Origin of the sequence: Rhizobium sp. NZLR1 (genome assembly GCF_017357385.1) — a bacterium.
Classification (GTDB): Bacteria; Pseudomonadota; Alphaproteobacteria; order Rhizobiales; family Rhizobiaceae; genus Rhizobium.
The window spans coordinates 855,011-910,518 of sequence record NZ_CP071632.1 but is presented as its reverse complement, the minus strand read 5'-3'; the positions used below and the strand labels follow the sequence as shown (position 1 = coordinate 910,518).

The 55,508-nt window shown below is 60.5% G+C and carries 53 protein-coding genes, 1 tRNA gene and 1 pseudogene (2 of these 55 running past the window's edge); 27 read left to right on the top strand and 28 right to left on the bottom strand.

Annotated elements, in window-relative coordinates; all coding sequences use genetic code 11:
* Nucleotides 1-302: the 3' portion of a DUF305 domain-containing protein gene (locus tag J3O30_RS04545; protein ID WP_207583087.1), read on the top strand. It extends 58 nt beyond the left edge of the window; only the last 302 of its 360 coding nucleotides appear in the window; its start codon lies beyond the left edge, outside the window; its stop codon occupies nt 300-302.
* Nucleotides 303-374: 72 nt separating this feature from the next.
* Here J3O30_RS04545 and J3O30_RS04540 read toward each other — a convergent pair whose 3' ends face one another.
* Complete coding sequence (locus J3O30_RS04540) at nt 375-1,424, bottom strand: aldo/keto reductase (RefSeq protein WP_207583086.1); 1,050 nt, start codon at nt 1,422-1,424, stop codon at nt 375-377.
* Nucleotides 1,425-1,805: 381 nt separating this feature from the next.
* Here J3O30_RS04540 and J3O30_RS04535 point away from each other — a divergent pair, with 381 nt between their 5' ends.
* The gene (locus J3O30_RS04535; RefSeq protein WP_207583085.1) at nt 1,806-2,510 is read left to right on the top strand and encodes an HAD family hydrolase; all 705 of its coding nucleotides are present in this window, start codon (nt 1,806-1,808) and stop codon (nt 2,508-2,510) included.
* 23 nt (nt 2,511-2,533) lie between these two features.
* On the opposite strand, the gene J3O30_RS04530 is transcribed toward J3O30_RS04535, so the two are convergent.
* Together J3O30_RS04530 and J3O30_RS04525 are read right to left on the bottom strand one after the other, a co-directional pair.
* Nucleotides 2,534-3,040, bottom strand: a complete 507-nt coding sequence (locus J3O30_RS04530; protein WP_207583084.1) for a hypothetical protein — start codon at nt 3,038-3,040, stop codon at nt 2,534-2,536.
* Nucleotides 3,037-3,666 carry a DNA-3-methyladenine glycosylase I gene (locus J3O30_RS04525; RefSeq protein ID WP_207583083.1) on the bottom strand — a complete coding sequence of 210 codons (630 nt, stop codon included), beginning with the start codon at nt 3,664-3,666 and terminating at the stop codon, nt 3,037-3,039. The genes J3O30_RS04530 and J3O30_RS04525 overlap by 4 nt, the downstream gene beginning before the upstream one ends.
* Before the next feature lie 241 nt (nt 3,667-3,907).
* Between J3O30_RS04525 and J3O30_RS04520 the strand changes: the two genes are divergently transcribed.
* The 3 genes from J3O30_RS04520 to J3O30_RS04510 all read left to right on the top strand — a co-directional run bounded on the left by J3O30_RS04520 (nt 3,908) and on the right by J3O30_RS04510 (nt 6,501).
* Complete coding sequence (locus J3O30_RS04520) at nt 3,908-4,657, top strand: L,D-transpeptidase (RefSeq protein WP_207583082.1); 750 nt, start codon at nt 3,908-3,910, stop codon at nt 4,655-4,657.
* Between the two features lie 351 nt (nt 4,658-5,008).
* Entirely contained in the window at nt 5,009-5,701 is a 693-nt protein-coding gene (locus tag J3O30_RS04515; protein ID WP_207583081.1) for a L,D-transpeptidase, read from the top strand.
* Nucleotides 5,702-5,826: 125 nt separating this feature from the next.
* On the top strand, nt 5,827-6,501 hold the full coding sequence (locus tag J3O30_RS04510; RefSeq protein WP_207583080.1) for an outer membrane beta-barrel protein: 675 nt from the start codon (nt 5,827-5,829) through the stop codon (nt 6,499-6,501).
* A gap of 27 nt (nt 6,502-6,528) precedes the next feature.
* Here J3O30_RS04510 and J3O30_RS04505 read toward each other — a convergent pair whose 3' ends face one another.
* The 4 genes from J3O30_RS04505 to J3O30_RS04490 form a co-directional block, all read right to left on the bottom strand.
* Complete coding sequence (locus tag J3O30_RS04505) at nt 6,529-6,969, bottom strand: hypothetical protein (protein WP_207583079.1); 441 nt, start codon at nt 6,967-6,969, stop codon at nt 6,529-6,531.
* Between the two features lie 39 nt (nt 6,970-7,008).
* On the bottom strand, nt 7,009-8,319 hold the full coding sequence (gene glcF / locus J3O30_RS04500; protein ID WP_207583078.1) for a glycolate oxidase subunit GlcF: 1,311 nt from the start codon (nt 8,317-8,319) through the stop codon (nt 7,009-7,011).
* Nucleotides 8,320-8,581: 262 nt separating this feature from the next.
* Nucleotides 8,582-9,781 carry a glycolate oxidase subunit GlcE gene (glcE, locus tag J3O30_RS04495; protein ID WP_207583077.1) on the bottom strand — a complete coding sequence of 400 codons (1,200 nt, stop codon included), beginning with the start codon at nt 9,779-9,781 and terminating at the stop codon, nt 8,582-8,584.
* On the bottom strand, nt 9,778-11,217 hold the full coding sequence (locus J3O30_RS04490; protein WP_207583076.1) for an FAD-linked oxidase C-terminal domain-containing protein: 1,440 nt from the start codon (nt 11,215-11,217) through the stop codon (nt 9,778-9,780). The genes glcE and J3O30_RS04490 overlap by 4 nt, the downstream gene beginning before the upstream one ends.
* A 164-nt stretch (nt 11,218-11,381) precedes the next feature.
* Between J3O30_RS04490 and J3O30_RS04485 the strand changes: the two genes are divergently transcribed.
* Nucleotides 11,382-12,278 (top strand): LysR family transcriptional regulator, encoded by an 897-nt coding sequence (locus tag J3O30_RS04485; protein WP_207583075.1) that lies wholly within the window; start codon nt 11,382-11,384, stop codon nt 12,276-12,278.
* A gap of 80 nt (nt 12,279-12,358) precedes the next feature.
* On the opposite strand, the gene J3O30_RS04480 is transcribed toward J3O30_RS04485, so the two are convergent.
* Nucleotides 12,359-13,210 (bottom strand): LysR family transcriptional regulator, encoded by an 852-nt coding sequence (locus J3O30_RS04480; protein WP_207583074.1) that lies wholly within the window; start codon nt 13,208-13,210, stop codon nt 12,359-12,361.
* Nucleotides 13,211-13,346: 136 nt separating this feature from the next.
* Here J3O30_RS04480 and J3O30_RS04475 point away from each other — a divergent pair, with 136 nt between their 5' ends.
* On the top strand, nt 13,347-14,342 hold the full coding sequence (locus J3O30_RS04475; protein WP_207583073.1) for a zinc-dependent alcohol dehydrogenase family protein: 996 nt from the start codon (nt 13,347-13,349) through the stop codon (nt 14,340-14,342).
* Nucleotides 14,343-14,364: 22 nt separating this feature from the next.
* Here the strand turns inward: J3O30_RS04475 and J3O30_RS04470 are convergent, their stop codons facing one another.
* Together J3O30_RS04470 and J3O30_RS04465 are read right to left on the bottom strand one after the other, a co-directional pair.
* Complete coding sequence (locus tag J3O30_RS04470; protein ID WP_207583072.1) at nt 14,365-15,522, bottom strand: adenosylhomocysteinase; 1,158 nt, start codon at nt 15,520-15,522, stop codon at nt 14,365-14,367.
* Between the two features lie 99 nt (nt 15,523-15,621).
* Complete coding sequence (locus J3O30_RS04465; protein ID WP_207583071.1) at nt 15,622-16,500, bottom strand: LysR substrate-binding domain-containing protein; 879 nt, start codon at nt 16,498-16,500, stop codon at nt 15,622-15,624.
* Nucleotides 16,501-16,762: 262 nt separating this feature from the next.
* Between J3O30_RS04465 and J3O30_RS04460 the strand changes: the two genes are divergently transcribed.
* The 5 genes from J3O30_RS04460 (at nt 16,763) to J3O30_RS04440 (ending at nt 22,358) form a co-directional block, all read left to right on the top strand.
* Nucleotides 16,763-17,329 (top strand): NUDIX hydrolase, encoded by a 567-nt coding sequence (locus tag J3O30_RS04460; RefSeq protein WP_207583070.1) that lies wholly within the window; start codon nt 16,763-16,765, stop codon nt 17,327-17,329.
* Nucleotides 17,330-17,392: 63 nt separating this feature from the next.
* Nucleotides 17,393-18,892: an inorganic phosphate transporter gene (locus J3O30_RS04455; RefSeq protein ID WP_207583069.1), complete on the top strand. Its 1,500-nt coding sequence runs from the start codon at nt 17,393-17,395 to the stop codon at nt 18,890-18,892.
* Between the two features lie 130 nt (nt 18,893-19,022).
* Entirely contained in the window at nt 19,023-19,760 is a 738-nt protein-coding gene (locus J3O30_RS04450; RefSeq protein WP_207583068.1) for a 16S rRNA (uracil(1498)-N(3))-methyltransferase, read from the top strand.
* Between the two features lie 147 nt (nt 19,761-19,907).
* Nucleotides 19,908-21,281, top strand: coding sequence for a glutamate--cysteine ligase (locus J3O30_RS04445; RefSeq protein WP_207584257.1), 1,374 nt, complete (start codon nt 19,908-19,910; stop codon nt 21,279-21,281).
* 213 nt (nt 21,282-21,494) lie between these two features.
* Entirely contained in the window at nt 21,495-22,358 is an 864-nt protein-coding gene (locus tag J3O30_RS04440) for a DUF937 domain-containing protein (protein WP_207583067.1), read from the top strand.
* 87 nt (nt 22,359-22,445) lie between these two features.
* Here the strand turns inward: J3O30_RS04440 and J3O30_RS04435 are convergent, their stop codons facing one another.
* Nucleotides 22,446-22,745 (bottom strand): DUF1127 domain-containing protein, encoded by a 300-nt coding sequence (locus J3O30_RS04435; RefSeq protein WP_207583066.1) that lies wholly within the window; start codon nt 22,743-22,745, stop codon nt 22,446-22,448.
* A 203-nt stretch (nt 22,746-22,948) separates the two neighbouring features.
* Here J3O30_RS04435 and J3O30_RS04430 point away from each other — a divergent pair, with 203 nt between their 5' ends.
* A complete protein-coding gene (locus J3O30_RS04430; protein WP_164010060.1) occupies nt 22,949-23,905 on the top strand; it encodes a LysR substrate-binding domain-containing protein in 957 nt (318 codons plus the stop codon).
* A gap of 4 nt (nt 23,906-23,909) precedes the next feature.
* On the opposite strand, the gene J3O30_RS04425 is transcribed toward J3O30_RS04430, so the two are convergent.
* The 5 genes from J3O30_RS04425 to J3O30_RS04405 all read right to left on the bottom strand — a co-directional run bounded on the left by J3O30_RS04425 (nt 23,910) and on the right by J3O30_RS04405 (nt 28,679).
* A complete protein-coding gene (locus J3O30_RS04425) occupies nt 23,910-24,551 on the bottom strand; it encodes a TetR family transcriptional regulator (protein ID WP_207583065.1) in 642 nt (213 codons plus the stop codon).
* Between the two features lie 289 nt (nt 24,552-24,840).
* Nucleotides 24,841-25,257 (bottom strand): MAPEG family protein, encoded by a 417-nt coding sequence (locus J3O30_RS04420; RefSeq protein WP_207583064.1) that lies wholly within the window; start codon nt 25,255-25,257, stop codon nt 24,841-24,843.
* A gap of 84 nt (nt 25,258-25,341) precedes the next feature.
* Nucleotides 25,342-25,896: a hypothetical protein gene (locus J3O30_RS04415; RefSeq protein WP_207583063.1), complete on the bottom strand. Its 555-nt coding sequence runs from the start codon at nt 25,894-25,896 to the stop codon at nt 25,342-25,344.
* A gap of 2 nt (nt 25,897-25,898) precedes the next feature.
* A complete protein-coding gene (gene guaB, locus J3O30_RS04410) occupies nt 25,899-27,383 on the bottom strand; it encodes an IMP dehydrogenase (RefSeq protein ID WP_207583062.1) in 1,485 nt (494 codons plus the stop codon).
* Nucleotides 27,384-27,686: 303 nt separating this feature from the next.
* Nucleotides 27,687-28,679 (bottom strand): MBL fold metallo-hydrolase, encoded by a 993-nt coding sequence (locus tag J3O30_RS04405; protein ID WP_207583061.1) that lies wholly within the window; start codon nt 28,677-28,679, stop codon nt 27,687-27,689.
* Between the two features lie 251 nt (nt 28,680-28,930).
* Between J3O30_RS04405 and J3O30_RS04400 the strand changes: the two genes are divergently transcribed.
* Complete coding sequence (locus tag J3O30_RS04400) at nt 28,931-30,355, top strand: DHA2 family efflux MFS transporter permease subunit (protein WP_207583060.1); 1,425 nt, start codon at nt 28,931-28,933, stop codon at nt 30,353-30,355.
* Nucleotides 30,356-30,410: 55 nt separating this feature from the next.
* Here the strand turns inward: J3O30_RS04400 and J3O30_RS04395 are convergent, their stop codons facing one another.
* From J3O30_RS04395 to J3O30_RS04385, 3 genes are all read right to left on the bottom strand, one after another.
* Complete coding sequence (locus J3O30_RS04395) at nt 30,411-30,794, bottom strand: VOC family protein (RefSeq protein WP_207583059.1); 384 nt, start codon at nt 30,792-30,794, stop codon at nt 30,411-30,413.
* A 55-nt stretch (nt 30,795-30,849) separates the two neighbouring features.
* The gene (locus tag J3O30_RS04390) at nt 30,850-31,569 is read right to left on the bottom strand and encodes an RlmE family RNA methyltransferase (protein ID WP_207583058.1); all 720 of its coding nucleotides are present in this window, start codon (nt 31,567-31,569) and stop codon (nt 30,850-30,852) included.
* Between the two features lie 111 nt (nt 31,570-31,680).
* Nucleotides 31,681-33,252: a Ppx/GppA phosphatase family protein gene (locus J3O30_RS04385; RefSeq protein WP_207583057.1), complete on the bottom strand. Its 1,572-nt coding sequence runs from the start codon at nt 33,250-33,252 to the stop codon at nt 31,681-31,683.
* 241 nt (nt 33,253-33,493) lie between these two features.
* Between J3O30_RS04385 and J3O30_RS04380 the strand changes: the two genes are divergently transcribed.
* A tRNA-Gln gene (locus tag J3O30_RS04380) sits at nt 33,494-33,567 on the top strand.
* A gap of 300 nt (nt 33,568-33,867) precedes the next feature.
* Here J3O30_RS04380 and J3O30_RS04375 read toward each other — a convergent pair.
* Nucleotides 33,868-34,308, bottom strand: coding sequence for a hypothetical protein (locus J3O30_RS04375; RefSeq protein WP_207583056.1), 441 nt, complete (start codon nt 34,306-34,308; stop codon nt 33,868-33,870).
* Nucleotides 34,309-34,829: 521 nt separating this feature from the next.
* On the opposite strand from J3O30_RS04375, the gene J3O30_RS04370 reads away from it, so the two are divergent.
* On the top strand, nt 34,830-35,240 hold the full coding sequence (locus J3O30_RS04370) for an ester cyclase (protein ID WP_207583055.1): 411 nt from the start codon (nt 34,830-34,832) through the stop codon (nt 35,238-35,240).
* A 9-nt stretch (nt 35,241-35,249) separates the two neighbouring features.
* Here the strand turns inward: J3O30_RS04370 and J3O30_RS04365 are convergent, their stop codons facing one another.
* Nucleotides 35,250-35,693 (bottom strand): MarR family transcriptional regulator, encoded by a 444-nt coding sequence (locus J3O30_RS04365; RefSeq protein ID WP_207583054.1) that lies wholly within the window; start codon nt 35,691-35,693, stop codon nt 35,250-35,252.
* A gap of 692 nt (nt 35,694-36,385) precedes the next feature.
* Between J3O30_RS04365 and J3O30_RS04360 the strand changes: the two genes are divergently transcribed.
* A complete protein-coding gene (locus J3O30_RS04360; RefSeq protein WP_207583053.1) occupies nt 36,386-37,087 on the top strand; it encodes a DUF1223 domain-containing protein in 702 nt (233 codons plus the stop codon).
* A 253-nt stretch (nt 37,088-37,340) separates the two neighbouring features.
* The gene (locus J3O30_RS04355) at nt 37,341-37,601 is read left to right on the top strand and encodes a hypothetical protein (protein WP_207583052.1); all 261 of its coding nucleotides are present in this window, start codon (nt 37,341-37,343) and stop codon (nt 37,599-37,601) included.
* 489 nt (nt 37,602-38,090) lie between these two features.
* Here the strand turns inward: J3O30_RS04355 and J3O30_RS04350 are convergent, their stop codons facing one another.
* Nucleotides 38,091-40,052, bottom strand: coding sequence for an elongation factor G (locus J3O30_RS04350; RefSeq protein ID WP_207583051.1), 1,962 nt, complete (start codon nt 40,050-40,052; stop codon nt 38,091-38,093).
* A gap of 529 nt (nt 40,053-40,581) precedes the next feature.
* Here J3O30_RS04350 and J3O30_RS04345 point away from each other — a divergent pair.
* From J3O30_RS04345 to J3O30_RS04315, 7 genes are all read left to right on the top strand, one after another.
* Nucleotides 40,582-41,787 carry an MFS transporter gene (locus J3O30_RS04345; protein WP_207583050.1) on the top strand — a complete coding sequence of 402 codons (1,206 nt, stop codon included), beginning with the start codon at nt 40,582-40,584 and terminating at the stop codon, nt 41,785-41,787.
* Nucleotides 41,788-42,486: 699 nt separating this feature from the next.
* Complete coding sequence (locus J3O30_RS04340) at nt 42,487-43,455, top strand: AraC family transcriptional regulator (RefSeq protein WP_207583049.1); 969 nt, start codon at nt 42,487-42,489, stop codon at nt 43,453-43,455.
* A 115-nt stretch (nt 43,456-43,570) separates the two neighbouring features.
* Nucleotides 43,571-44,224, top strand: coding sequence for a nitroreductase family protein (locus J3O30_RS04335; protein ID WP_207583048.1), 654 nt, complete (start codon nt 43,571-43,573; stop codon nt 44,222-44,224).
* 24 nt (nt 44,225-44,248) lie between these two features.
* Nucleotides 44,249-44,794 (top strand): peroxidase-related enzyme, encoded by a 546-nt coding sequence (locus J3O30_RS04330; RefSeq protein WP_207583047.1) that lies wholly within the window; start codon nt 44,249-44,251, stop codon nt 44,792-44,794.
* A 44-nt stretch (nt 44,795-44,838) separates the two neighbouring features.
* A complete protein-coding gene (locus tag J3O30_RS04325; RefSeq protein WP_207583046.1) occupies nt 44,839-45,501 on the top strand; it encodes an NAD(P)H-dependent oxidoreductase in 663 nt (220 codons plus the stop codon).
* Nucleotides 45,502-45,585: 84 nt separating this feature from the next.
* Nucleotides 45,586-46,053 carry a DUF3788 domain-containing protein gene (locus J3O30_RS04320; RefSeq protein WP_207583045.1) on the top strand — a complete coding sequence of 156 codons (468 nt, stop codon included), beginning with the start codon at nt 45,586-45,588 and terminating at the stop codon, nt 46,051-46,053.
* A 146-nt stretch (nt 46,054-46,199) separates the two neighbouring features.
* Nucleotides 46,200-47,117, top strand: coding sequence for an NADP-dependent oxidoreductase (locus J3O30_RS04315; protein WP_207583044.1), 918 nt, complete (start codon nt 46,200-46,202; stop codon nt 47,115-47,117).
* A gap of 408 nt (nt 47,118-47,525) precedes the next feature.
* On the opposite strand, the gene J3O30_RS04310 is transcribed toward J3O30_RS04315, so the two are convergent.
* Nucleotides 47,526-48,218 carry a glutathione S-transferase family protein gene (locus J3O30_RS04310; RefSeq protein ID WP_207583043.1) on the bottom strand — a complete coding sequence of 231 codons (693 nt, stop codon included), beginning with the start codon at nt 48,216-48,218 and terminating at the stop codon, nt 47,526-47,528.
* 606 nt (nt 48,219-48,824) lie between these two features.
* Between J3O30_RS04310 and J3O30_RS04305 the strand changes: the two genes are divergently transcribed.
* Together J3O30_RS04305 and J3O30_RS04300 are read left to right on the top strand one after the other, a co-directional pair.
* Complete coding sequence (locus tag J3O30_RS04305; protein ID WP_311043785.1) at nt 48,825-49,643, top strand: helix-turn-helix domain-containing protein; 819 nt, start codon at nt 48,825-48,827, stop codon at nt 49,641-49,643.
* Between the two features lie 157 nt (nt 49,644-49,800).
* Nucleotides 49,801-50,297 (top strand): annotated as a pseudogene (locus tag J3O30_RS04300) (nucleoside kinase).
* A gap of 232 nt (nt 50,298-50,529) precedes the next feature.
* Here the strand turns inward: J3O30_RS04300 and J3O30_RS04295 are convergent.
* The 5 genes from J3O30_RS04295 to gmd form a co-directional block, all read right to left on the bottom strand.
* On the bottom strand, nt 50,530-51,117 hold the full coding sequence (locus J3O30_RS04295) for a tyrosine-type recombinase/integrase (protein WP_207583042.1): 588 nt from the start codon (nt 51,115-51,117) through the stop codon (nt 50,530-50,532).
* A 142-nt stretch (nt 51,118-51,259) separates the two neighbouring features.
* On the bottom strand, nt 51,260-52,369 hold the full coding sequence (locus J3O30_RS04290) for a sulfite oxidase (RefSeq protein ID WP_259673770.1): 1,110 nt from the start codon (nt 52,367-52,369) through the stop codon (nt 51,260-51,262).
* A 209-nt stretch (nt 52,370-52,578) separates the two neighbouring features.
* Nucleotides 52,579-53,250 carry a DUF938 domain-containing protein gene (locus J3O30_RS04285; protein ID WP_207583040.1) on the bottom strand — a complete coding sequence of 224 codons (672 nt, stop codon included), beginning with the start codon at nt 53,248-53,250 and terminating at the stop codon, nt 52,579-52,581.
* A gap of 726 nt (nt 53,251-53,976) precedes the next feature.
* On the bottom strand, nt 53,977-54,927 hold the full coding sequence (locus J3O30_RS04280; RefSeq protein WP_281438252.1) for a GDP-L-fucose synthase: 951 nt from the start codon (nt 54,925-54,927) through the stop codon (nt 53,977-53,979).
* Nucleotides 54,928-55,508, bottom strand: partial view of a GDP-mannose 4,6-dehydratase gene (gene gmd, locus J3O30_RS04275; RefSeq protein WP_207583038.1) — the 3' portion only. It continues 481 nt past the right edge of the window; 581 of the gene's 1,062 nt are visible here — the last part of the coding sequence; its start codon lies off the right edge, out of view — the gene reads right to left on this strand; its stop codon occupies nt 54,928-54,930.

Below are 55,508 nucleotides of genomic sequence, written 5' to 3'. Positions count from 1 at the left end.
TTGCCGAAGACATGTCGATGGACATGAGCAAGCCGATGGGCAGTCACGATGCAGCAAGCCACGCATTCAGCGAGGCCAACGCCAAGATGCACAAGGATATGACGATCAAATATAGCGGCAATCCCGATGTGGATTTCGTCCGCGGCATGATCCCGCACCATCAAGGCGCGATCGACATGGCGAGGATCGAACTTCAATACGGCAAGGATGCCGATATCCGCAAACTCGCCGAAGGCGTCATCAAGGCGCAGGAAGCCGAGATCACCGAGATGAATGCCTGGCTTAAAGCCCACGGCAAATAACCGATCGTCTGCAAAAAAAGAACGCCGGATATCTCCGGCGTTCCCTCACCGAAATGCCCTTGGACTTGCAAATCAATCCTTCGGCTCGAAATCGGCCGGGCGGCGGCCGGCGCCCTGTCGCGCCAGCATCCAGCCCGGATATTCGGGAGCAAGGGCGCTGACCTCGTCGAGCCTTTTCATATCGTCGCCGTCGAGCTTCAGCTTGACGGCGGCAAGGTTCTGGTCGAGTTGGTCGACACGCTTGGCGCCGATGATGACTGTCGTGACGAAAGGCTTGGCGAGGATATAGGCGAGCGCCACGGTGGCGACGCTGACGCCGTGCTTTTCGGCGACTTCGCGCATGACGGCAACGCAGGCCCAGGCCTTGTCCTGGTCGACGGGCGGAAAGTCGAAACTGGCGCGACGGCCCTCGCCGTTGCCGGGCGCGCCGGGACCGTACTTACCGGAGAGCAGACCGCCGGCGAGCGGCGACCAGACCATCAGCCCGAGCTTTTCCTCCTGCATCATCGGCACGATGTCGCGCTCGAGATCGCGGCCGGCGATCGAATAATAGGCCTGCACCGTTTCGAAACGGGCAAAGCCGCGGCGTTCGGAGAGGCCGAGCGCCTTGGAGATGCGCCAGGCCTGCCAGTTGGAGACGCCGATATAGCGCACGAGACCGCGGGAAACGAGATCGTCGAAGGCGCGCAGCGTCTCTTCGATCGGCGTCACCGTATCGGTGGCGTGGATCTGATAGAGGTCGATATGATCGGTCTTCAGGCGCTTGAGGCTCGCCTCGATCGAATCCATAATGTGGCCGCGCGAAGCGCCGCGGTCATTCGGCTTGTCGCCCATGACGCCGTAGACCTTGGTGGCGATGACGACGTCCTTGCGAGGGATGTCGAGGTTCTTCAGCGCCTGGCCGAGCAGCCTTTCGGACTCGCCGGATGAATAGACGTCGGCCGTGTCGATGAAATTGACGCCTGATGCAAGCGAGCGCTCGACAATCCGGTCGGCGGCATTCTGGTCGACATCGGCGATGGCGCCCCACATGCTGCCCTGTTTGGCTTCGCCGAAGGTCATGGTGCCCAGGCAGATTTCCGAGACGAAAAGTCCCGTATTTCCAAGTTGATTGTAACGCATGGTCGAAAAAATCCTTTGTGTCTGCCGCAAGAGGGGCTTGCGAACTTAAGAACTTCATTTTTTGATTATTGGCCTGCGCGTGACAGGCACAGCCGTGGCTGGCTGCAAGGTGAGGCAAACTCGATGTAGTGCGGCGGCGGCGATTTTCAACGTTGCGCCTTCCAAGCGGAGATGAGTGCCCTTGTCTCCATACAGCCCTTGTCTCCACACAGCCCTTGTCTCGACACAGGCGAGCGATAGATTGCCGGCCATATTTCAAGAACAGGATGATTTTAGGCCGAGCGGCCTAAAATCTGAATCCTGTTCTCAATGAAAGAGTTAGAGAATGATGTCATAAGAAGACCGCTCACACTTTTCGGCATCATGCTCAAAGGTACGCATATGACGACGCGACCACTGACCACGATCGGCTTCGATGCCGACGACACGCTCTGGCAGAACGAACAATATTATCGGCTGACGGAAGCGCATTTCACCGGGCTTCTTGCCGATTTCGCCGAAGGGCCGAAGATTTCCGAGCGGCTGCTGGAAGCCGAGAAACGCAACCTTCGCCACTACGGCTTCGGCATCAAGGGCTTCACGCTGTCGATGATCGAGACGGCGATCGAGATCACCGAGGGTAAGATTCCCTCGAGCGTGATCGCCAAAATCCTCGATACCGGCCGCGACCTCCTCAGCCATCCCGTCGAGACCATGCCGCATGTGCGCGACACGCTGGAGGCGCTTGCCGGCAAATACCTGCTGGTGATGATCACCAAGGGCGATCTGTTCGACCAGGAGCGCAAGCTCGCCCAATCCGGGCTCGGCGACTTCTTCGATGCCGTCGAGATCGTCTCCGACAAGACCGCCGTCACCTATCGGCGCATCTTCGCCAAGGTCGGCGACGGGCCGGAGCGGGCGATGATGGTCGGCAATTCGCTGAAATCCGACATCGTGCCGGCGATCGCCGCCGGCAGCTACGGCGTCTTCGTGCCGCACGAACTCACCTGGGTGCTGGAACATGTGGAAGAGCCGACGGAGGCGCCGCGTTTCCGCAAGATCGGCCATCTCGGCGAGTTGCGCGACCTGATCGACCGGCTGGCATAGGCGGACAAAAGCGCTCTGTTTTATTACGGCTTGGCTGGCGCCTTCGGAAACAGCGACGGGCGTTCCGGCTCGGCTGGTGGCTGCGGCTGCTTCGGCGCAGTGGCCAAAGGCTCGATCAGAATACTGAAGGGGGCGCCAAGGCCGCGGCGCGGCGAGACCTTGGAATAATAGGGACGCAACAGCCAAGTGGTGTTTTCCTTGACCGTCGTCTCGAAGCTCAAGCCGTCCTCGTCGGTGCCGAAAAAGGCCTCGTCATCCGGTTTCGACAGGTCGAAGATCGCCAGGTAGGCGAACTTACTCTTGGTGGCAAAGTCGATCTTCAGGTGCTGGCCGGTGCGCACCGGCAGCGTATAGACATGGCCGTTGCCGAACTTCGTCCAGCCCTTCAGCTGCATGGTGACAGCCGGGAACTGCAGTTTCTCGAGCTTCTCGCCAGGATCGAGCTGCGGCGTCTGCGCCATGGCTGAGACCGATAGGAAAAACAGGGCAGCGGCGGTGATCAATATTCTCACGGATGCATCTTCTTTCATGGGCGAACCAAAGCGGCGCGCATCGCCTCGACCTCGGGCCGGCAGAAGCAGCCCTCCAGATGATCGTTGACGAGACCCATCGCCTGCATGAAAGCATAAACTGTGGTCGGGCCGACAAAGGTCCAGCCGCGTTTCTTCAGATCCTTTGAAATCACCGTCGAGGTCGGCGTCGTCGGATTTGCGACGATATGCTCACGGTCGACCACTCCAGGTCGCTCGTTATGACCCGGTTCGTAGCACCAGAAATAATGGGCGAGCGAGCCGAATTCGTCCCTGAGCGCAATGGCGCGCCTGGCATTGTTGATGGTCGAGACGATCTTGCCGCGATGGCGGATAATGCCGGCATCGGCCAGGCAGCGAGCGATGTCCTCGTCGCCGAAGAGAGCGACCTTCTCGAAATCGAAGCCGGAAAAGGCGGCGCGAAAATTCTCTCGCTTGCGCAGGATGGTCAGCCAGGAAAGACCGGACTGGAAGCCTTCGAGACAGATCTTCTCGAAGAGGCGAATGTCATCGGTGACAGGGCGGCCCCATTCCTCGTCATGATATCTGAGATAATCGGGCAGATTGGCGTGCCAGTGGCATCGGCTCCTGCCGTCCTCGCCGATGATGATGCCTGTCTCGCTCATGTCCGCTTCATTCCCGGGTCCGTCTGTTCGCCGGGTCCGCTTCGTTTTCCGGTCATGATTCCGGCTTTACCATTTGCAAACCGTCTTTCCAAACCGAACGGTAACCCTGACGAAAAGTTTATCCGGTCGGTCGGCTTTTCATGAATCGATCTTTACCATTCGCTGGCGGATTGGGTGGCAGCGTCTTTGCAGGCGGATGTATCCCGCCAACGTTTTCGGTCATTTGTAGAGAGTCCGTCCGATGATGAAACCGCTTGTTCTTGCTGCAGCCCTGCTCGGCGTTCTTTCCACGGCCGCCCTTGCAGACGACCGCTATGCTACCCGCCCACCGGTCGTGCTAAGCCCCGACCTGACCGCGCCTTGGGTCTACCAGCTCGGCGGCGGTACGGTTCGTCCCGTCGTCTACCAGCGGCCGGTCATCCAGCCGCAGCAGCGTGGCCTTTTCCAGCGCCGCGTGCTCCGCCAGGCGCCGCCAGTGTCACCGCAGACCGTTTCGGCGATCAATCCCGGCATACCGGCGATCCGCCATCCGATCGAGCCGCAATACCTGCCGCAGATGGTCGACTACGACACCCAGGAAAAGCCCGGCACGATCGTCATCGATACCAACAACCGCTTCCTCTATCTGGTGATGCAGGGCGGCAAGGCGCGGCGTTACGGCGTCGGCGTCGGCAAGCCCGGCTTCGAATGGGCAGGCGCCCACAAGATCACCCGTAAGCAGGAATGGCCGGACTGGACGCCGCCGTCCGAGATGATCAGCCGCGAAGCCGCCAAGGGCCACTACCTGCCGGCGCGTATGGACGGCGGTGCGGAAAACCCGCTCGGCGCACGCGCCATGTATCTCGGCTCGACGCTTTACCGTATCCACGGCACCAACGCGCCCTGGTCGATCGGCAGCGCCGTCTCCTCCGGCTGCATTCGTCTGCGCAACGAAGACGTCGTCGACCTCTATGACCGCGTCAGCGTCGGAACCCGCGTCATCGTCATCTAACGGCACACGTAGTAGCTAGAGCAATTTCCAGCAAAAGTGTGCAGCGGTTTTGCTTCCGGAATTGCGTAAAAACAAAAGGATAGAGCATTTCCGCGTTTCGTAGAAAACGGGAATGCTCTAGAACAGGATGATTTTAGGCTCGATCGGCCTAAAATCTGAATCCTGTTCTAAATTAAATAGTTAGAGCATGCTGTCGTTCGAAAACCGCACACACTCTTCGGCATCATGTTCTAGATAGCCGCAAGAACAGGCGGCTCCCTTCTCCAAAAATGTTTTATCCGGCCACGCCGATCTTGAATCGGGCAGAAGTTCATGTAGCCTCGGGCGGATTTGCTTGAGGGGAATCGATTCATGATCAAATTAATGCCGGGTCTGGCTGCCGCCGGACTTGTCCTGTCCTTGATGTCTACATCCGCCTTTGCAGCGCCGGCCGGCTCCACGCCCGACAATACACGGCATCCGACGCAGATCGTGCGTGTCGCGCAGATGCCGAAATATGTGAAGCCGGAGTTCAAGCGTAAGAAAGTGCGGCTGGTGACGCCGGAAGCGGCCGGCACCGTGATCATCGATACCAACAACAAGTATCTCTACCTCGTCGAAGGCAACAACCGGGCCACCCGCTACGGCATCGGCGTCGGCCGTGACGGCTTCGGCTGGTCGGGTGTGGTCAAGATCGGCCGCAAGGCCGAATGGCCGGGCTGGACGCCGCCGGCCGAGATGCGCCGCCGCGAAGCCGCCAAGGGCCATATGATTCCTGCCTTCCAGGAAGGCGGCGAGGACAATCCGCTCGGCGCCCGCGCCATGTATCTCTACCAGGGCGGCCGCGACACCATTTTCCGCATCCATGGCACCAACCAGCCCTGGACCATCGGCCTCAACATGTCTTCCGGCTGCATCCGGATGATGAACGAGGATGTGACGCATCTCTATGATCGCGCGCCCGTCGGCACCAAGGTGATCGTCATCGGTCCCGGCAACAGGCAGGGCACGGTCGCGTTCGAGGACAGAGGCATCGACGTGCTGCGGACGATATTCGGCGGCTGAGCAACACTCACGAAAAAAACGAAAGGCGCTCTTTGACGCGCCTTTTATTTTTCTTAGACATTGCGGCGGAAAGCTGGCACATCTGCGGCAAGGACGACTTATTTTTACAATATCGGGGCTATTCAATGACATATGCGCTGCGTTCTTCCGCTTCGCTGCTTGCGGGCATCGCGTTCTTCACGATCTGTTCGGCAGCCTCCGCCTCGGCGGAAGACCTGCAATTCTCTGTCTACGGCGGCTACCAGACGGCACCGCATAGCGGCGTCGATCTTTCCGACGGCACGCATTTCACCGCCGGCTGGGAAGGCAAGTCCTTCGGCAGCCCGCCTTACTACGGCGGCCGCGTCACCTGGTGGCTCGAGAACTTCAACAAGCCGAACTGGGGTATTTCGCTCGATTATACCCATGACAAGGTCTATGCCGACGACGACACGCTCGCCAAGACCGGCTGGTCGCATTTCGAATTCACCGACGGCCTGAACCTGCTGACGGTGAATGGGCTCTATCGCTTCCAGGATCCGGCTCGCCGCTGGACTCCCTATCTCGGCGCCGGTGTCGGCGTGAACATTCCGCATGTCGAAGTGATTCGTCCCGAGGGCAAGACCTGGGCTTATGAATTCGGCGGCGTGACGCTACAGGCCCAGGCCGGCGTCGACTTCAAGGTGACCGATCGCTGGTCGACCTTCGTCGAATACAAGGGCACCTATTCGCGCATCGACGTTCCGATCGATAGCGGCGTGGACCTGAAGACCAACATCTTCACGAATGCCGTCAACGTCGGCGTCGCGTTCCATTGGTAATTGAATAATTGAGTTTCGGCTGCGGTGCTATTTGGTGCCGCAGCTGACCTTGCCCTCGACGGCATAGGGTTTGCTGCCGCCTTCGATCGTCAGGGAATAGGTGCCGCTGAAAGTTGCAGCCGGCTTGCCGCGTTCGCCGGCAACCACGACCAGATCCAGCGTTGCTCCGCCGGTTTCATCTTCGCCGCCGTCGAAGACTTCCAGCAGCAGATCGCCGTCGCGCGACCAATGGTTGGTCAGATGCTGCGATTCGAAGACACGCTTGCCGAACACGGTCGATTGCGCCGGATCCTTGACAACAAGCGCGCCGCGGAAATGGTTGAGCTTGTGACCGGCTTGGCTTTCGAAACCGCTTTCGAGCGTGAAGCGCGCTTCTTTGTCATCGGCGGAACAGAAAAAGCGGCTATTCGCATGGGCAGTCCCTGCCGCACAGAGCAGTCCCGCAAGCACAATCATTCCCCGCCACATCGTCTAAACTCCCGAGACCGGCCCGATCGGCCTTTCTCGTCAGCCTAAGGGCAAACCTCTTAATTTTTCCGGCACAGTGCCGCCGTAGGCCCAATCGAGCAGCTCGACCGTATGCAGGATCGGCATGTCGGTGCTGGTGGCGATCTGGGTGATGCAGCCGATATTGCCGGTGGCGATGATGTCGGCCTTTGTCGCCTCGATATTCTTGACCTTGCGTGCCTTCAAGGCAGCCGAGATCTCAGGTTGCATGATGTTGTAGGTGCCGGCCGAGCCGCAGCAGAGATGGCCTTCCGCCGGATCGCGCACGGTAAAACCCGCCGCTTTCAGCAATTGCTTCGGCGTCAGCGTGATGCGCTGGCCGTGCTGCATGGAACAGGCGGAGTGATAGGCGACGGTGATCCCCTTCGGCATATGCGCCGGCAGGTCGAGGGTTGCGAGATATTCGGTGACGTCCTTGGCGAGACCTGAGACTCTCGCCGCCTTTGCCGCATAGGCGGGATCGAGGCGCAGCATATGGCCGTAATCCTTGATCGTCGTGCCGCAGCCCGAGGCAGTGATGATGATGGCATCGAGCCCCTGCCCGTCGATTTCGCGCGTCCAGATATCGACATTGGCCCGGGCGCTGGCGAGCGCCTGTTCGGCGCGGCCCATGTGATGGACGAGCGAACCGCAGCAGACTTCGCCTTCCGGCAGCACGACCTCGACGCCGAGCCGGGTCAGCAGCCGGATCGCCGCCGCATTGATGCCGGGATCGAGTACCGGCTGGGCGCAGCCGGAAAGGATCGCCACCCGGCCACGCCGTTCCGTCTCGGGCGGGTAGCTGCCGGGTTTTGCGAAGGCCGAAGCTGCGGGGATGCGGCGCGGCGCAAGCGCCAGCATGGCGGCGAAGGGTTTCAGCGCAGCTCCCCGCATCAGGCCGGCAAAAGGTCGGCCGAGGCGGGCGAGATTGAGCGCCAGACGGAAACGGCCGGGATAGGGCAGCACGGCGGCAAGAATGGCACGCGTCAGCCTGTTCATCAACGGACGCTTGTAGGTCTTTTCGATATGGGCGCGGGCGTGATCGACCAGGTGCATGTAGTCGACACCAGAGGGACAGGTGGTGACGCAGGCAAGGCAGGAAAGACAGCGGTCGATATGGGTGACGACTTCGGCATCGGCGGGCCGGCCGTTTTCCAGCATGTCCTTGATCAGGTAGATACGGCCGCGCGGACTGTCGAGCTCGTTGCCGAGCGTCACATAGGTGGGACAGGTGGCGGTGCAGAAGCCGCAATGGACACATTTGCGCAGAATCTGCTCTGATTCGGCGACATCAGGGTCGAGAAGCTGGGTGGGAGTGAAGTTGGTTTGCATCTAGCGGAGCCTCCGCTTCGGGAGGATCTCGGGGGTTGGGTCGTTGTTACCCCCCTCTGTCCTGCCGGACATCTCCCCCACAAGGAGGGAGATTGGCAAGAGGTTGGACGATCGGTCCCGCTCTGTCGTGTTGGCGTCGCAGTTCCGGAGTTGTTCGGGCCTAAATTGTTTGGGGAAGCCGTCAACCCCATCCGATCTCCCCCCTTGTGGGGGAGATGTCCGGCAGGACAGAGGGGGGTACTCCGCGCACAGACTCATCTTCTCACCCCATCTTCCCCGGATTAAAAATCCCCGCCGGATCGAACTTCTCCTTCACCCGCCGCGACAGCGTCGCCACCGCCTCGGGCTCGGGTTGGAAGGCGGCGGTGACCGCCCTTGCTTCGCCTGATGCGCGGATCAGCGTCGCATGGCCGCCGCCAAGCGCCTTGATATAGCGGCGGACCAGGTCGGCTTCGGGGCCGGCCTCCATGCGCATCCAGACGAGTCCGCCCTGCCAATCGTAGAAGGCGTCGACGCCGGCTTCCAGGCGCAGCGCTGCGACCAGTTGATGGCCGGTGCCGGGGGCGACCGAGACGCGCCAGACCGGCCGCAAAGTCGTATCGGCATAGGGCAGCACGTCACGGATTTCCTGCCAGAGCTTGCGGCTTTCCGGCTCATCCAGCCGCGTCACCGTCGCAAAGGCCGACATTGCCGCCGCAAGCTTTTCGATGCGCGCGTCGACCGAGCTCGCCAGGCCTTCAATGCGCAGAACCGTCGCCTCGCCCTCCGGCAATTTGCCGGCGAGGAATTTCCACGTCACCGTCAGTGGCAGGTGGGCGGCACCCGAGACTTCGACCGGCAGCGCCATCGTCGCCGCCATGGCGTTTGCCGCCTCGGCGTCGTTGAGACCGGATAGAACCACCGTACGCTCGGTCTTCGGACGCGGCGGCACACGGAAGGTGACTTCGGTGAGGAAGCCCAGCGTGCCGTGCGAGCCGGCGATCAGCTTGACCAGGTCGAGGCCGGTGACATTCTTCATCACCCGGCCGCCGGCCTTGATGATCTCACCGCGGCCGTTGACGAAGCGTACACCGAGCAGGCTGTCGCGGGCGGCTCCCGCGATCAGCCGACGCGGGCCGGAGACATTGGCGGCAAAGACACCGCCGATCGTCGGCTCACCCGAGGTTCCCATGACAGGGCGATGGTCCATCGGCTCGAAGGCGAGCATCTGGCCGCTGTCGGAAAGTGCCGCCTCGACCTCTGCAAGCGGCGTACCCGATCGCACGGTCATGACCATTTCGCCGGGTTTGTAGGCGACGATGCCGGCAAGCCCGGTCGAGCGCAGCCGGTCTTCGGCGATGACGGCATTGCCGAAGCCCGAGCGGGTATCGCCGCCGCAGATTGCAAGCGGCCGGCCGGCATCGACATGGGCGCGGACGATCGCCGCCGCCTCTTCCTCGCTCGTCGGCATCAGATCGATCATGCGGGGGGACGCCCTTCGAGCGGGAAGACCTTCGACGGGTTGAGGAGCCACCCGGGATCGAAGGCGGCGCGCGCCGCCATCTGCTGGGCGAGATCGGCCTCGGAATATTGATGTCGCATCAGGTCGCGTTTCTCGATGCCGACGCCATGTTCGCCGGTGAGGCAGCCGCCGGCATCGACGCAGAGCCTGAGGATATCGTTGCCGGCCGCCTCGGCACGGGCGGCATCCTCCGGATCGTTGGCGTTAAAGAGGATCAGCGGATGCATGTTGCCGTCGCCGGCATGGAAGACGTTGGCGACCCGCAGGCCGTAATGATCGATGATCTCGGCGGTCCTCTTCAGCACGTGCGAAAGCTGGCTGAGCGGCACCGTGCCGTCCATGCAGATATAGTCGGCGATGCGGCCGGTGGCGCCGAAGGCGGATTTGCGGCCCTTCCAGATCAGCGCCGCTTCGGTCGCCGACTGGCATTCGCGCACGGTCTTGACGCCGTGGCGGCGGGCGATCTCGACGATGTCCTTCAGCGTGGCGTCCATTTCCGCTTCCGACCCTTCGACCTCGACGATCAGCAGCGCGCCGACATCGAGGGGATAACCGGCATGGGCAAAAGCTTCGCAGATCTCGATGGCCGGTTTGTCCATGAATTCGATCGCGACCGGAACGATGCCGGCGGCGATGACATCGGCAACGCAGGCGCCGGCCTCTTCCGAAGTCTCGAAGCCGAAGAGCACAGGGCGGGCACCCTCCGGCTTGGCGATCAGCCGTACCGTCGCCTCGGTGACGATGCCGAGCTGGCCTTCATGGCCGCAGACGAGGCCGAGCAGGTCATAACCCGCCGCATCCAGCGCCTTGCCGCCGAGTTCGATTACCGTGCCGTCGACCAGCACCATCCTGACGCCGAGCAGATTGTTGGTGGTGACGCCATATTTCAGGCAGTGGGCGCCGCCGGAATTCATGCCGATATTGCCGCCGATGGTACAGGCGAGCTGCGAACTCGGATCGGGGGCGTAGAAAAAGCCGTCAGCGAAGACGGATTCCGAGATATTGAGGTTGGTGACGCCAGCCTGCACCACGGCGCCGCGGTTCGGCAAGTCGATTTCGAGGATGCGGTTCATCTTCGACAGGCCGAGCACGACGGCGTCCTCTTGCGGAATGGCGCCACCGGAAAGCGAGGTGCCGGCGCCGCGCGGCACGACCGGAATGCCGTAACGGTGGCAATAACGCATGATGGCCGAAACCTCGGCCGTGGTGCGCGGCAGGGCGACGGCGAGCGGCAGACGACGGTAGGAAACGAATGCGTCGGTCTCGAACGGCACCAGTTCACGCGCCTCATGGACCAGACATTCCGGTGGCAGAAGTTCGGTCAGATCGGCGACGATCTGGGCTCGGCGCGCCAGCACATCGGCGCGCGGCTCGAGAAACGATATGGCGTCGGACATGGCGTTCTCCCTGATTCTCTTTCATCGGGAAAATGACAACAGGAAATGGCAGCGGAAACCGGCCGCGAACCTCCCTGCCGCCGATAGACCCGGCTTAACACTTTCCCGAAATTGGCGCAAATGCTAAGCACTTATGACAAAAAGGGAAAAAGTCACAAAACCTTATGACCAATCTGGGTGATCTCGAAATCTTTGCCAAGGTCGTTTCGACAGGCAGCATGTCGCTCGCCGGGCGCGCGCTCGGCTTTTCTCCCGCCGTCGTCTCCAAACGGATCAAGCGGCTGGAGGATCGGCTCGGCACCCGGCTTTTGCAGCGCACGACGCGGCAAATCTCGCTGACGGAGGCCGGACAGGGTTTCTACGACCGCGTTCTTGGCATTCTCGCCGGGTTGGAGGAGGCGGAATTCTACATTTCCGGCCGCTCGGCGCAGATGCACGGCACGCTGAAGATCTCGGCGCCGACCTCTTTCGGACGCATGCACATCGCGCCGCATCTGAAGACGTTTATGCAGGCGCATCCGGAGCTTACGATCAACCTGGTGCTGACGGACGAATTCAGCGACATCGTCGGCGGTGGTTTCGATCTGGCGATCCGCATCGCGGAACTCACCGATTCGAGCCTCGTCGCTCGCCGGCTGGCGCCAGTGCGCCGGCTGCTCTGCGCCTCGCCGGATTATCTGACGGCACATGGCGAACCCAGGCATATCGACGAGTTGAAACACCACCGCTGCCTGCCGGCGCATAATAACGACACCTGGCGGCTGAACGGGCCGGGCGGGATGCTCAGCCTGAAGCCGGAAGGCATGTTGATCACCAATTCCAGCGAGGTGATCCGCGAGGCGGTCATCTCAGGCCTCGGGATCGCCCTGCGCTCCACCTGGGATATCGGCGAAGAGCTCAAAGCCGGCCAGCTGGTGCAGGTGCTGCCGGCCTATGAAGGCTCGCACAATGTAGCACTTTCGGCCGTCTATCCCAGCCGGCAGTTCCTGCCGGCCAAGGTGCGGCTGTTCATCGATTATCTCGCGGAGCTTTACGGCCCCGTCCCCTATTGGGAGATATGACTGCAGACCCAACTGGAAATTGGAGCGTGATGTCGCTCCGAAAATCGCTCACATTTTCGGGATCATTTTCCAGCGTCGGTTCAGCCCGCCAATCTCTCGATGACAAGATCCAGCAGGGCGCGCAGCCGCGCCAGGCGTTTCATGTCGCGGTGATAGCCGACCCAGGTGTCGCGGCCGGGCGGTGCCTCGCCGAGACCGACCAGTTCGATGGCAGCAATGGAATCACCGAGCGGCCGCGGCAGGACCGCGAGCCCTGCTCCATTGGCACAGAGCGCCGCCTGCACATCGCGGCTGTTGCTGCGCAAGACGATTTCAGCCCGCGGCAAGAGGCGCTGCAGCCAGCCGACATCCGGCATGTCGCCGAAAGCCTCGTCCATGGTGACGAGGCGGGCGCCGGCGCCATCGAATGCTTTCGGGTGCGGCGCGCCGCGACGGATGTAAAGGCCGTATTCGATATGGATGAGCTTGCGCGATATGATCTCCGCTTCCGTAAAGGGCTGAATGCGGAAAACGAGGTCGGCTTCGCGTCGCGGCAGGCTGAGAAGCCGGCTGTCGGTCAATAATTCAACCACCACCTTGGGATGGACTTGGGAGAATTCCGCCAGCACCGGCGAAAGCATATGCACGCCGAACCAGTCGGATGAGGATAGCCTGAGAAAACCACCGAGCTGGCGGCTGCCGCCGGTAAGGACGCGCTCCACAGCAAGCGCCTCCTCCTCGATGCGTTCGGCACCGGCGAGCACGACCGCGCCTTCCTCGGTCAACACAAAGCCCTCCGTGGTGCGCTGAAATAACGTCTGGCCAAGAGAGGCTTCAAGGGCACGCAACCGCCGGCCCATCGTCGGCTGCGTCAGCCCGAGGCTGCGGGCTGCTGCCCCCAGCGTGCCGAACCGTGCGATCGCCAGAAACAGCTTCAGGTCGCTCCATTCCATCACTCGTATCCATCAAACAAAAATGCATGAGCTTCAGTCGTTGTCTTTTATTTTCATTCGCGTTTCAATGAGCGATCTTTCTTCCAGAAGACCCGTTGCGACCGTAGGCGCCACACTGCGAACGAAGGAGAGTTGCATGTCGATACAATCAACGATGAAAGTGCTGCTGGCGGAATCGCCGAATTCGCCATTGCGGATCGCCGATGTTCCGAAGCCGGTGCCCGTCGAAGGCCAGGTCCTGGTGCGCATCACGGCGAGCGGCGTCAATCCGCTCGACCTCAAGATCCGAGCCGGCAATGCGGCCCATGCGCGCCACCCGCTTCCGGCCATTCTTGGCATCGATATGGCAGGTATCGTCGAAGAGATCGGACCCGGCGTCGGCGGTTTCCGTCGCGGCGACGCGGTCTATGGCATGACCGGCGGGGTCGGCGGCGTTCAGGGATCGCTTGCCGAATTCGCAGCCGTCGACGCCGCACTGTTGGCGCCAAAGCCGCAGAACGTTTCGATGCGCGAGGCCGCAGCATTGCCGCTGGTCGCAATTACCGCCTGGGAAGGACTCGTCGACCGCGCCGGAGTGAGAGCCGATCACAAGGTGCTGGTGTTGGGCGGCGGCGGTGTCGGCCATATCGTCGCCCAGATCGCCAAGGCCGTCGGGGCGCAGGTCTATGTCATCGACGGCGCTTCGAAAATGGACTATCTCGCCGGTCTCGATGCAACGCCGATCGATCGTGCCGCGGAAGCGGTGGAAACCTATGTCGCTAGACATACCGGCGGCGAGGGTTTCGATCTGGTCTACGATACGGTCGGCGGCCAGGGGCTCGATACGGCGTTCCAGGCGGTTAACCGGTTCGGTCATGTCGTGAGCTGCCTTGGCTGGGGAAATCACGCGCTGGCGCCGCTCTCCTTCAAGGCGGCGACCTATTCCGGCGTCTTCACGCTGCTGCCGCTTCTGACCGGCGAAGGACGCCCCCATCACGGCGAGATCATGCGTGAAATGACGAAGCTGGTCGAAGCCGGCAAGGTGGTGCCAAGGCTCGACCCGCACCGCTTCACACTGGGCGATACCGACGAGGCACATCGGCTGATCGAAAACCGGCAGGCGGACGGGAAGCTCGTCGTCGAGATCGACTGATCTCTTCGCTGAATGCTCACATCTAGCGCGCCAAATCCAGATAAGCGTTGGCCACCATCGCGTCGATATCGCCGGGGACCGGCACGATGCAGGATTGGGGAGCGGCCTCGCCCTTGGCGATGCGTTCCAGGCAGCGGGCCTGAAGGGTGAAGCCGAGATCCATCGATTCGACGGTATTGCCGAGCGGCCGCGGACCGGCGAGATTGGCCATGTGGCCGCCGCCCAGCACATGGAAGGAACGACCGTCGATCAGATGGAAGGTCTCGATATGGTCGGCCTCGTAACAATCGATGCCGACGACATCCGAATGGCGACGGAAAGCCTCGACATCGATCTCATGCGGGAAATGGCCGCCATTCATCAGGATCGCGCCGTGCTTGATGAGGAGCAAGTCGGCCGCCGTGACGATGCCGGCAAAGCCGGTGACGGTGACGATTATGTCGGCCGAGCGAATCGCATCGTCACGCAGCGGCGTGACGAAACCGTCGAGATGGGCTTCGAGCGTCGTCACCGGATCGATATCGACGACGCTGACGGTGGAAAAGGCGTTGCGGAAACAGGCGGCCGTGCCCTTGCCGCAGGCGCCGTAGCCGAAGACCGTCACACGTTTGCCGTTGGTCGAGCGGTTGGTGAAGCGCAAATAGCTTTCGAACAGGCTCTGGCCGACGGCATGCCGGTTTTCGGCGAACTGCTTGATCGGGCTGTCGTTGATGACGAGGATCGGCATGTTCAGGCGTTCGCGCAACGGCAGCAGCCGCGTGCGCCCCGAGGTGGTCTCCTCGGTGCCGCCACGGAGATTGGCGTAGGGCCTCTCCGCCGCCATGGCGAAGAGATCGCCGCCATTGTCGAGCAGCAGATCCGGCTTTTCAGCAATTACTGCTTCGAGGCTGCCATGATGGGCGGCGGGATCGGTCGTCTGCGTGGCGAAAACGGTGATGCCCTGGGACCGCAGGAACTCGACCGTCGAAGGCTGGGTGCTGTTGAGATTGCCGGTGCAGACAAGATGCGCGCCGCCGGCGCGAAGCGTCATCAGCAGCGCCACCGTCTTCGGTTCCAGATGAATGCCGGTGCCGATCGACAGGCCAGCGAAGGGACGCGTCCGCTCGAATTCGGCCGCGGTCGCCTTCAACAGCCGACAGCTGCTGCCGATCCAGTCGATGCGTGTCGCAGTCTTTTCCATCATTTCATCCCTGTTGCCGATGCTCCCATATTTTTTAGCGGAGCGACAGGGCAGCGACTATGGAGATTATTCTGGCGAAGGAGCAGAAAATCTGCCCTTTCAGCTCGCTTTTCCGCAACGGCGCAGCCAGCCGGACAGGGCCGCAAAACCCGGTCGCTTGGCATCCGGCGTGCGGCAGCAGAGGCTGTAGCCGGACGGCCGGGAGATGAAGCCGTAGGGCGCGACCAGCTGACCGCGCTGAAGATCGTCCTCGATCGAGGCGCGCGGCGCAAGGGCGATGCCGAGCCCCGAGCGGGCGGCACCGAGCGCCAGCAGCAGATCCTCGAATTCCTGGCGGCGGGAAAAGGCAACCGGCGGCGTGCCGCTTTCGACAAACCACTCGTCCCAGAGCTTGGGAACGCTGCGGCTGGCAAGCATGGTGAGCCGGCCCATTGCCGCCGGGTCGCGCGACAGTGTCGCGGCAAGCGCCGGCGTGGCGACCGGGCCGAACCCGTCCTCCATGAACCGCACAGCGTTAATCCCCGCGGACGGCCGGTATTCGCCGCCCATGATCACAGCGTCCAATTCCGGGTGCATCTGCAACGGTTCGACCACCGTCATCGGTACGATGTCGACCACCACATCGCCGAGACTCGTCTGCATGTCCGCGACACGCGGCATCAGCCACCAGACCGCGAAGGCGGAGGGCACGCCGAGGCGGATGCAGCCCGGCACCGCGCCTTCAAGCTCGCGAGCGGCGCGCTGCAGAATGTCGAAAGCCGCACCGCAAGCCTCGGCGAAAGCGCTGGCCTCTGCGGTCGGGATCAGCCTGCGGCCGTCGCGTGCAAAGAGCTTGCGGCCGAAGTGGCCCTCGAGCGTGGCAATCTGCTGGCGCACAGCGCCGCGCACCACATTCAGCTCTTCGGCAGCCTTCAGAATGCTGCCGTGATGGCAGACCGCCTCGAAGGCGCGGACGGCATTGAGCGGTGGAAGGCGCATGTTTACGACATTCAAAAATGATGGTGGATCACTTGATCTTGCGATTGAACGAAAGGCAAGACCACGCCATATTGTACACCTGTGCAATGTGGCGCATTCGAAACAGGACGTGACGGATTTTTAAGTCTGGTCCAGGTTGATTTCCTCTATGAACGGCGATCGAATCGCGTTCGGAGCGTCTGCGGCTTTTGGATTGCGTAAGCTTTTCGTGATACACGTATATGAGTGATTCCTAACAACCACTGTGAAGGTGACCCGACAATTGACTCTTCTCGCCCGATTGGCATCCGATGTGCAGCTGATGTTCCGGCGTCCGCCGCGACAGCAATATGGTGCGATCTGCTATCGGGTGAAGAAGAAGAGCGGTGATGCCGAGGTCCTTCTGATGACGAGCCGCGATACCGGTCGCTGGGTCATTCCCAAGGGCTGGCCGATGACGGGCAAATGCGCCCATGAGGTCGCCGCACAGGAGGCCCTCGAGGAAGCCGGTGTCCGCGGCACGGTCGAGACGGAAACGCTCGGCGCTTACAGCTACCCGAAAGTCCTGCGCGACGGCGTGCGGGTGGCCTGCAAAGTGCAGGTCTATGGGCTCGAAGTCACCGATCTGGCGAAAAACTTCAAGGAAAAGGGCGAACGCACCATCGAATGGGTCTCATTTGACGAGGCCGCCGGGCGCGTGCGCGAACCGGAGCTTCGCACCCTGTTGCTTGCCTTCAAGCAGACGGTATCGGAAAGATTTGCGACCCGACGGGCCAAAGAGATTCCGGCTGCCAAACAGATTTCGACGGCCAAACCAATTTCGGCGGCCAAACCAATTTCGGCGGAATGAATCCTGCCATCTTGCGGTGCTAGAAAAGCAACGTAGAAGCAGATTTCATACCTCGGAAAAAGAATGCCGCCACGTCCCACAGTCCTCACGAAACGCACGCTCGACAAAGACCTCGCCAAGATCACCCATGCCGAGGACGCGACGAAGCATGTTTTGCGGCGGCTGGTGGCGCCTGGTCTCGGGCTGATCTTCGTCGGCCTGACGATGCTGTTTGCCGGCGTCTATGTGTTCGACCAGCCAGGAGCGGTGCTCGTCGTGGCGGCAGCAGCCCTTGCCGGCTACATGGCGATGAACATCGGCGCCAATGACGTGACTAACAATGTCGGCGCTGCCGTCGGGGCGCGCGCCGTGACGATGGGCCAGGCGCTGGTCATCGCTGCTATTTTCGAAGTTCTCGGCGCCACGATCGCCGGCGGCGATGTCGTCAAGACGATTTCCTCGAACATCGTCGACACGGTCCAGGTGCCGCCGGCGATGCTCGGCTGGATCATGATGGCGGCACTGATGGCGGCCGCCCTCTGGATCAATCTCGCAACCTGGATGAACGCGCCGGTTTCGACCACCCATGCGATCGTCGGCGCGGTGATCGGCGCCGGTATCGCGGCCGTCGGGCCGGAACCGGTAAATTGGCGGGTGATGCTGGAGATCACCTCGAGCTGGATCACCTCGCCGCTGATCGGCGGACTGATCGCGGCCGGGCTGCTCTACCTCGTCAAGACGCTGATTATCTATCGCGACGACAAGGTCGCGGCCGCCCAGCGCTGGGTGCCGGTGCTGGTCGCAGTGATGGCCGGCGGCTTCATGGCCTATATGGTGCTGCAACTGTCGCCTACCGGCAAATTTCCGTCTTTCACCATCATCCTCATCGGCATCGGCATCGGGCTGGTCAGCTGGCTTGCCGCCCGGCCGCTTGTGCTCGCCCAGGCGCGCAATCTCGAAAACCGCAACAGCTCGCTGCGGGTGCTGTTCCGGCTGCCGCTGATCGGCTCTGCGGCGCTGCTTTCCTTTGCGCATGGCGCCAACGACGTTTCGAACGCGGTCGGGCCGCTTTCGGCGATCGTCCACTCTGTCGGTATCGGCGGCGGTGACGGCATCGGCCATCCACCGCTCTGGGTGATGCTGATCGGCGCCTTCGGCATCTCCGTCGGCCTGCTGCTGTTCGGGCCGCGCCTCATCCGCCTGGTCGGCGAGGAGATCACCAAGCTCAATCCGATGCGGGCCTATTGCGTCGCGCTGTCGACCGCCTTCACCGTCATCGTCGCCTCCTGGCTCGGCCTGCCGGTCAGCACCACGCATATCGCCGTCGGCGCCGTCTTCGGCGTCGGCTTCTTCCGCGAATGGTATACGCGCCATTCGAAGCGCCGCATCGCCTATATCAAGCGTAAGGCCGAAAACTTCGATATCGACGAGCCGGAGGAGCCGAACATCCACGAGACACGGCGGCGCTATCTCGTACGCCGCTCGCATTTCATGACGATCATCGCTGCCTGGATCGTCACCGTGCCGGTTTCGGCAGCGCTTGCGGCAATGATATATTGGGTTATGTTCGCGCTCTTCGTCTAGAACAGGATGATTTTAGGCCCGCTCGGCCTAAAATCTGAATCCTGTTCTAAATTAAAGAGTTAGAGCATGATGCCATAAGAAAATCGCACACACTTTTCGGCATCATGCTCTAAAACCCGCGAGTTTTTAAATGCGCGCCAATTTCCGCATGCAACGGCTTTTCGTCGACGCGCCGCTTTCCAGCGGCGCCGCCCTCGAGGCGAATGCCGACCAGTTCAACTATCTCGCCAATGTGCTGAGGATGGAGGAAGGTGGGGAGATCCTGCTCTTCAACGGCCGCGACGGCGAGTGGAAGGCGACCCTCTCCTTCCCCACGCGCAAACGCATCCTGCTGAGAGCAATCGAAGAGACGCGGCCGCAGCCGCAGCCGTGCGACCTGCATTATCTCTTTGCGCCGCTCAAGGTCGGCCGCCTGGATTATCTCGTGCAGAAGGCGGTGGAAATGGGCGCCGGGCTGCTGCAGCCGGTCATGACCCAGCACGTCCAGGGTAAGATCACCAATCTCGACAAGCTGCGCGCCAATGTCGTCGAAGCGGCGGAGCAATGCGGCGTTCTCGGCATTCCCGATGTCGCCGAGCCCATGAGGCTTCTCGACCTGCTTGACCGCTGGCCGAGGGAGCGCCGCATCATCTATTGCGACGAGGGCGATGCCGGGCAAAATCCGCTGCCGGTGCTTTCAGCGATCAAGGAAAGGCATCTCGCTCTGTTGGTCGGGCCGGAAGGCGGCTTTTCCGAAGAAGAACGGACGCGGCTTCGAAGCCTCGATTTCGTCACCGCAATTCCGCTCGGACCGCGCATCCTGCGAGCCGATACGGCAGCCGTTGCAGCCTTGGCGCTGGTCCAGGCGGCGATCGGCGACTGGACCTGACGCCGAAAACGGGTGGACACGGAAATTGCTGCTATTTTTTTGATGCGTCGTTGAAAGAATTTCACTTGCAACATGGGTGGCTTGGGTCCAAATCACCCTTCCAATTGCCCGGCCCCCTGGGCGCCTTTTTCAATGCAGGTATCCCGCATGGCCCGCGACACCACCGACCAGACACCGCTCTCTTCGGTCCAGGATCTGACCGATTATATTGCCGCGGGCAACAAGCCGCGGGAGCGTTTCCGGATCGGCACCGAACATGAGAAATTCGCCTTCTTCCGCGCCGACAACAGCCCGGTTCCCTATTTCGGCGATGCCAGCATTTCGGCCCTGCTGACCGGCCTGCAGAAGAAAAACGGCTGGGAGCCGATCACGGACGGCGGCAACATCATCGGCCTTGCCGAGCAGAGCGGCATGGGCGCCATCTCGATTGAGCCCGGCGGTCAGTTCGAACTCTCCGGAGCACCGCTGGAGACGATCCATGAGACCTGCAAGGAATCGAACCAGCACCTGGCGACGCTGCGCGAAATCGCCGAGCCGATGGGCATCCGCTTCCTCGGCATCGGCGGCAGTCCGAAATGGACCTATGCGGAAACCCCGCAGATGCCGAAATCACGCTACGAGATCATGACCCGCTATATGCCGAAGGTCGGCACCATGGGTCTCGACATGATGTACCGCACCTGCACCATCCAGGTGAATCTCGATTTCTCCTCGGAAGCCGACATGCGCAAAAAGATGCGCGTCTCGATGAAGCTGCAATCGCTGGCGACCGCCCTCTTCGCATCCTCACCCTTTACCGAGGGCAAGCCGAACGGGCTGCTCTCTTGGCGGGGCGATATCTGGCGCGATGTCGACAACCGGCGGGCCGGCCTGCTCGATTTCACTTTCCGCGACGACTTCGGCTTCCGCGACTATGCCGAATGGGCGCTCGACGCGCCGATGTATTTCATCGTCCGCGACGGCCGCTATCACGACTGTACCCACGTCACTTTCCGTCAGTTCATGAATGGCGCGTTGAAGAGTGAGATCGCCGATCCGGCGCCGACGATGGGCGACTGGACGAACCATCTCTCGACACTCTTCCCCGACGTGCGGCTGAAGCGTTTCCTCGAAATGCGCGGCGCCGACGGCGGCCCGTGGCGGCGCATCTGCGCACTGCCGGCCTTCTGGGTCGGCCTGCTCTATGACGATGCCGCACTCGAGGCCGCCGACGCGTTGACGAAGGATTGGAGCTTTGCCGAGGTCGGCGCCCTGCGCAATGCTGTTCCGGCGCAAGGGTTGAAAGCGCAATTCCGCGGACATTCGCTGTTCGACATGGCGCGCGAAGTGGTCGGCATATCGAAGGCTGGCCTCAAGGCCCGCGGCAAGCTCAACGGCGAAGGCCAGGACGAGAGCATCTTCCTGGCGCCGCTCGACGAGGTGCTCGCCAAGAAGGCGACGCTCGCCGAAGATCTGCTGTCGCTCTACCACGGCCGCTGGCACGGCTCCGTGGAACCTGTCTTCGAGGACTATCAGTACTGAGCCTGGCCAAAATTTCTCTCTAAAGCGCCTCGCGATCTTTCAGATTCGCTCCTAGCGCTTTAGCCCTTTGTTTTTACGCATGTCGTTATCGCAAAACCGCTGCACACTTTTGCGCGACATGCTCTAAGTTCTTATGGCAAAAAGCGGTTTGCGCTCTGCCATTTCCGGTTATAGTGACGTTACAATACGCCGCGAACCGGGAAAGGGACTTCCATGCTGCCACTCTTCGACATGATGATGCAGGCGCAGAACGGCGCGGCGATGGAGGCAGTCGCCCGGCAGTTCAACCTCGCCCAGGAACAGGCGACCAAGGCGATGGCGGCGTTGATGCCTGCCTTTTCCGCCGGCCTGAAACGCAGCACCAGCAACCCTTATGATTTCGTCGGGCTGATGCAGGCTGTCTCGTCCGGCAATTATGCACGATATTTCGAGGATATGAGCCGGGCCTTCACGCCGGAGGGCATTTCCGACGGCAACAACATCCTTGCCCAGCTTTTCGGCTCGAAGGAGGTTTCGCGCGCAGTGGCCGCGCAGGCCGCACAGATGACCGGCATCGGCCAGGACATCTACCAGCGGATGCTGCCGGTGCTCGCCGATACGCTGATGGGCGGGCTCTTCAAGCAGACGACCGGCCAGATGGCCTCACCGGTCAACCCCTTCGTCAACACGGCGATGGGCGAGACAATCCAGAAATGGCTTGAGAGTACCGGCTTTGCGCCGAAACCGAAGATGGCCCCAGAGGCCAGCATCTTCGACAATCCCTTCACCCAGGCGATGCAGCAGATGTTTTCGGTACCGAGGGCGGAACCGGCGTCTCAGCCGAACCCCTTCCTCGACAATCCCTTTGCCAAGGCCTTTCAGGAGATGATGGGCGGGCTTGGCCAGCCACCGGCGGCCAAACAGCCGACGACGAAGACGCCGGAGGCGCCGACGGAAGAGGCGAAGGTTGCCGACAGCTATACCGAGATGCTGAACGCGATGTTCGACAGCGGGTTGGAAGTACAGAAGACTTACCAGAGGAACCTGGAAACGATTTTCGAGACCTATCGGCCGAAGGCGCCTGAAACCAAGGCATAAAAAAACCCGGCGATGGCTTGGGAAAGCCGATCACCGGGTCAAGCAGCAGGGCTATTGGCTATCACCCTGCGGGGAAACTCGACGCTCCTACTCCTCGTAGGAGCGGAAGAGCGACAGGCGCCAGCGATTGCGCGCTGAGCGCGTCAGATGTTCCGAGGGGTCCTCGAAGAACGTCGAGGCCAGGAACGCAGAGGTCAGGTCGGCCCTGCTAAGGCCGATATCCCTAAGCTGCGTGTCGTTCAGATCATGCAGCGCGTTGATCTCCATGCGATTGCGGAACCCGCGAAAGAGGGAGACCAGCGGAGCGAGGCCTGCCGCCAGGCGCTGGGAAAGCGTCGGGGTAAGCTTGCTGCAGTCGAGTTCTAGTGTTCGGTCTGTCGTGTGCATCGAACTCTCCTTTCTCGGGCACGCAACAACCCAACCCCTTCCGCGAGGTCGTGCGGAAAGGGATAAGGCTGAATTCTGCTTGGACAGGCAGGGTGTCTGTCCTTCACTTTGCTTGATTTGCATCCCGAAGATGCCAAAGAGCTATTGATCAGTCCAACGAATGTTTCTAATGATTATCATCAGCTATCTTTATGGGTGACACCATGGCCGCGCCTCTTGATCTCGACCAGTTGCAGACTTTCATCGCCATCGTCGATTCCGGCAGCTTCACCAAGGCCGCCGACAGGGTCTACAAGACCCAATCGGCCGTCTCCATGCAGATGCGCCGTCTCGAAGAGCGCATCGGCAAGCAGCTGTTCATCAAGGACGGCCGCGGCAACCGGCTGACGGTCGAGGGTGAAAAACTGCTCAACTATGCCCGTCGCATCATCCGCCTCAACAATGAGGCGATCGCGGCGTTCGACGATAACAGGCTGGAAGGGACGCTGCGTATCGGCACGCCGGACGATTATGCCGACCGCTACATGCCCGAGATCATCGGCCGCTTCGCCAAGACGCATCCGAATGTCGAACTCTACATCGTCTGCGAGCCCTCGGTGGATTTGGCCGAGCGCATGCACAAGGGCGAGCTCGACATCGCGCTCGTCACCCATAATCCGCGCGAGCGCATGTCCGATGTGGTGAGAACCGAGCCGCTTTGCTGGGTGGGTTCGGCAAACCATCCGATCCGCGACGACGCGCCAGTGCCGCTTGCCGTCGGCCGGCGTGATTGTCAGTGGCGCCAGCTTGCCTGTTCGGCGCTCGATGCTGTCGGACGCGAACACCAGATCCTGTTCACCAGCTGGTCCTGCACCGTCGTTGCCGCCGCCGTACTTGCCGGCATGGCGGTTTCGGTGATGCCGGAATCGGCGCTGCGAACCGGCATGAAAGTACTGAGCCAGGCGGACGGCTTTCCGGCGCTGCCGCCGGTACAGATCGGCATTATGAAACGGCCGGGCGTTTCGCTCTCGCTGATGAACGCGATCACGGCGCATATCACCGCCTGCCTCGACAACATCACGCCTGCTGTCGTCGACGACAACCTCGATGCGGACGTCAAATCCGCCCAGGCACGCCTTTATCCGCGGCTGAAGGCCGCCAATATGGTACCGAGCTGGTAAGTTTTTAGGCGGCGTTCGGCAGGGTCGTGGCGAAAAGGGAGGCGCGGATGACGCGTTTCCACTCGTCGAGCATGCGCCGCGCCAAAGTCTCCTCGCTGACGGCGGCAAGCCGGATGACGGCGCCGATCAGGTGGCTGAACAGGTAAGTGCGCGCATATATCTGCTCGTCGCAAAGGCTGGGCGCCAGCCTGCGCACGGCCTGATGAAAGATACCGGCGACGCGGGCGCTATGCTCGATATTCAGCTGAAGTAGATCCTGGTCGGTCTCCGTTCCCATCCAGACGCCGAGATAGACGGGATCATTGTGGTAGGAATCGTAGTACCAGTCGATGATGTCGCAGACCAGGTCGAGCGCCTGGTCGAGCGACCGTACGTCGGCAAACATCGCCGCCGTCTTCGCCTGGATTGCCGAGGCGTGCTGGTCGAACAAGGCTTTGACGATCGCCGCCTTCTCGGGAAAATACTGGTAGACCGAGCCGATCGGCACCTTGGCAGCGACGGCAAGTTCCGTCATCCGCATGGCGCTGACGCCCTTTTCGGCAATGATCTTGGCGGCGGCGGCGAGAATGAGGTCCAGCCTCTGGATGCTGCGCTCCTGCTTCGGCTGCCTGCGCAGGCCTATCCGATCCATGCTTTCCGCGCCCATGTCGTTCCCGTTCTTATCGTTCGCGAGAGAAGGCATCATGCCAAGCCAGCGAGTCGGGCGGATATGACATTGCAGGTCTTCATCAGTCGTAAATGAAAACGCTCGCATTTTAACGACCGGCAAAAGCGTGTGAAATCAGGCGCCTAGATCATATCATGCTAATTGATCAGCAATTGAAAGACCTGAAATAGTTGCAGAATTCTTCGAGCGAAGTGATATCCATGCCGCTGCCCGAGACGAGTGACTATGCCGGCCACCGGACGCCTGACGAGGCACTCCGCGCCGGGCCTCAGCTCATGGCCATCCATAGGGCGAGCCAGACCCACATAGCTCCTAACACCAGGTATCCGGCGGCAAAGATCGGGCTGCGGTAGCGCAGATCGTTGCTGGAGACATGGATGGCGGCATGGGCGTAACGCAGCGCGACGAAGATCCAGGCGAGGCCGACGGCGACGATGTTGTCGGCCTCGGTGGTATAGAGAAGAATACAGCAGGCGTAGAACAGCACCGGCAGTTCGAATTGGTTGGCGAGGCAGTTCTTGACGACGAGGCTTTCGGCCGGCTCATCACGATTTTCGCGGTAGTCCGATTTCGCGATATCGCCGGCGCGGACCATTTTTGCGCGCCGCAGCCCAAGAAGCGCATAAAGACCGTAGACCAGGGCGGCATGGGCGAGGAGTGGCCAGAAGATTTGATCGCCGGTCATATGGTTCCTAAGTCTTTTCGCTTCCGAATTCGTTGCGAGCAGTAGCCGAAAGGGAAGCCGGATACCAGCGCCCGATAAAGCCGCTCAGTCCTCGCGCGCCGAAAGCCAGCGGGCGATGGCAAGCCGGGCGATGAGGATGAAGCAGATGGCGAGGCTTACGAATTTCAGCCGTGTCATCCATGGCAGCAGCTCGGCTGCGAGACTTGCGGACGCACCGTTGCCGAAGGCGGCCAGGCTCGCAATATTCTCGCCGTAGTCGGCGATGCCGTAGATCAACGGCAGCAGATAGACCGCTTTGCCTGCGAGCGGATGCAGCGATCGGCCGAACCACGCGCCGGCGGGACCAAGCTTGGCGAAGGCGAGGAACAGCAGCGCTGTCAGCAATGCCGGAAAGATCAGCTCCGGCCCGAAATACATGGCCCGGAGCAGCTTGGTCGCCGTCTCGTTCTCATCGAGCAGTTTCTGCATATGAAAGACGGCCGACTCGTCGTAACCGGCGAAATAGGTATCGAGAACCGCCTGTCCGGTTTCGTGCTTGAAGGGCACAACGAAGCCGAAAGTCGTCCAGGCAAGCACGGCAAGGCAGAGGGCTGCGAGCAGCGCGACGATCCAGAGAGGAATCCCGCTGCCCGCTTTCATGATCAGAGGCCGGCGCCCGGATAGTTCGGGCTCTCACGGGTGATGGTCACGTCATGGGCGTGGCTTTCGCGAAGACCGGCGCCGGAGATACGCACGAAGGTCGCCCGCTCCTGGAAATCCTTCAGGTCCTTGCCGCCGACATAACCCATGGCCGCCTTGAGGCCGCCGGCGAGCTGGTGGACGACGGCCGCGACCGGTCCCTTATACGGCACCTGCCCCTCGATACCTTCGGGCACGAGTTTCAGCGTGTCGCGCACCTCCGCCTGGAAATAACGGTCAGCCGAGCCGCGGGCCATGGCGCCGACGGAGCCCATGCCGCGATAGGCCTTGAAGGAACGGCCCTGGTAGAGATAGACCTCGCCCGGGCTCTCATCGGTGCCGGCCAGCAGCGAACCGATCATGACGGCGGAAGCGCCGGCGGCGATCGCCTTGGCAAGATCGCCGGAGAATTTGATGCCGCCATCGGCGATAACGGGCACGTCCTGAGCCTGCGCTGCCTGAACGGCCGACATGATGGCCGCGAGCTGCGGAACGCCGACGCCGGCAACGATCCGTGTCGTGCAGATCGAACCCGGGCCGATACCGACCTTGACGGCATCCGCGCCGGCATCGATCAGCGCTCTGGTGCCGTCATAGGTGGCGACGTTGCCGGCCATGATGCGCACCGAGTTGGACAGCTTCTTGACACGGGTGACGGCATCGAGGACGCGCTGCGAATGGCCGTGGGCGGTATCGACGACCAGAAGATCAACGCCGGCCTCGATCAGCCGTTCGGCGCGCTCGAAACCGTCATCGCCGACGCTGATGGCGGCAGCGGCGCGAAGCCTGCCCTGGGCATCCTTGGAGGCATTCGGGTTCAGCTGTGACTTTTCGATATCCTTGACGGTGATCAGGCCGACGCAGCGGCCTTCGGTATCGACGACCAGCAGCTTTTCGATGCGATGCGAATGCAGCAGGCGCTTGGCCTCCTGCTGATCGACGCTCTCCTTGACGGTGACCAGACTGTCCTTGGTCATCAGCTCGTGGATCTTCTGCTCAGGATCGGAGGCGAAGCGGACGTCGCGGTTGGTCAGGATGCCGACGAGGCGGCCCGACTTCTCGACGACGGGAATGCCGGAGATGCTGTGCGATTTCATCAGGCCGAGTGCTTCGGCAAGCTTTGCATCCGGGCCGATGGTGACCGGATTGACGACCATGCCGCTTTCGAACTTCTTGACCTGGCGGACCTCTTCGGCCTGCTCGATCGGCGTCAGGTTGCGGTGGATGACGCCGAGGCCGCCGGCCTGGGCCATGGCGATCGCCAGGCGGCTTTCGGTGACGGTATCCATGGCCGAAGAAAGGATCGGGATGTTGAGATCGAAATCCCAGGCGATGCGGGTGGAGATGTTCGTCTGGCCGGGCATGACCTCGGAGTGGCCGGGCTGCAGCAGCACGTCGTCGAAGGTAAGCGCGTCCGCGCCGGTTGCCGTTTCAATGATGCGTGCCATGGCCAAATTCCTTCATTTAATAAAAATGCGAGCACGCCCGGAAACGAATCGTCCGCCCCGGCGGTGTGCATGGGATTGCTTGGAAGTTGGCGAGGGCTGGTAACACGTCTATGACAGGAAGGAAATAGCAAAAAGCCCGGCCTGTCCGCCGGGCTCGGCATGGGTGCCATCCGCCTGGAGCATCTCCTGATTTCCCCAGGTCAAGGAGATGCTCTATCTCTTTGTTTTCATGCATTCCCGGCAAAAGCGCTTTGCGCTTTGCCTGGCAAAACTGCGGCCCAGCTTTGCTGGAATTGCTCCAGATCAGATGTCGAACTGATAGGTCTTCGGCACGAAGCGATAACCGCCATCCTGCCTTTCGACGAAGCCGACGGCGGGGAACGGCATGTGGTAGCCGAGGAAGGCGATCTTTTCGGCCGCGATCATCTCGAAAACCTTGCGGCGGGTGGCGGCTGCCTGCGTCTTGTCCATATCGAAGCGCACTTCCCAATCCGGCCGCAGCAGCGACAGGATATAATGGTTGGCGGTATCGCCTGTGAGAACCAGGCGTTTGCCCTCGGATTCGACGTGGAACACCATATGCCCCGGCGAGTGTCCGGCCGCCAGCATCGCCGTTACGCCGGGGGCGAAACTGTCGCCGTCCTTGATGAACGTGGTCTTTTCGGCAAGCGGCGCGACATTGGCGAGCACCGCCTTGTGGCCGCCTTCGGCCGGCGTGCCCTCGCGTGATTTGTCCGACCAGAAATCATACTCGGTCTGGCCGACGACATAGCGGGCATTCTTAAAGGCCGCCGCGCCATTTTCCATCAGGCCGCCGATATGATCGCCGTGCAGATGGGTCAGCGCCACCAAGGTGACGTCGTCGGCTGAATAGCCTGCGGCCTTCAGGCCTTCGGTAAGCTGGCCGGCGCCCCTTGCGCGACCGCCAGCGCCGAAGCCGGTATCGACGAGAATGACCTCCGAACCGGTATCGATGAGAGCCGGCGTATATCCGTTCATGAACTTGTCGGCCGGCAGGAAGTTTGCGGTCAGCAATGCTTTGACGGTTTCGGGGTCCTGATTGCTGCCGAAGGTTTCGTGCGGGTTTTCCGAGACATTGGTGCCGTCGCGCACGACGGTGAACTTATAGGAACCGAGCTTGAATTGATTGATCTCGGGCAACGGCGTTAAATCCATCTTACTGCTTTCTCCAGTCGCGGCCGCTTCGGCCCTCTCTCTTAAAATGACCGGCGCTGCGAACAGGCCGAGGCCTGCGGCAAAAAGGGCGCGCCGTTTTATTCCCGACGAAATTTCCACATGTCCATCCTCTTATGACCTGCGGTGCGTCACCGCACTGGCCCCGATGTCGATTCCGGCCGGATTTCTTGCCCCGGCAGGGTACACACATGTCAATCTTGACAGTTGATGTTGTCGGACAAGCCGTCTCACGCAGACGTGAAGCAAACATGTCGTCGAACCGGATTTGAGCATTGGCAGGCCTCTGAAGTGGGTCTAAACAGCACGGGCCTTCCCAGCTCCCATCCGCAGCCCATCAAGGCCTCCCGCCTATGAACCGCATCGTCCCGCTGATCCTTGCCGTCGCTCTTTTCATGGAACAGATGGACTCCACCGTCATTGCCACGGCGCTGCCGGCGATCGCGGCGGATCTCAATGTCGGGCCGATCACGCTGAAGCTGGCGCTGACCTCCTATATGGTGGCGCTGGCGGTGTTCATCCCGGTCAGCGGCTGGATGGCCGACAGGTTCGGCGCCAAGAAGATCTTCCGCCTTGCCATCTCCGTCTTCGTCATCGGCTCGATCTTTTGCGCCATCTCGTCTAACCTCGTCGAATTCGTCTTTGCCCGCTTCCTGCAGGGCATGGGCGGCGCGATGATGACGCCGGTCGGCCGTCTCGTGCTGGTGCGCACGACGAAGCGCAGCGATCTGGTTTCAGCCATGGCGCTGCTGACCATCCCGGCGCTGGTCGGACCGCTCACCGGCCCGCCGCTCGGCGGCTTCATCACCACCTATTTCAGCTGGCACTGGATCTTCCTGATCAACGTGCCGGTCGGCATCATCGGCATCTGGCTTGCAACGATCTTCCTGCCGGAGGTCGAGGCGACGGCGCCGCCGAGGCTCGATTTCACCGGTTTCGTGCTCACCTCGCTTACGGCCGCCGGCGTCGTCTTCGGCTTGTCGGTGGTCAGCCTGCCGGCCCTGCCCCCGATCATCGGCGTCACCGCCACCATGATCGGCCTTATCTGCGGCTTCCTCTATATCAGCCATGCCAAACGCCACCCGGCGCCGATCCTCAACCTCAACCTGTTCAAGAACCCGACCTTCCGGGCCTCGACCTTGGGCGGCACGCTCTTTCGGATCTGCGTCGGCGCCATGCCCTTCCTGACGCCGCTGATGCTGCAGCTCGGCTTCGGGCTGACGCCATTCCAATCCGGCCTGATCACCTTTGCCGGAGCGATCGGGGCGATCACCACCAAGTTCATGGCAAAGCGCGTTTTCGCGGCCGCCGGCTTCCGCACGACACTGCTTTGCGCCGCCATGGTGACGACCCTCGTGACCATCGTCACCGGCCTGTTCACGCCGGCAACGCCGCATCTGGCCATCATCGGCGTGCTGCTGCTCGGCGGCTTCTCCCGCTCCTTCATGTTCACCGGCGTCAATGCGCTTGCCTTTGCCGACATCGATGATGCCGAAGCCAGCCAAGCGACATCGATGAACTCGGTGATGCAGCAGGTCAGCCTGGCGCTCGGCGTTGCGGTCGCAGCCGCAATCCTGGAAAGCTCGATCTATATCAGGGGTGAAGCGTTGCAGGTCGCCGATTTCCACCTCGCCTTCTACATCATCGCCGGACTGACGGTCATTGCGACCATTCCCTTCATCCGGATGGATCGCAATGCCGGCGCGCTCGTTTCCGGCCACCGCGCAAAGCTGGTGACGGCGTCGACGATCGAAGCCGAGCAGCCGGCGGTGAAATAGGCTCCGAGTGCTCCAGCCTCCTTTGCGCGCCTGAAAAGACGCGCGGCGCTGTCGTCTATTCAGGGTTTTCGCAGACGGCAGAGAGCTTGTTGCCGTCGAGATCGCGCACATAAGCGGCATAGAAATGGGCGTGGTAGGAGCGCAGGCCCGGCCCGCCTTCATCGACGGCGCCTGCCGCCATCGCCGCCACATGGAAGGCGTCGACATCGGCTCGGCGTTCGGCTGCAAAGGCGACCATGGCGCCATTGCCAGACGTCGCCCGGCGGCAATTGAACGGCGTCACCACCCAGAAGCGGCAGCGCGTATCGCTCTCGGCGGAATAGCCGATTTCCTCTTCCGAATAATGCTGGCGGCGATAGCCGAGCAGAGGCAGCACGGCATCATAAAAATGTCCTGCGCGATAAAGATCGTTGGTTCCGAGCGTGACGTAAAGAAGCATGGGACCAGCAGCTCAGCTCTTGAGATCGTCATCATCGGCCGAGACCAGCCCAAGATCAAGCCTGCTCTGCGTCACCTTCGGCCTTGCGTCCCTTGAAGCCCTTGGCGAGCAGGAACATCTCGACCGATTCGGCGCGCGATGCGTTCGGCTTGACATGGACGACCTGGCGGAAATTCTGCTTCAGCATGGCGAGCAGCTCACGCTCGGTGCCGCCCTGGAAGGTCTTGGTGAGGAAATGTCCGCCCTCCCCCAGCACCTCGACGGCGAATTGGGCCGCGACTTCGCAGAGATGCATGGTGCGCAAATGGTCGGTGCGGTGGTGGCCGGTGGTCGGTGCTGCCATATCGGAGAAGACGAGATCTGGCGTGCCGCCGACCGCCTCCAGCAGCTTTTCCGGCGCCGTCGGATCGAGGAAATCGAGCTGCAGGATCTTGACGCCGGGCAGCTGGGCCATTTCGAGAAAATCGATCGCGGCCACACGGATATCCTCATCCGTCGAGCCGGTGACCTTGGCAGCGATCTGCGACCAGCTGCCGGGTGCAGCACCCAGATCGATGATGCGCTTGGCGCCGCGCAGGATATGGTGCTTCTCGTCGATCTCCAAAAGCTTGAAGGCGGCGCGGGCGCGATAGCCTTCCAGCTGGGCGCGCTGGACATAGGGATCGTTGATGTGGCGCTGCAGCCATTGGCGCGAGGAGGCCTTCATCTTCTTGTTCTTGACGCGCTGGCCGAGCTTGCGGCCGGTGCGGTTTCCCGCGATCGGTGCTTTGGTCATGCCTTTTCCTTATCTAGAGCATGATGCCGAAAAGTGTGCGCGGTTTTCGGACGACATCATGCTCTAACTCTTTGATTCATATCCGGATTCAGATTTCAGGTCGGCCTGAAATCATCCGGATCTGGCCCGCTGGCCGCGGCGGTTGCGATTACGCCGCCACACGCCGTCATCGGCCATCATGTCGGTGAGCAGGCCTTCCCTCAAGCCGCGATCGGCCACGCGCATGCGCGGGCTCGGCCAGCGGCGGCGGATCGCCTCCAGGATTGCGCAGCCGGCAAGCACCAGATCGGCCCGATCGGGCCCGATGCAGGGATTGGCGGCGCGGCTTTCGAAATTCCAGGAGAGCAGTTTTGCCTGCATGGCGGAGACCTCGTCATCGGACAGCCAGATGCCATCGACCTTGCGCCGGTCATAACGCGGCAGGTCGAGATGGACGCCGGCAAGCGTCGTCACCGTGCCTGATGTGCCGATCAGATGGAAGTCGCCGGCCTGGGCAACCTCGATCTCCGGGCAATCGAAACCTTCGAGCATGCCGCCGACTTCGCGGACCATGCCTTCGAAGGCCTCCGGCGTGACGTCGCGCCCGCCATGACGCTCCGACAACGTCACGACGCCGACCGGCAGCGAGGTCCAGTGAGTGATGTGATTGGCCAACCGGCTGAAACGATTGTCACCGATGCGGATGACGGCGATCTCCGACGAGCCGCCGCCGATATCGAAGAGCACGACGGAGCGTGTCTCACGCCCGACCAGCGAAGAGCAGCCGGAGACGGCCAGCCGTGCTTCGGTCTCGCGATCGATAATCTCCAGCGCGAGGCCGGTTTCGGCAACGACGCGGCTGAGGAACTCCTCACCATTGACCGCCTGGCGGCAGGCTTCGGTGGCGATCAGCCGCATGCGGCGGATCTCGCGGTTTCTGAGTTTGGAGGCGCAGATCCTCAGCGCTTCGACTGCCCTCTCCATCGCCTCGTCGGACAGACGGCCGCTGGCCGCAAGGCCCTCGCCAAGGCGTACGATGCGAGAGAACGCGTCGACCACCCGGAATTGCCCCGGGCGGGTCGGCTGGGCGATGAGCAGACGGCAATTGTTGGTGCCAAGGTCGAGAGCGGCGTAGAGTTCGTCCGGCCATGCATGTTCGCCGGCCTGGCGATCGCCCTGAAACCCGGGATGGCCGTGACTATCCTGGCGGCCCTTGCGGTTGGCGGCTGTGCTGTTCTGTGTTTCGCGCGGAACTGCAATGCGCAGCGTCTCATCCGCACGGCTTTCCTGTTGCGGGGCACTTGATGGTTTTGCCGACGTCAGCGGCCGGCCCTGAAGACCGCGCTTGCCGCGATGTTTGCGGCGGTTGCGCCGGCTCGGCGTCTGCTCGCCTTCGGACCGAGCAGCACTGTCCACCGCTTGGGTCTGCTCCATCGGATGGGCATGTGGGGAACCGTCCTGCGGCGCGCCATGGCCGCCACGACGGCGACGCTTTCGCTTGCGGGCCGGATTGCCGGCCGCATCTTCCATCGGGCGCGCAGGCTGTCCGGCACCGCCGGTAGGCTCATGCGAAGCGGGATGAGCCGCGCTGCGGGAATGCCCGCCACGCTTGCCCTTGCGGCGCCTGGACTTCTTGCCGTCCTTGCGCCCTTCCGCCGACGCCCCGTCAAATTGCGGCTTTGCGCCGCCTTCGGGGTCTTCCACGTTGTTTTTCCACCGCGCCGCGCAAGTTCTGAGATATGCAGCAGGCGCTCATTTGATTTTTGCGTTGCGGCAAGAATATCAGCGCCCGCAGAAATCGCCAAATTCTTTTTTGAACCGCGATTTGGAGCAGTTTCGCCTTTCTTAGGGAACACCGATTTTTTTCAGAACGGGTATTTGCAATCCACCGGCTTTTGGTTATAAGCGCCGCACAGCAGCCAAGCCATGCTTCGGCGGCAACTGCTGGGGAATAGTTCAATGGTAGAACGACGGACTCTGACTCCGTTAATCTTGGTTCGAGTCCAGGTTCCCCAGCCAATTTTTAGACCTATCCCTTTCTGTTTAATAGCTGCGATCCCACAAGAGAAAAAGTGACGTCTTTGCAGTTACTTGGCGCGGTTTCGCGTCAAGTACCATGTGACGTTCTCCAGATCCCAAGGATGCTTAGAGCTCTCTATAAGACGGCTGGGGACCCTATTCGAGTGCCTCAAGCCCTGACCAACGACGGCGTTGGGGCCGACAGTGGAACGGCCGTTTTTTAGATCGTAGCGCTGAAAGCCGACCTTTGTATTCAGCGTAGTGGGCCGACTGAAGGGACGACGAACGGAGCGACAGCCCCTACTTTACCGTGATGGCAATACCGCTGAGATCGGCGTTGACTTGCAGGCCTACCTGCTTGCCGGAGAGTTCGAGTTGGGCGCCCTTGTCATTGGTCATGACGATCACCTGGGCCCCTTTGCCGAGCGCGCCGCCACCGCCCGCCGCACCGTAGACCCCCGTCACATCTCGGGCGCGGCGAATATGGCGAACGGTACCATGAAAATAGGTCTTAGAAGCCCCGAAGGCGAGGCCGCCCGAGATGCCGCCGACAGAGACGGGATAGCGGCGACCATGGAAGGTCAGCGTGCCCTCGCCTCCAGAACCACCCACAAAGAAGGCAGCCTTGTAGACCGAGAAGCTGATCGTACCGCCGTCGGCATGCGCGGAGCCGGCAAAGCTGATTCCTGCTGCAGCGATAACCGCAGCCGCGACTGAACGAAATCTGGACGAAATCTTCATGATGCGAGTCTCCTCAAAATCGAGGCTTACCCAGCCAGGAGGGCACGTCTGCGTTATGCCAAAGTTACAGTCTGAAACAGTCTCGCCCGCCATTAGTTCCAAGCACGCGGCCAGAATCCGGCTGGGAGAAGGCCGCCACGAAACGAGGCTGGTGGCAAACATAGCCTCGGTGACAGGGCCGGTGGCCACGCTCGGCTGACTCATCTAGAGCACGAAAGCGAGGGATGCGCAAAGCTGTAAACATTTCACAACCCACAACCTTTGACGGCGTTGCTGAGATGCGCTCGGAGGCGCGTCGCGGCGCCACGTACAGCGCGGTCACAGCAGATGTCTGCTTCCGGGCAAGGTCAAGATCGACTTCTACGGCCGATATGAGGCGCAAAGCGGAAATCATTTCCGCTTTGCGCCCAGAGTGGACACCTGTAGCAGGTATGACTTGCTACAGGATCGCGGAACGTCTACCACAACATTATACACAGATGCACTGTATATAATGTTGTCGTTTGTGCGAAGGATCAATCATGTCTACCGACCGCAAAGAGGTGGTTCGCCGCTTCAACATCGAGGTCATTCAAAATGGGAGCGAAACAGAATTTCATGCCTTGATGGCTCCCCACTTTGTGAATCACGCCGCGCCGCAGGGAATGCCGAACGGCCCGGAAAGCATGTGGCACACCTTCCAGAATATTCTTCGTCCGGCTCTATCGAACCTGGAGGTAACGATCCATGACCAGATCGCCGAGGGAGATAAGGTCACAACTCGAAAGACGATAAGCGGAGTTCACACCGGTACTTTGCTGGGCGTTCCGGCGACGGGACGGGACGTTTCCATTAGCGTTATAGATATTGTGCGAGTTCAGGACGGCAAATATGCTGAGCATTGGGGCGTGAACACCTTGCCCAACGTGCTCGCTGCATTGTCCAAGGCTTGATGCGAAGAGCTAGCACAGCCGTTCGATAACACGGATTGCGGCTTCGAGCGTTCGTCTGTCCTTGCCGGACAGGCGTTCCTCGATCAAGTTGGCAATCTGCGACGTTCGGGCTTCGCGGGCGCGGGATAGTACCTCCTTTCCCTTCTCGGTGATTGAAAGAAGCTGGCTGCGCCCGTCCGCTGGATTTGGTGTCTTGCTGATCCATCCATCAGATTCCAACTGAGCGGTAACCAGCCGCATGCTCTGATGCCTGACGTTGCGGCGGCCTGCGAGTTCGGCGACACTAAGCGACCCCGCCCGATCCAGAAGCGACAGCGTTTCCGACTGCGAGGTTGTCGGTGTATTTGCTTGCGTCTTCAGGCCGCGAACGAATCTGCCGAGCGTGACACGAAGTTTTTCCGCAAGCGCTAGCGCATCGGTATCTTTTTCGGAGTTGGCTTCTTCGCTGGTCAATTTCTTTTTCCGCCTAAGCTGAACGCTCTGAACCTTTCCATAGAACGAGAAAACTAGAAGAGAAATAGCCTCGGCACTTGTGACCGCTTCTGGCGCACAAGCGACGTGACGCCGCTCCCATGACCACGTCTGCTTTCGGGCAGGAGCGACGGCTGCCTCTATGACCGAGATGAAGGCGCGAGGCCGACGTTCAGCGAGCTGATCTTCTATTTCCGATTGGGCGCCATTGCGAAAGTGAGCGATGCTCGCCTTGAGGAGGATCGAACCGCCGGCCTGTGGATCGGGTTTCTCATGCGACGTTGTGGCAAACGATCTGTGCCTTCGATCGCGGGATCCCCTTCCCTCTGGATCCGCCCGTTGATCGATGTCGGCAGTTCGCCATCTAAATCACCAAATGTGAGTCAGAGCCAACTTTCCACGCCGAAAGGCACTGCGGGCGCGGGAGATGCCAAGTTTCTCCGGCATTACAGCGAGGAAGGGAATTGCTGGCCTCCTCTTTTGGTGGCCTGGCCATTGGCTGCTGATGAGCACGTATCGTTGTGGACCTCAACGTCCAATGCAAACCACCAACGGCCCGGCCTGTCCCACAGAACGCAACCACTCGATCACGAAATCGCGAGCATGTAACGAATCTCGATCTTGCTGCGTAGACCCTTTCGAGTGCGCGTAGAGAAGCATTAGGGAGCAGAGAAATGAAGCAGCTCAAATCGATTTTCATTGCAGGCCTTGCGCTACCGTCAGTCGCCGGCTTTGCAGATCTGGCGACCGCCGCCAATCGCGCGCCGACGGTGGTGGAACTATTTACCAGCCAAGGCTGCTCGTCTTGTCCGCCGGCAAACGCCAACCTGATAAAGTTGAGCCACCGCGAGGATGTCCTCACCTTGAGCTTTGCAGTGACTTATTGGGACTATCTCGGATGGAAAGACAGTTTTGGAAAGCGAGAATTCACGGATCGCCAGGCCGATTATGAGCCCCGCCTTCGCCAATCCGGATCCTACACGCCGCAGATGGTTGTCAACGGGACAACAACGACTGTTGGAAACGAATTATCCGAAATCAATCGACTGATTTCGGGCGCAATGCCAGTGACGTCTCCATCGCTATCTCTCGGCAAGAATGAGGTTTCGGTGGGCAGCGGCCCTTCCCCGAAGTCAGAGGCTGACATCTGGCTTGTCCGCTACGATCCCAATCTCGTCGAGGTGCCTGTGGCGCGCGGTGAAAACAGCGGCACAACGTTGCCGCATATCCACGTCGTTCATGATCTCGTGCGTCTTGGCGGTTGGAATGGCCAACCAACTTCCTACCGGTTCGCGCCGGAACCCGGCCGATTGAAGACCGCCATCCTCGTTCAAGGCGATCATGGAGGGACAATCCTATCGGCGACGACCGACTGAAGACTGACTTATGCAAAATCCACCCTAATTAGAAATATGTACCAGGAAAAGAAAAGCGATTCTAATCGTGATTATGCCCGTGTATTTGGACTTCGATTTATAAATCCGGGAAAATTAAGGCTGTAAAAAAGCCATTTTTCTTTTGTTACTATTATATCGATGGATTAATATTTTGTATTTCGTTTATTTCTCATGAACGGTTACCTCATTGCTTTCTATATGCAGAATTAACCGCACCGCAAAGGAGAATACCATGTTCAAGTCAGCCCTTGCCGCCGCAGTTCTAATGACGGCTGCGACCCTTCCCGCCCATTCGGCCACAATGGCGATGTCCAAGTGTGACGACGCCTCGATGATGTCCCTGCACAAGAAGATCGATGGCATGACCGACATGAAGATGAAGAAGTCGGCCATGAGCGAGATGATGATGGCCGAGTCCTCAATGAAGGCGCACAAGATGAAGTCGTGCAGCATGCACATGGACAAGGCCATGAAGAGCATGGGCGCCATGTAAATTCCGAAAACCACGAGCGACAGGGACTCATTCGTTCCGCGTCCGTCGACATCAGACGCGTCCGATGGAACGATTGGGCGCTTTATCCTCGTGACTTTTGATCAAACGCCATGTCCAGGGCCGCTTGAGGCAAAGAAGACCGCCGACCTCTATTTCGACAGCAAGATCGACCAATGGTTCTACACCAAGGAAAACCCTCCATGAAGGCGTTCTGAATCGGTTTGCCCGGTGCAATGTAGTGCAAATCCATGCTACGGTAGCGAGTTCACCAGCAACGCGATCCTGAGGTACGAGCCGAACAAGACCGGCCCGATCTTGTTATAACCGAATTCCATGTCGGCTCGTACGTAGCCATGGAACGAATGTCTGCATCGCCCATAGGTGCAAAGTTGCTGGATCTCTTTCGCCTACCCCGCAGACCGCGCGGCTATTGCATACGGGCGGGCGTGAGCCCGGCTCTGTGAACGAGCATGAAGTGGCGCGAACGTTTCAGTGTGCGGTGCGTGGTTTCTCGTTTGCCCTCACAATGGCGTCCGCTTCCTTGCCGTATAGTTCCTCGAAGTGATCGAAGGTCTTGGAAAAATAACCAATGCCCTGCGTCGCCGAGCGCAGCGCCCGCGCCAGATCGTTATGTGCGCCGCCCGGAACGAGCGCCCGGAAGATGTCCCATCCCTTGGCGGTTTCATCACGGTCGAAGCCGAGAACCTGACCATTGAGAGCGGCGACGATCTGGACAAGGCTGCCTGAATAGACCGACGGGATGTGGAACTCGCTGCGGAAGACCGGCTGCATCAAGACGGTCGATCCTTCGGAAAGCGCCTGTCGCACCCCCATTTTCGACGCAGTCCGGAAGGCGTGCTCCGAACTGTCGACGGTATGGTGCTGACCATCTAACAGCGTTACGCCGACATCGATGACTTCGAAGCCCAGCGGTCCTTTCTCCATCGCTTCGCGCGCGCCCGCTTCGACGGCGGGGATGTAATTGCGCGGGACGGCGCCGCCCTTGATGGTTTCGCCAAAGGTGAAGCCCTGGCCGCGCTCGTTGGGGTGAATGCTCAACTTCACATCCGCGAATTGCCCGGCACCGCCGGTCTGTTTGCGATGGCGGTAATGAACCTCCGATGGTTTCGTGATCGTCTCGCGGTAGATTGGGCTGGGCGTTCGGTCGGTCACGGAGATATGAAAGACATCGGACAGCGTTCGGCAGAGATCACGCAGATGCATCGGCCCTTGGGCGCGGACGAGTTGAGCGCCCGTGCCTTCCTCCTGCAAGACTTTCAGACCGCGATCCGTCTCGGAAAGTTTCGCCAGCGTTGCGGAAAGTTTGTTTTCATCGCGCTCGCTGCCCGGAATTAGGATCCTTTCAAGCATCGGCGTGGGTGGTTCCGTCCACTCAGGCGGGGCGACCACCGCGCCGGAGGTCAACAGCGAAGGGACGGGCAGGTGGTCGGACTTGACCGTCGCGAAGACATCCCCCGGCGCAGGCAGAACCGCCGAATTGGACCGCCCGTTTGCGAGATTTTGTACGGCGCCGAGGCTGGAGCCGCCCAGTGATGCGCCTTGCCGCAGTCCCTCGCCAAGTGCGCGCACGAGCACCGTCTTGCCGACATTCTGGCGATGATAGGCATGGAAGCTTACGGCCACCAGCTTGCCTTCATCGACAGTTCCCATATGAGCGAGACGCTGCCGAAGAACCCCTACCGGCGGCGCCTCGTGGCGCAGCGCCTTCATCAGCCTCGTCATGCCGTTGCCGTGACTTGCAGCACCGATCAGGACCGGGATAATTCTGTTTTCCCTGAGAACCCGTGATGAAATGGCATAGAGCGCATCACTGGATGGCTCGTGGTCCTCGATCAGTTCCTCGAGAAGCCAGTCATCAAATTCGCACAGTTGTTCCAGGAGCTCGGTGCGCGCCTCGTGCTCGCGTTCGGCAGTGCTTTCGGGGATTGCGATCAGCGCCGACGTCTGGCCTTCCCGGTATCGCCACGCCCGTTCCGAAATCAGATCGCAACTGCCAATGATCCTGTCCCCCTCGCGGATCGGGATCTGGCGAAGCAAAAGGATGTGGTTGGCGTAGTCTTGAAGCGCGGCGATCACGTCCCTCAACCGCCCTATCGGCTCGTCCATCCGGTTGACGAAGAGGATGCAAGGCGTCCCCGAGGCTTCGATTATCCGCAGATAGGGCGCGGCGAGCACAGCCTGCGCGGGTGCCGATGAAACGCACAGTATGCAGGCGTCGCTGGCAAGAAGTGCGTGCTGCGCATGCGCCAACGCTTCGTTGGGGCCTGGCGCATCCAGTGCACACCACGCCTCGTTTCCGAAGGTGAATTCTGTGAGGTTCAATCCATAAGGGGAGCTGGATTTTCTCGGCGTCCCCTCCAGGGAGCCGAGTTTTTCCACGACTGTCGATTTTCCGGTCTGCGAGGGTCCAAGCACGGTAAAGCAGCGCATCGGCCTTCCTCCAACTGCCATAAACACAATTTTCAGCCATCATAGGATGCCCTGAACCGCTGCAAGGCGCCAGAGGTGGTTCAGTTTCACAACGCTTTGACTTAGACTTGCATTTGAGGCTGATCCATTCAGTGGCTGAGAACGCATTGACGAATTTGCGATATCGGCGTCTCCGCAGGGTCGCGATGAAATGCAAAGTTGGGTGAAATCTCGACACGAATGGACATCACGGAGCCGGCAGCCTAGGCTCAAATAAGTCAATCATTCTAAGGTTCAGCGATCTCGTTGCAAGCATGGCGGCGAGATGAACCTTCCGAACGCGTGCGGCACGTTTGGTCAGGTGCGCAAGTTGCAATGAATGGCATTTTTTGGGGTCAAGCAGATCTGCGCGACTGGGATCAATTATTCGATGCCGACCCACGACCTCCCTCCCATCGTCGCAGACCCGACAGTCCGCCGGCTGCCCATGCTAGATGATCATCGCGTCGAGCGGGAGCGTGAACCCGGTTGCCAACAGAGGCCGATCATCATGACTAACGTGCGTATCCCGGGTAACGTTCTCGTAGCCGTCATGATCGCCTGCGTTGGCACGTGTTACGGCTTCGGCCTCAGCCTTTTTCCTCAGATCATCCCCGACATGCGGAAAGATCTTGCCTTCGACTATGCGTTCGTCGGCACGGTCACCGGCCTAGTCCAGTTTTCCACGGTGGCATTCGCCGTGCTCGGCACCTGGCTCGTCCATCGCATCGGTGCCGCACGGACGGTGGTGGCGTCCGTGTCGCTCTGCGGGCTCTGCCTGTCGGGCATCCCCATCATCGACAATCTCTATGTGGTTGCCGGCCTGCTGATGGTCGCCGGCGCGACGGGCGCATCGACTTTCGTGCCGATGATTAATCTCGCCTCGCGGGTGGTAAGAGCAGAACAGCGCGGCTTTGCCATGAGCCTGATCTCCAGCGCCCCGGCCTTTGGCGTCCTCATCAACAGCGCACTCGTGGCGGCATACGCCGGAAGCGGTCACTGGCAGATGGTCTGGTCCCTCACAGGCGCGGCCACGATCGCACTGGCCGTTGTCACCCACATTCTCTTCGGGCGGGCCGGCCTCTTCGACAGCGGGACAAGTGACGAAACGCTCGCGCCAACTGCCGGCGGTTCAGCAAGCCTGCGCTCCATCATGCCATGGGTGACGCTGATCTTCGCGCTCGGCTTCATCAACGGCCTGATGCCATATCCCTATCTCACCTATCTCTCGCCGTTCCTGCGCGAGGAACTCGGCTATTCCGTCGGCTTTGCCTCATGGCTCTGGGCAACGATCGGGGCGGTGGGGATCAGCGCAGGCTTCGCCATTGGCACAATATCGTCGCGTCTCGGATCGCGCTATGCCATGCTTACCTGCTACTCAAGCTTCCTCGCCGCCGGCGCCCTCGTGGTCCTCGATCCATCGATGGAACTCTCGATCCTGTCAGGCATCTTCTTTTCGCTGGGCTTTTATCCGATCTATGGCCTGCTGCCGGCCTATGTCTCACATCGCGCCACGCCCCGCGTCGCGGTGACTGTCTTAGGCATCTGCACCGTGTTCCAAGGCATCGGCGGCACTACAGGGAACTTCTTTGGCGGCGTGATCAAGACATCGACGGAGAGTTTCAGCGGCATCTATCTCGCGGTTGCAGTCACGGCCGCCGCCGCCGCGGCGATGACGATCTCGCTGCCGAAGGACCAGAATGTGCAGGCCGTGTAGCGTCTGCCGATGCTGCCTTGCCCGGCGCAAAGGCTATTATATGTTGGCATCCTCGCAGCACTCGCCGACTTTCGGATACCATGTACCATTCTGATGATTGGAGACTGTCAAGACGAGGCAAGATCGTATTCTCGGAACGTTGCGAGCCACGAAAGCCGAGCGTAACGAACGGTTGATGGGCCGGAGGTTCAAGGCTGCGGGCGGGCGATGCGACCGTGCCAACCTTAATCCTGATTTGCGAACTGGACGACTGGAGCCCGGGCGGAGGATGTCGGCAGGGGATCTAACCTTAGCGGCAAAAGTCCACGATGAAATCGGTTCGCCGAGTAGTCACGCGGCCAGACGAACTCAAGACCGGCGCGATCGGGTAGATAGTCTGGAACTAATGCGTGCTAACTGTCGGCAACTCTTTCGGCACGAGTTGTCACCGACGTCTTCCAGTGGACAATCGCAATGCACGCCTTGAAGGGATATGAACCGGCGGCCGGTCCATTTGCGTGCAAACACTGACCTTAAAGCCCAGCGGATCACACGCTTGCCGCCTTTCCAACAGTCCAGCAAGACCCCAGCTGACGGATGTATTGCCCATAGGCTTATCGACAATGCCTCGATTACCCCTTTCACCGACAGGCCATAGAGTACATACAACTGGGGTAGAGTGGCTTAAGATGCCAGGGCGTCTTAACTCACTGAGATTCTATGTCCGAAGTCGACTGGCTGAGCCATCTCCTGCAAATCGTCACCGTGACGGGCCAGCTCGAGGTCCGCTGTTCCTATGGCGCACCATGGCGAGTTGCCTGGCCGCGGGCAGCGGCGAACGAAATCCCTTACCACGTCATCGTCAAGGGTCGAGCCATCTTCGAGCACCTAGAGACGAAAACGACGAGAGAACTGGCGGCCGGAGATATCGTGTTGCTGCCTCACGGCGCGCCCCATGTGCTACATGATGGCAGCGGTCAAACACCCGTCCTGACCCGGCAAAGCCGTGGGGCGGCCGGATGGATGCTGAGCGAGAACGATAGCCCGGACGAGCAGCTCGATCTTTTATGCGGCCGGTTTTTCATAGCGCCGCCCCATGATCGGCTGATCCGCAACTACCTGCCGACAAATCTGGTGGCGCGGGCAATCGACCGCCCCGCAGAGAACGCAGTCAGCCCCGCGACCGATCAACTAGCCGGCCTGGTGGCGTTGATGCGCATGGAGGCCGCCGGCGACCGGGCGGGCGGGCGCGCCGTTCTCAACGCGCTGTCTTCGGCCCTTTTCACGCTGGTGCTGAGGGCGGCAAGCGAATCCGAAAAGGCCCCCGAAGGCCTGCTGGCTCTCGCCGGCCACCCAAGACTGGCGCCGGCAATCACTGCCATGCTCGCCGATCCGGCCAATCCCTGGAAACTGCCCGATCTGGCGGACCTGTGCGGCATGTCGCGCGCCACCTTCATGCGGCACTTCCAGGACAGGCTGGGCTGCTCCGCCCTCGATCTGTTGACCGACCTGCGCATGAGCCTGGCGGCGAACGAATTGAAAAACCCGTCGATCAGCACCGAGGCCGTCGCCGAAACGGTCGGTTATCAATCCGTTTCGGCGTTCCGCCGCGTGTTTGCCGAGAGAATGGGGATGACGCCGGGGGAATGGCGCCGGCTGGCGCAAACCGGTGAGATGCGCACGAACTAGGACCGGCGCTTTCTAACAGATCCTTTTGAGCATTAAATTGAGGCAATCCAGTCTCGATATTATCACTGATGCCCGTAAATTGGTTTCCGTAATCACTTGATGAGGGAACCACCCAATGAACGATATCAGCAACGCAGCCATCCAAACGGCGCCGACCAACGCCGTCATCGAAACCATCCTGAGCCGCAGTGCCGCCAAATATTACGACGCCACCGCGTCACTGAGCGACGATCAGATCCGCGATCTGGTGCGGATCGGCACGTCCGCGCCGACATCCTTCCATCTGCAGAACTGGCGGTTTATCGCCGTTCGTACGCCCAGGGCCAAAGCCCAACTGCGCCCGATCGCTTGGAACCAGCCGGCGATCACCGATGCCGCAGTGACCTTTATCATCATCGGCCAACTGGCCGATGCCAGCACTGTCCCCGAGCGCCTGGCGCCGGTGGTCGAAGCCGGCATCATGCCGGCGCGTCTGGTGCCGGAATGGGAAATCCCGGCGCGCGGTCTTTATGACGACCAACCGCAGCGGCAGCGCGACGAAGCGGTACGCTCGGCAACCTTCGGCACCTCGGCGATTATCTATGCCGCCCGCTCGCTTGGCTTGGGTTCGACGCCGATGATCGGCTTCGACGCAGAGGCCGTGCATAGCGAGTTCGGTCTCGCCGAAGACGAAATCCCGGTGATGCTCCTCACCGTTGGGCCGTTGCGCGCCGGTAACTGGCCGCAGAAGCCGCGCATGCCCGTGGCTGACGTCCTGGACTTTGCATAACCCTCAAGCTTAAGGAAACCTACCATGACCAGAACCACCGTTCTGACGCCGGAGCATGTGCCCGCAGAATCCAAGCAGACCCTCGATGCGTTCACGAAGAACATCGGGTTCACCCCCAACATGATGGCGGCCTTCGCGCAGAGTCCGATCGCGTTCAACGCCTGGGCCGCTCTGCTCGGATCTCTGAGCAAGACGCTCGATGTGAGGACACGCGACAGCATCGGTCTCGCAGTCTCCGAGGTGAACGGGTGCAACTATTGCCTGACGGTTCACAGCTTTACCGCCGAACATATGGCCAAGCTGCCGGCCGATGACATCATCCTCGCCCGCAAGGGACATGCCAACGATCCGAAGCGGGATGCGGCGGTCCAGTTTGCGCGCAAGGTGAGCGAGACCCGCGGGCAGGTCAGCGACGCCGATCTGAAGACGGTCCGCGATGTCGGCTACACCGATGCAAACATCATCGAAATCGTCGCACTGGTGGCCATGTATTCACTGACGAACTTCTTAAACAACGTGTTCGATCCCGAGAAGGACTTCCCCGCCGTTCCCCCAGCGGGATCGATCTGATCCTTTCTCATTCGCAACCTTTTGAAGCTGTTGGGATCGACCAAATGAACATTCTCCATATTGATACCAGCCCGCGTCTGGAATCGCATAGTCGCGCGCTTTCGGCGGCGATCGTCGAAAAGCTTCTTGAGGTCGTGTCCGCCGCGAGCATCACACGGCGCGACATTGGGGCAGACCCCTTGCCCCAGACCACGCCGCTATACGCCGCTGCGTTGGCGTCGCCGGCGACCTCGGCCGCGCCGCCGTCGGGCTCTCTTGACCTTTCCGAAATCCTCATCGGGGAGGTCGAAGCAGCGGACATAATCGTTATCGGAACGCCGATGCACAACTTGACGGTCCCCTCGGTTCTCAAGGCCTGGATTGACCAGATTCTGCGCGTCGGTCGCACGATGAAATCGACGCCCGCCGGAAAGATGGGAATGCTTCGAGACCGTCCGGTTTTTATCGGCGTCGCTTCGGGCGGCTTTTTCACCGGAGGGAGAGCGAACCAACCTGATTTTCTCACACCCTATCTGTCGCTGTCACTGAGTTCGATCGGACTGAAAACGCATCAATTTTTTCCTCTGCAAGGCACAGCGTTCCTCGACTGGGACGACGCACCCGTGGCGAGGCAGAAGATCCTCGCCGCCCTCGACCTGACGGTCGTACCGGGACTTAGAGACATTCACGGCGTCCCCATGGTGCTGGCGGATGTCAGCGGACGATAGCCAAATGTCGTTTTGGGCTGGCACCCAAGCAGCCCCGACACCTCAACCCTTTCCGCCCCGCCGCAAACAATAGGAGGCCTTCAGATGACTCAAACAGCAAATACCCTGCCGCAAATCGGTGATAGGATCACCGAAAGGGCAGCGCCACCGGATGATACCGCCCTCCGCGAATGGATCGGACCTGAGGGGTTTGCCTATTGGTCCGAGTTGCGGACCTGGATCGATGAATTTTACCCGGGCGTTTTCGCACCGGAATGGCTTTACGGCGGCAAGAACCGAGGTTGGTCCCTGCGCTATAAGAAAACCAAGGCGTTCACCACCTTGGTCCCGGAGTTCAAGCGGCTTTCGGCCGTCGTGGTGATGGGCCGGGTGGAACGGGAGAAGTTCGAGGAACGGCGTTATGCCTGGCGTCCGCAGCTAGTCAAGCTCTACGATGAAGCCAAAACCTATATCGACGGGAAATGGCTGACGCTTCCGATTTTAAAGGCAAGCGATCTGCAAGATGTAAAAGACCTCTTGGCGATGAAGCGTCCTCCGCCATCGGGCAAGTGATGGCAAAACATCCCGGCTTCGCGCGTCGACATCGAATCCATCAACGCTGCCGACGAGCCGAAACTGCTTGGCGTGATCGCTCGAGATGAGCTCGCAGGCATCTAATTTACCGTCACAACCAACAGAGATTAGAGGAAACAACTCCAATGAAAGCGATTGTAGTAACAGACCCGGAGGCAGGTCTCGCCGGAATGAAACTGGTGGATCGAGCCGAGCCGAAGGCCGCCATCAACGACGTCGTCGTCAAGGTTCATGCAGCGGGGTTCGTCAATACCGAACTCGAATGGCCTTCCACTTGGACCGATCGTACCTCACATGATCGGACGCCATCAATCCTCGGCCACGAGTTGGCTGGCGTGGTCACGGCGTTGGGTTACGGCACCACGGGGCTTTCAGTCGGCCAGCGGGTGTTCGGCCTGGCGGACTGGTATCGCGATGGCACGCTCGCCGAGTATGTCGCCCTGGAGGCTCGCAATCTGGCGCCGCTGCCGGGCGATGTCGATTTCACTGTTGGTGCAAGTCTGCCAATCTCCGGGCTGACGGCATGGCAGGGTCTGTTCCAGCATGGTCGGCTTCAGGCGGGGCAAACTGTGCTGGCGCACGGTGCGGCCGGCGCGGTCGGTTCGATCGTAACACAGCTTGCAAGGGAAGCCGGTGCCTATGTCATCGGTACCGGGCGCACAGCCGACCGGCAGAAGGTTCTCGACTATGGCGCAAATGAATTCCTTGATCTTGCCAACGACACGCTGGAAGACATCGGTGGCGTCGATTTGGTCTTCGACGTCATCGGCGGCGACATCCAGAAGCAGTCAGCGGCGCTCATCCGGGCAGGCGGAACGCTTGTGACGGCTGTCGGGCCGACGGAAGTCCGGCCTTCCCACGGCTTGACGGTCGACTTCGTAGTCGAGGCCGATCGCGACCAACTATCCGAGATCGTTCAGCGGGTCCGCGACGGAAGACTGCGGACAAATATCGGCAAGGTCACAACTCTCGCCGACGCTGTCACCACGTTCAACGCTACCGAGCGGCGCGCGGGAAAAACGGTCGTTCGCATTCTGACTTGATGGGGCGTAGCAGGAGGGGCGATCAATAACATTGAAAGCTCCTGCTGCTCTTGAAGGGATTGGAATCGACGACCCAGTTATTCCGAATTCTCTCTGAAACTGAATTGCTCGGCAGGCCAAATGGTTGGCCTGCTTGCGGTGGCTGATTTGGGCCGGAAGTTGACATTCCGCAGTCAGGTAAACTTGTGGGAAAGCGGACATTCACATGGGAAAGGCTGACGGTATCCTCCGCTCCGGGTCGCCGCTCGCGTGACCAGCTTCAAACCTGCGCGTGGTAACGGCCGGAGTAAACCGGCCATTGGGCAGCGTCATACCTGCAGTACGGTTTGCCGGAGGGGTTTAGCCCGCCCACCGGGCGCAGCTTTGCGCGAGACTGTATTCTCCGAACCCGGCCATGAAGGCAAGTGCCTATGCGGCACGGGCTGCTGCGGCTTGCGCTATCAATTCTTCGTCCTTGGCCACGCCCCGCTTGAAGGCATCCCGCTCTACCAGTTTGCCGATATAGTCCAGAAACGCCTTGCGCGGGGGCAGTGTCTGAAGGCCAAGACCCCAGCCGATATGCGAGCCGATATAGATGTCCGCAGCCGTGAACCGATCGCCCGCGATGAAGGGATGCGCCTGCACCGCTTTTTCCAACTGGTCCAAAGTGCGCGTGTAGCTGCCATAGCCGAAGAAGAACTCCTGCTCGGGAGCGGGCACAAATCCAGCCCTGTGGTTCGTGACGGCCTGTTCCACAGGCCCCGCGGCGAAGAACATCCAGCGATAATATTCGGCACGCTCGTTTGCGGTAGGCGAAAGCCCGGCCTCGGGGAACGTCTCGGCGAGGTACGTAATGATTGCGCCGCTCTCTGTCACGGCGCGGCCATTATGCACAAGCGCCGGCACCTTGCCCATGGGATTGATCGCGGTGAAGAAGCGAACCAGTTCCTCGCTGGGATTGCTCGATGCTGGCCGTTCGAGCGCCGCGCCGCCCCATTCGTCAATTGCGCTGGTCTTTTCGTAGTCGAGGACCACCGTGTCGTAGGGTTGGCCTACCTCCTCCAGGATCCAGCGCACGATGCGCCCGCGTGAGTTCGGGTTGGTGTAGAATGTGAGCGCCATGCTCGATCTCCTGATTGATGGTTGTTGTTATCTGGATCCGTGCGTCCTGCAGGGGATGTTGTGGGACTGTCGGCTCCAGAGATGGTTGCCGCCGGATCTGACGCTCAGCGCCAGCGCCATCGGAGGAGAAGATAAGAACAGGACACCGCGCACGCATTAGCAAGCTACGCCACAAGACTTGCACAACGCGCCAAAAATACTACGGTATAGGCTAGGTCGTACGTTAACCGCCGCCTTCACCTGAACTCCGCGCGCCAGACCGAAAATATTAATCGAAAGCGTGACTGCCGATGTGCGGTCTGGGTGATGGCACACTCGCCTTCTGCAAAACAAAACGCGTCTGCGGGCTATTTCGACCGCCTGCAATCTCCAAATGGAGTAAATAGATAACTATGGCCAAAGTCCTTTCCGACCGATGCAAATTGCCGAGGCCATTCTGGCAGTCACTTGAACAACTGGGACTGCGGCCTTCGGCGGTGCTGCGACAGGCCAGGCTTCCTGCGACGCTGCATCTCGACAATTCCGCGTCATCAGCACCACACAACTTTTCGCCATCTGGAACGCCATAGAGGCGCTGTCGGTGACCCCGCCTTCAGCATAAGGATGGTGTGCGAGACCAGCACCGCCAATCACAAGCTCGCAATTCTGGTGGCGTCCTACGCTGCCGACTTTCGAGACGGTATGGCGCGGCTGGACCGCTTCAATCGTCTTTGCAGCCCTGACCGTCTTTGTTGCGAAGAGCGCGACGGCAAGGTGTCGGTGACCATCGAGTGGCCTACCGTCACCGAACCTGAGCCTCCCCTGTCGGTGGACGCAAGCTTTGCCCTTTTGCTGGAACTCGGGCGACGCGGTACTGGCCGTCATCTGCGGCCAATCTCGCTGGAGCTGCGGCGACCAAATCCGGGAACGGACAGGCACGCAATTTTCTTCGATTGCCCGATCCATTTCGGGGCAGAGCGTGATCGCATGGTGCTGAATGCACCGGACCTCGACCTGCCATTCCCCGGACACAACCCCGAACTGATCCAGATGCTCACCCCCGCGCTGGCAGAGGCCGTGCGCGAGATCGAGGTGCAGGCCACGATCGGTGAGCAGGTAAAGGGCACCTTGAAGCGCACAATGGCCAGTGGTCGCCATGATCTCGCTGCCGTGGCGCGCGATCTGGGCCTGAGCGAACGCACCTTGCAGCGGCGGATTGCGGCGGAAGGCCAGACTTTCCGTGCTCTCCTGACCGAAGCCAGACAGGAACTCGGCCGCCAGCTTCTCTCCGATCTCACGATTGACGTGGAAGAGGTAGCCTACCTGCTGGGATACCAGGACGCCAACTCGTTCTATCGAGCTTTCCGCGAGTGGGAAAACATGACGCCCGGCCACTGGCGTCGGATCAAGTCTGTGTCGGCAATGACTGCCCTTAGGCGGCGGTGAAGCGGAGATCAACGGCCGGGTTGAGGGTGTTCCCGCCAGACATTCACCCTTAATCGAAATGTACCGAATGCTAACCTTGATCAGGTGAGCTCGTTGGCTGAGCACACCCAGGTAGAGTGTCTTCTCACCGGATTGACGGCCGTGATAAAAAGGGCCCATGGGCATCAAGAACTATCTAATCGAAGGCGGCTCGGGCACTGGAAAGACGTCTGTCGCTGCCGAACTGGAGCGGCGGGGCTACCATGTCGTCCATGGTGACCGCGTTTTGGCCTATGTCGGCGACCCCGAGACAGGCCAGGCGCTCGCAGGACCACCCGAAGGCGCAGACCGTATCGCTTGGGGATATGCGCACTGGATCTGGCCTGTCGACAAGGTCCGAGCTATTGCTGCCGACACCACCCATCCTGCCACGGTTCGCGCAATTTCCACAAATTCCTGGACCTGTTCGATAAGGTTTTCGTGCTCGACATCGACGTTGAGACGTTGAACCGACGACTAGATGGGCGGCCGAATGAGCCGGGCTTCGAGCCGGCCGAGCGGGCCCTGGTACTTCGCTACCATCGTACCCGGGAGTATCTTCTTGCCGGCATAAATATCGACACGGCGAATACCGTCCCAAGTGTCGTCGACGATATCCTCGCTAAACTCACCTGAAGCCCGGCAGGCTTGTGATCGGGAGGGAAGCAACTGATTATTGCGAGAAAGACGTTAGCTGCCGTACGGCTCACTGGCGGCGTTGTCGGTTTCATAGCCGGCAGCTTTAAGAATGACAAACCGGGCATCCTAACGGCCGTCTTGAGGGCGCATAGCCGCTCGATCGCGATCTTTGGAATTGAGAAAGTTTCGTTGACACGCGCAGCCCCACTGCGCGCGGGGCCGCACGCGCTCAGATTTCAGTGTGCTCAGCTAGTTCCAGTGCATCCTCGATGTCCACACCAAGGTACTTGACCGTATTTTCGATCTTGGTGTGCCCCAACAGGATTTGGATCGCGCGAAGATTGCCTGTCGCCTTGTAGATCATTGCGGCCTTCGTGCGCCGAAGCGAGTGCGTGCCGTAGTCTTCGCTTCGTAGGCCAATTGCGGTCACCCATTCATCGACCAATTGGGCATACTGGCGAGTACTCAGATGATCGGTGTGGTCGACTCGACTGGGAAAGGCGTAATCGTCAACTGTTCCACCTCGCCGTTCAAGCCATGCAAGCAAACTTGCCCTCACCTCCGCCGTGATTTCGAACTGAACCGGACGGCCGGACTTTTGCTGGACGACCAGGGCTCGAGTTCGAATTTCCGTTCCTGTCACGAGACTCCCGACTTTCATTTTCACGAGATCGCAACCACGCAGCTTGCTGTCGATTGCAAGATCAAACAACGCACGATCTCTCATGCGTCCCTCCCTATCAAGGAAGAAGCGAATCGCCCAAATCTGGCTGGAAGGGTTCAGGACCGAGGCCCCACAGTTGGTCCAAAGGGGCATAGCAGCTTGAGTATGCGGCGTCAGCTTTGCGCCCGCATAGTGGTCATCGAGCCACCGGCCGCCGTTGCTGCAAAACGGACGTGACGCAGTGACAACGCGGGTCGCAGTTGCGCCAAGCCGCCATTCTGCCCCATGCGGGTGATTAGATCACGAATTCCTCCTCGTACGTCTGTGGCTCGGGAACGACCGTAACCTCCACCGGAACGATCCAATTGGCCGCGTAGCTCTCGCAGTCGGAACGCTGGAGGTCGGGCTGCACGCACCCCGCTCCATCGATCGCGCGACATCGCAGTTTATATCGCCCCACTTCTTTAGGGGTCCACATGTACTCCCACAAGCGCCATGCAAAGGGACGTTCTGTCTCGAGGAGCCTTCCCTCGCGCCAGCCCCTGCCATCTCCGGTGCAGACCTGCACCTGCCGGATAACAGCCTCTCCGCTCCAGGCGGCTCCGAAAATCCGGTACGGTTGGCCGGCGATGAGACGCGCCCCCTGCACGGGACGCGCGATCTGCGCTTTGACCTCCATCTTCGCGAGGGGGACCAGCCTGGGTTCCCCGAGGCTGCGCTCCCAACGGAAATAGTCGCGCGCCTGCCAGTAGCCAAGGAACGGTTGTTCCACAACCGTGATATGCGTGATCCACTTGACCCAAGCCATGCCGAACCAGCCACCCACGACCGCGCGTAGCGGGTAGCCGTGATCGCGCGTCAACGGCTCCTCGTTCATCGAATAGGCAAGGATCGTGCTGTGAGCGATGGCCTTCTCAAGCGGTAAACTGCGCGCAAAAGCGATGGGGCCGGGAGAAGCCGTTTTCCTGTTCGTGTCGACGACGCCGCTGTCTGCGCCTACGAGCAGAACCTCACGTGCGGTTCGCTTAACGCCCGCCATTTCTAAAATGTCGCGCAGAAAAACACCTGTCCACGCGGCATTGCCGACGGCTCCGTTCTGCCACTGCAACCCGTCCTTCGGCGGCACATAGTAGACGCGCCCGTTCCCTGCGCACTCTACGACGGCAGTGAAAGTCGTGCTCCGCATCGCCTTGATGCTGTCGAGGTCAAGTTCGATCGGCCGCTCCACCGCCCCGCCAACCCGCAATCTCCAGTCTCGCGCATCCAGATCCGGCGACGGGAAATGGTTTCGCACGAAGAACAGCTCGGTTGGGATCAGCCAATCGGAGAGTGACGCAAACGGAAACTCGATGTTCTGTGGGGATTTCTGTCGAACTATTAGACTGGGTTGCTCTGGTGTCGGCATAGTCCTCGTCTCCCCTTCCAAGAGCACAACGTTGGCACTCGGTCGCGCGAATTCCGGTTCGATCACACCGCCCCTCGCAGTGCGTCTGTCGCGTTCCGCCTTCGGCCGCATTCTAGCACATACCGCACGTTCCTCGGATCGACCTCGAACGGCAGCAAAGGGCCCGAATGTTTCTATAGGCCCACGTCTCTTTCGCACCCGCTTGTCGTTCAGGCACTACCGCTGGAGAAGACGAGCAACATATTGTTGGTAGGCATCTCGATCGTCTCGCGGAGATTAAGTCCAGCGGCCTCACCCACTTGTTCAAGATCAGCGATATCACGCACACCCCAGGATGGGTTGCGCTCCTTTAGAGCCGCGTCGAAAGCAGCGTTCGAGGGGGAGTTGTGTGCCCCGTCGCGCATGAATGGGCCGTAGAGAAGAAGAAGCCCACCAGCGTGAAGCAAACGGCCAGCTCCTGCGAACAATCCTAAGCTTGCCCCCCATGGCGCGATATGGATCATATTGATCGACACGATGGCGTCAAAATGCCCCGTTTGTTCGACGCCCCATTGTCCTGAGCTCACATCAATATCCCGCGGTGCCAGCACATTCTTCAGCCCTGCGAATTTGATCCAGCTAGACGTGCTGGTGCGGGCGTCGGCATCCGGATCGCTCGGCTGCCAGGTGAGGTTGGGCATTGCTCCCGCAAAACACACGGCGTGCTCGCCGGTCCCGCATCCAATCTCGAGCACGGCGCCACGTGTTGGAAGGACACGTTTTAGGAGCCCGAGGATCGGCGCCGAATTTCGCGCAACGGAAGGTGAGAACATGCGCTGGTCGGCGCTTATGTCACGCTGTTCCAGCGCAACAGGCGAACGGTCCTTCTTCTCTGGGGGCATTGGCCTTGAATCCCCTTTGGGCGATGTCTCCCACCTTATAGCTGAAATGATGGGACTGAAACCAAGATTTCGGACTTATGAAGGGGGTCGTCGGCGCGTGCGTTCGGCCGAGGGCGACCGAACGTCCCCCTCGCGTCATCACGCGACCGCCAGGCTCAAGGTCTGCTTTCGAAAATCGGAGCCCGGAAGCCGACCGACGGCTTTCGGCCCCTTGTCGGTCGTCTGACGCCTGCGCAGCGACGTCCGCTTTATGGCGCGCTGTGGACGAGGCCGTGCCCAGACGACGCCCGCTTCAGGCAAGCGCGACGACGTCCTTTATGACCGACTGAAGGGCGCGAAGTATCAGGGCGCGTTTTGGCCGCTGGACGGCTAACTCGAAGTCAGACAGCGGAAATAATTGCCGCTCACCAGTCCTGTTGAGTGATGCCCAAAGCCAGGGCACAAAGGTGGCATCCACGGTCGCTCGCGACGGGAAAATATTATGAATTCAAAGGCGATTTCACTAAGTCATTGAAATCATGCGAGAATCCAGGCGGCGAAGATTTTCCGGGTGGATTGCCATGTTCGGGCGGCTCTGGGAATTGAAAAGCGCGCCATGGGCAACCGGCTGATAGAACCCGCCGACGGTATAGCGAATCTTCTCCAAAGCTGGCATTTGCTCAGGTGCCGGTCCGGCTACACCTTCGCGACTGTCGACGCGGGAAGAAATGTTGGCCCTCGCCGATATCAGGCCGCCGGATCCGATCTATTTTCGAACTCCAGAAACCAAGCGTAAGTGGCCCGGATGCCGTCCTCAAGCGAAATGCGCGGCTTCCAGCCCATGTCCTGCAGCTTCTGATTGCTCATCAACTTTCGCGGCGTGCCATCGGGCTTGGAAAGATCATGAATAATCTCTCCCTCGTAACCGACAACGCGGCAGACCAACCGCGTCAACTCGATAATTTCGAGATCTGTGCCCGAGCCGACATTGACGTGTTGCGAGCCCGAATATGTTTTCAGAAGAAATACCAGCGCGTCGGCGCAGTCGTCGACGTGCAGAAACTCGCGGCGCGGGGTGCCCGTTCCCCAGACCACCATATGCGGGTCTTTGCGAAGTTTCGCAGCGTGCGCCTTGCGGATGAGTGCCGGCAGCACATGGCTGGAATTCAGGTCGAAATTATCGCCCGGGCCGTATAAATTAGTCGGCATGGCCGAGATATAGTCGCGGCCGTATTGCTTACGATAGGCTTCCGCAAGCTTGATGCCGGCGATCTTGGCGATCGCGTACCATTCGTTGGTTGGCTCCAACGCACCGGTCAACAGAGCCTCTTCGGGAATCGGCTGTGGAGCGAGCTTGGGATAAATGCAGCTTGAACCGAGGAAGAGCAGCCGGTCCACTTCGCCCCGATGGGCAGCTTCGAAGATATTCGCTTCCATAATCAGATTGTCATAAATAAAGTCAGCGGGATAGCTGTCATTGGCAAGGATACCGCCAACCTTGGCAGCGGCGAGAATGATCGCGTCTGGTCGGTTTGCTTCAACAAATTTCTTGACCTCGTCCTGCCGCGTCAAATCGACCTCACGGCGCGTAGCCGTGATGACGTTGCAATCTTCGGATTGAAGCCTGCGCACAAGCGCACTGCCGACCATACCGCGATGACCGGCAACCCAGATCTTCTTGTCGGACAAGTCGTACACTCAGATCTCTTTCCGGCTGCTCAGAGCCTTCCCGTGCTTGACATCCTCGCGCACCATTTCCGCGGCGAGTTCGCGAACAGGAGTCTTGTGCTGCCAGCCCAGCTTCTGACGGGCCTTGGTCGGATCACCCAGCAGAAGGTCGACTTCCGTCGGGCGGAAATACCGAGGATCGACTTCCACGAGGCACGCGCCGGACGCGGCGTCATAACCCTTTTCGTCTACGCCGGAGCCCTTCCATTCCAAAGCAATGCCGACGTCGGCAAAGGCCCACTCGACAAACTGGCGGACACTCGTCGTCTCGCCGGTCGCCAAGACGTAGTCATCCGGCTTGTCCTGCTGCAGCATGCGCCACATGCCCTCGACATATTCACGGGCATGGCCCCAGTCGCGCTTGGCGTCAAGGTTGCCGAGGAAAAGCTTATCCTGCTGACCCAGATGGATGGCAGCCACCGCCATCGTGATCTTGCGTGTGACGAAGGTCTCGCCGCGAAGCGGGCTTTCGTGATTGAAAAGAATGCCGTTGGATGCGTGCATGCCATAGGCCTCGCGATAGTTCACGACGATCCAGTAGGCGTAGAGCT

What these genes read in the sequence shown, in the direction of transcription:
- J3O30_RS04540 (WP_207583086.1), bottom strand. Translation starts at nt 1,424, where the DNA reads ATGCGTTACAATCAACTTGGAAATACGGGACTTTTCGTCTCGGAAATC.
- J3O30_RS04535 (WP_207583085.1), top strand. Translation starts at nt 1,806, where the DNA reads ATGACGACGCGACCACTGACCACGATCGGCTTCGATGCCGACGACACG.
- J3O30_RS04530 (WP_207583084.1), bottom strand. Translation starts at nt 3,040, where the DNA reads ATGAAAGAAGATGCATCCGTGAGAATATTGATCACCGCCGCTGCCCTG.
- J3O30_RS04525 (WP_207583083.1), bottom strand. Translation starts at nt 3,666, where the DNA reads ATGAGCGAGACAGGCATCATCATCGGCGAGGACGGCAGGAGCCGATGC.
- J3O30_RS04520 (WP_207583082.1), top strand. Translation starts at nt 3,908, where the DNA reads ATGATGAAACCGCTTGTTCTTGCTGCAGCCCTGCTCGGCGTTCTTTCC.
- J3O30_RS04515 (WP_207583081.1), top strand. Translation starts at nt 5,009, where the DNA reads ATGATCAAATTAATGCCGGGTCTGGCTGCCGCCGGACTTGTCCTGTCC.
- J3O30_RS04510 (WP_207583080.1), top strand. Translation starts at nt 5,827, where the DNA reads ATGACATATGCGCTGCGTTCTTCCGCTTCGCTGCTTGCGGGCATCGCG.
- J3O30_RS04505 (WP_207583079.1), bottom strand. Translation starts at nt 6,969, where the DNA reads ATGTGGCGGGGAATGATTGTGCTTGCGGGACTGCTCTGTGCGGCAGGG.
- glcF (WP_207583078.1), bottom strand. Translation starts at nt 8,319, where the DNA reads ATGCAAACCAACTTCACTCCCACCCAGCTTCTCGACCCTGATGTCGCC.
- glcE (WP_207583077.1), bottom strand. Translation starts at nt 9,781, where the DNA reads ATGATCGATCTGATGCCGACGAGCGAGGAAGAGGCGGCGGCGATCGTC.
- J3O30_RS04490 (WP_207583076.1), bottom strand. Translation starts at nt 11,217, where the DNA reads ATGTCCGACGCCATATCGTTTCTCGAGCCGCGCGCCGATGTGCTGGCG.
- J3O30_RS04485 (WP_207583075.1), top strand. Translation starts at nt 11,382, where the DNA reads ATGACCAATCTGGGTGATCTCGAAATCTTTGCCAAGGTCGTTTCGACA.
- J3O30_RS04480 (WP_207583074.1), bottom strand. Translation starts at nt 13,210, where the DNA reads ATGGAATGGAGCGACCTGAAGCTGTTTCTGGCGATCGCACGGTTCGGC.
- J3O30_RS04475 (WP_207583073.1), top strand. Translation starts at nt 13,347, where the DNA reads ATGTCGATACAATCAACGATGAAAGTGCTGCTGGCGGAATCGCCGAAT.
- J3O30_RS04470 (WP_207583072.1), bottom strand. Translation starts at nt 15,522, where the DNA reads ATGGAAAAGACTGCGACACGCATCGACTGGATCGGCAGCAGCTGTCGG.
- J3O30_RS04465 (WP_207583071.1), bottom strand. Translation starts at nt 16,500, where the DNA reads ATGCGCCTTCCACCGCTCAATGCCGTCCGCGCCTTCGAGGCGGTCTGC.
- J3O30_RS04455 (WP_207583069.1), top strand. Translation starts at nt 17,393, where the DNA reads ATGCCGCCACGTCCCACAGTCCTCACGAAACGCACGCTCGACAAAGAC.
- J3O30_RS04450 (WP_207583068.1), top strand. Translation starts at nt 19,023, where the DNA reads ATGCGCGCCAATTTCCGCATGCAACGGCTTTTCGTCGACGCGCCGCTT.
- J3O30_RS04445 (WP_207584257.1), top strand. Translation starts at nt 19,908, where the DNA reads ATGGCCCGCGACACCACCGACCAGACACCGCTCTCTTCGGTCCAGGAT.
- J3O30_RS04440 (WP_207583067.1), top strand. Translation starts at nt 21,495, where the DNA reads ATGCTGCCACTCTTCGACATGATGATGCAGGCGCAGAACGGCGCGGCG.
- J3O30_RS04435 (WP_207583066.1), bottom strand. Translation starts at nt 22,745, where the DNA reads ATGCACACGACAGACCGAACACTAGAACTCGACTGCAGCAAGCTTACC.
- J3O30_RS04430 (WP_164010060.1), top strand. Translation starts at nt 22,949, where the DNA reads ATGGCCGCGCCTCTTGATCTCGACCAGTTGCAGACTTTCATCGCCATC.
- J3O30_RS04425 (WP_207583065.1), bottom strand. Translation starts at nt 24,551, where the DNA reads ATGGGCGCGGAAAGCATGGATCGGATAGGCCTGCGCAGGCAGCCGAAG.
- J3O30_RS04420 (WP_207583064.1), bottom strand. Translation starts at nt 25,257, where the DNA reads ATGACCGGCGATCAAATCTTCTGGCCACTCCTCGCCCATGCCGCCCTG.
- J3O30_RS04415 (WP_207583063.1), bottom strand. Translation starts at nt 25,896, where the DNA reads ATGAAAGCGGGCAGCGGGATTCCTCTCTGGATCGTCGCGCTGCTCGCA.
- guaB (WP_207583062.1), bottom strand. Translation starts at nt 27,383, where the DNA reads ATGGCACGCATCATTGAAACGGCAACCGGCGCGGACGCGCTTACCTTC.
- J3O30_RS04400 (WP_207583060.1), top strand. Translation starts at nt 28,931, where the DNA reads ATGAACCGCATCGTCCCGCTGATCCTTGCCGTCGCTCTTTTCATGGAA.
- J3O30_RS04395 (WP_207583059.1), bottom strand. Translation starts at nt 30,794, where the DNA reads ATGCTTCTTTACGTCACGCTCGGAACCAACGATCTTTATCGCGCAGGA.
- J3O30_RS04390 (WP_207583058.1), bottom strand. Translation starts at nt 31,569, where the DNA reads ATGACCAAAGCACCGATCGCGGGAAACCGCACCGGCCGCAAGCTCGGC.
- J3O30_RS04375 (WP_207583056.1), bottom strand. Translation starts at nt 34,308, where the DNA reads ATGAAGATTTCGTCCAGATTTCGTTCAGTCGCGGCTGCGGTTATCGCT.
- J3O30_RS04370 (WP_207583055.1), top strand. Translation starts at nt 34,830, where the DNA reads ATGTCTACCGACCGCAAAGAGGTGGTTCGCCGCTTCAACATCGAGGTC.
- J3O30_RS04360 (WP_207583053.1), top strand. Translation starts at nt 36,386, where the DNA reads ATGAAGCAGCTCAAATCGATTTTCATTGCAGGCCTTGCGCTACCGTCA.
- J3O30_RS04355 (WP_207583052.1), top strand. Translation starts at nt 37,341, where the DNA reads ATGTTCAAGTCAGCCCTTGCCGCCGCAGTTCTAATGACGGCTGCGACC.
- J3O30_RS04350 (WP_207583051.1), bottom strand. Translation starts at nt 40,052, where the DNA reads ATGCGCTGCTTTACCGTGCTTGGACCCTCGCAGACCGGAAAATCGACA.
- J3O30_RS04345 (WP_207583050.1), top strand. Translation starts at nt 40,582, where the DNA reads ATGACTAACGTGCGTATCCCGGGTAACGTTCTCGTAGCCGTCATGATC.
- J3O30_RS04340 (WP_207583049.1), top strand. Translation starts at nt 42,487, where the DNA reads ATGTCCGAAGTCGACTGGCTGAGCCATCTCCTGCAAATCGTCACCGTG.
- J3O30_RS04335 (WP_207583048.1), top strand. Translation starts at nt 43,571, where the DNA reads ATGAACGATATCAGCAACGCAGCCATCCAAACGGCGCCGACCAACGCC.
- J3O30_RS04330 (WP_207583047.1), top strand. Translation starts at nt 44,249, where the DNA reads ATGACCAGAACCACCGTTCTGACGCCGGAGCATGTGCCCGCAGAATCC.
- J3O30_RS04325 (WP_207583046.1), top strand. Translation starts at nt 44,839, where the DNA reads ATGAACATTCTCCATATTGATACCAGCCCGCGTCTGGAATCGCATAGT.
- J3O30_RS04320 (WP_207583045.1), top strand. Translation starts at nt 45,586, where the DNA reads ATGACTCAAACAGCAAATACCCTGCCGCAAATCGGTGATAGGATCACC.
- J3O30_RS04315 (WP_207583044.1), top strand. Translation starts at nt 46,200, where the DNA reads ATGAAAGCGATTGTAGTAACAGACCCGGAGGCAGGTCTCGCCGGAATG.
- J3O30_RS04310 (WP_207583043.1), bottom strand. Translation starts at nt 48,218, where the DNA reads ATGGCGCTCACATTCTACACCAACCCGAACTCACGCGGGCGCATCGTG.
- J3O30_RS04295 (WP_207583042.1), bottom strand. Translation starts at nt 51,117, where the DNA reads ATGCCCCTTTGGACCAACTGTGGGGCCTCGGTCCTGAACCCTTCCAGC.
- J3O30_RS04290 (WP_259673770.1), bottom strand. Translation starts at nt 52,369, where the DNA reads ATGCCGACACCAGAGCAACCCAGTCTAATAGTTCGACAGAAATCCCCA.
- J3O30_RS04285 (WP_207583040.1), bottom strand. Translation starts at nt 53,250, where the DNA reads ATGCCCCCAGAGAAGAAGGACCGTTCGCCTGTTGCGCTGGAACAGCGT.